The 57,671-nt window shown below is 61.2% G+C and carries 52 protein-coding genes (2 of these 52 cut by a window edge); 32 read left to right on the forward strand and 20 right to left on the reverse strand.

Annotation, left to right across the window (positions count from 1 at the left end; genetic code table 11):
- The 4 genes from DSCA_RS32580 to DSCA_RS13990 all read right to left on the reverse strand — a co-directional run.
- Positions 1–1,271, reverse strand: the 5' portion of a protein-coding gene (locus DSCA_RS32580) for an ATP-binding cassette domain-containing protein (protein WP_155317007.1). It extends 835 nt beyond the left edge of the window; only the first 1,271 of its 2,106 coding nucleotides appear in the window; the start codon lies at positions 1,269–1,271; its stop codon lies off the left edge, out of view.
- A 1-nt stretch (position 1,272) separates the two neighbouring features.
- Positions 1,273–2,037 carry an ABC transporter ATP-binding protein gene (locus DSCA_RS13980; RefSeq protein WP_155317008.1) on the reverse strand — a complete coding sequence of 255 codons (765 nt, stop codon included), beginning with the start codon at positions 2,035–2,037 and terminating at the stop codon, positions 1,273–1,275.
- Positions 2,030–3,019, reverse strand: coding sequence for a branched-chain amino acid ABC transporter permease (locus tag DSCA_RS13985; RefSeq protein WP_197904794.1), 990 nt, complete (start codon positions 3,017–3,019; stop codon positions 2,030–2,032). The genes DSCA_RS13980 and DSCA_RS13985 overlap by 8 nt, the downstream gene beginning before the upstream one ends.
- A 442-nt stretch (positions 3,020–3,461) precedes the next feature.
- Positions 3,462–4,328, reverse strand: coding sequence for a branched-chain amino acid ABC transporter permease (locus tag DSCA_RS13990; RefSeq protein WP_197904795.1), 867 nt, complete (start codon positions 4,326–4,328; stop codon positions 3,462–3,464).
- A 357-nt stretch (positions 4,329–4,685) separates the two neighbouring features.
- Between DSCA_RS13990 and DSCA_RS13995 the strand changes: the two genes are divergently transcribed.
- From DSCA_RS13995 to DSCA_RS14020, 6 genes are all read left to right on the forward strand, one after another.
- On the forward strand, positions 4,686–6,521 hold the full coding sequence (locus tag DSCA_RS13995; RefSeq protein WP_231716487.1) for a thiamine pyrophosphate-dependent enzyme: 1,836 nt from the start codon (positions 4,686–4,688) through the stop codon (positions 6,519–6,521).
- Between the two features lie 69 nt (positions 6,522–6,590).
- The gene (locus tag DSCA_RS14000; RefSeq protein ID WP_155317010.1) at positions 6,591–7,163 is read left to right on the forward strand and encodes a 2-oxoacid:acceptor oxidoreductase family protein; all 573 of its coding nucleotides are present in this window, start codon (positions 6,591–6,593) and stop codon (positions 7,161–7,163) included.
- Positions 7,164–7,356: 193 nt separating this feature from the next.
- Positions 7,357–7,890, forward strand: coding sequence for a GAK system XXXCH domain-containing protein (locus DSCA_RS14005; protein ID WP_155317011.1), 534 nt, complete (start codon positions 7,357–7,359; stop codon positions 7,888–7,890).
- Between the two features lie 13 nt (positions 7,891–7,903).
- A complete protein-coding gene (locus tag DSCA_RS14010; RefSeq protein WP_155317012.1) occupies positions 7,904–9,091 on the forward strand; it encodes a histidine kinase dimerization/phospho-acceptor domain-containing protein in 1,188 nt (395 codons plus the stop codon).
- A gap of 80 nt (positions 9,092–9,171) precedes the next feature.
- A complete protein-coding gene (locus DSCA_RS14015) occupies positions 9,172–9,633 on the forward strand; it encodes a ferritin family protein (RefSeq protein WP_167527771.1) in 462 nt (153 codons plus the stop codon).
- A 346-nt stretch (positions 9,634–9,979) separates the two neighbouring features.
- The gene (locus tag DSCA_RS14020) at positions 9,980–17,350 is read left to right on the forward strand and encodes a DUF4347 domain-containing protein (RefSeq protein WP_155317014.1); all 7,371 of its coding nucleotides are present in this window, start codon (positions 9,980–9,982) and stop codon (positions 17,348–17,350) included.
- 102 nt (positions 17,351–17,452) lie between these two features.
- Here DSCA_RS14020 and DSCA_RS14025 read toward each other — a convergent pair whose 3' ends face one another.
- The 5 genes from DSCA_RS14025 to DSCA_RS14045 form a co-directional block, all read right to left on the reverse strand.
- Entirely contained in the window at positions 17,453–18,415 is a 963-nt protein-coding gene (locus tag DSCA_RS14025; protein WP_167527772.1) for a sugar phosphate isomerase/epimerase family protein, read from the reverse strand.
- A 34-nt stretch (positions 18,416–18,449) separates the two neighbouring features.
- Positions 18,450–19,613: a 3-dehydroquinate synthase family protein gene (locus DSCA_RS14030; RefSeq protein ID WP_155317016.1), complete on the reverse strand. Its 1,164-nt coding sequence runs from the start codon at positions 19,611–19,613 to the stop codon at positions 18,450–18,452.
- 322 nt (positions 19,614–19,935) lie between these two features.
- Positions 19,936–21,570 carry a response regulator gene (locus tag DSCA_RS14035; protein ID WP_155317017.1) on the reverse strand — a complete coding sequence of 545 codons (1,635 nt, stop codon included), beginning with the start codon at positions 21,568–21,570 and terminating at the stop codon, positions 19,936–19,938.
- A gap of 42 nt (positions 21,571–21,612) precedes the next feature.
- Positions 21,613–22,779, reverse strand: coding sequence for an alcohol dehydrogenase-like regulatory protein ErcA (ercA, locus tag DSCA_RS14040; protein WP_155317018.1), 1,167 nt, complete (start codon positions 22,777–22,779; stop codon positions 21,613–21,615).
- Between the two features lie 269 nt (positions 22,780–23,048).
- Entirely contained in the window at positions 23,049–23,741 is a 693-nt protein-coding gene (locus tag DSCA_RS14045) for a sulfite exporter TauE/SafE family protein (RefSeq protein ID WP_155317019.1), read from the reverse strand.
- Positions 23,742–24,182: 441 nt separating this feature from the next.
- Between DSCA_RS14045 and DSCA_RS14050 the strand changes: the two genes are divergently transcribed.
- The 20 genes from DSCA_RS14050 to DSCA_RS14145 all read left to right on the forward strand — a co-directional run bounded on the left by DSCA_RS14050 (position 24,183) and on the right by DSCA_RS14145 (position 45,628).
- Positions 24,183–24,746 (forward strand): nitrous oxide reductase accessory protein NosL, encoded by a 564-nt coding sequence (locus tag DSCA_RS14050; RefSeq protein WP_155317020.1) that lies wholly within the window; start codon positions 24,183–24,185, stop codon positions 24,744–24,746.
- Entirely contained in the window at positions 24,743–25,051 is a 309-nt protein-coding gene (locus tag DSCA_RS14055; RefSeq protein WP_155317021.1) for a hypothetical protein, read from the forward strand. Before DSCA_RS14050 ends, DSCA_RS14055 begins: the two co-directional genes overlap by 4 nt.
- Positions 25,048–26,205, forward strand: a complete 1,158-nt coding sequence (locus tag DSCA_RS14060; protein WP_155317022.1) for an ABC transporter permease family protein — start codon at positions 25,048–25,050, stop codon at positions 26,203–26,205. The genes DSCA_RS14055 and DSCA_RS14060 overlap by 4 nt, the downstream gene beginning before the upstream one ends.
- Positions 26,196–26,903, forward strand: a complete 708-nt coding sequence (locus tag DSCA_RS14065; RefSeq protein ID WP_155317023.1) for an ATP-binding cassette domain-containing protein — start codon at positions 26,196–26,198, stop codon at positions 26,901–26,903. The genes DSCA_RS14060 and DSCA_RS14065 overlap by 10 nt, the downstream gene beginning before the upstream one ends.
- Positions 26,900–27,934, forward strand: coding sequence for a hypothetical protein (locus DSCA_RS14070; RefSeq protein ID WP_155317024.1), 1,035 nt, complete (start codon positions 26,900–26,902; stop codon positions 27,932–27,934). The genes DSCA_RS14065 and DSCA_RS14070 overlap by 4 nt, the downstream gene beginning before the upstream one ends.
- Before the next feature lie 382 nt (positions 27,935–28,316).
- Entirely contained in the window at positions 28,317–31,262 is a 2,946-nt protein-coding gene (locus DSCA_RS14075; RefSeq protein WP_167527773.1) for a 4Fe-4S dicluster domain-containing protein, read from the forward strand.
- 328 nt (positions 31,263–31,590) lie between these two features.
- The gene (nrfD, locus tag DSCA_RS14080) at positions 31,591–32,910 is read left to right on the forward strand and encodes an NrfD/PsrC family molybdoenzyme membrane anchor subunit (RefSeq protein ID WP_155317026.1); all 1,320 of its coding nucleotides are present in this window, start codon (positions 31,591–31,593) and stop codon (positions 32,908–32,910) included.
- Positions 32,900–33,424, forward strand: a complete 525-nt coding sequence (locus tag DSCA_RS14085) for a DUF3341 domain-containing protein (RefSeq protein ID WP_167527774.1) — start codon at positions 32,900–32,902, stop codon at positions 33,422–33,424. The genes nrfD and DSCA_RS14085 overlap by 11 nt, the downstream gene beginning before the upstream one ends.
- A 2-nt stretch (positions 33,425–33,426) precedes the next feature.
- Positions 33,427–34,656 carry a polysulfide reductase NrfD gene (locus tag DSCA_RS14090; RefSeq protein ID WP_167527775.1) on the forward strand — a complete coding sequence of 410 codons (1,230 nt, stop codon included), beginning with the start codon at positions 33,427–33,429 and terminating at the stop codon, positions 34,654–34,656.
- A gap of 241 nt (positions 34,657–34,897) precedes the next feature.
- Positions 34,898–35,527, forward strand: a complete 630-nt coding sequence (locus DSCA_RS14095; RefSeq protein WP_231716488.1) for a cytochrome c3 family protein — start codon at positions 34,898–34,900, stop codon at positions 35,525–35,527.
- Positions 35,528–35,645: 118 nt separating this feature from the next.
- On the forward strand, positions 35,646–37,016 hold the full coding sequence (locus DSCA_RS14100) for a cbb3-type cytochrome c oxidase subunit I (protein WP_231716489.1): 1,371 nt from the start codon (positions 35,646–35,648) through the stop codon (positions 37,014–37,016).
- Complete coding sequence (locus tag DSCA_RS14105; RefSeq protein WP_155317029.1) at positions 37,013–37,948, forward strand: cbb3-type cytochrome c oxidase subunit II; 936 nt, start codon at positions 37,013–37,015, stop codon at positions 37,946–37,948. The genes DSCA_RS14100 and DSCA_RS14105 overlap by 4 nt, the downstream gene beginning before the upstream one ends.
- Before the next feature lie 267 nt (positions 37,949–38,215).
- Positions 38,216–38,476 (forward strand): cbb3-type cytochrome oxidase assembly protein, encoded by a 261-nt coding sequence (locus DSCA_RS32130; protein WP_174783988.1) that lies wholly within the window; start codon positions 38,216–38,218, stop codon positions 38,474–38,476.
- A gap of 12 nt (positions 38,477–38,488) precedes the next feature.
- The gene (locus tag DSCA_RS14115) at positions 38,489–38,764 is read left to right on the forward strand and encodes a cbb3-type cytochrome c oxidase N-terminal domain-containing protein (protein WP_155317030.1); all 276 of its coding nucleotides are present in this window, start codon (positions 38,489–38,491) and stop codon (positions 38,762–38,764) included.
- A 1-nt stretch (position 38,765) separates the two neighbouring features.
- Positions 38,766–38,993 (forward strand): hypothetical protein, encoded by a 228-nt coding sequence (locus DSCA_RS14120; RefSeq protein WP_155317031.1) that lies wholly within the window; start codon positions 38,766–38,768, stop codon positions 38,991–38,993.
- Positions 38,994–39,512 carry a c-type cytochrome gene (locus tag DSCA_RS14125; protein ID WP_155317032.1) on the forward strand — a complete coding sequence of 173 codons (519 nt, stop codon included), beginning with the start codon at positions 38,994–38,996 and terminating at the stop codon, positions 39,510–39,512. It begins immediately after the preceding gene.
- Positions 39,513–39,679: 167 nt separating this feature from the next.
- Positions 39,680–42,148: a heavy metal translocating P-type ATPase gene (locus tag DSCA_RS14130; protein ID WP_155317033.1), complete on the forward strand. Its 2,469-nt coding sequence runs from the start codon at positions 39,680–39,682 to the stop codon at positions 42,146–42,148.
- A gap of 328 nt (positions 42,149–42,476) precedes the next feature.
- Positions 42,477–44,177, forward strand: a complete 1,701-nt coding sequence (locus tag DSCA_RS14135; RefSeq protein WP_155317034.1) for an FAD-dependent oxidoreductase — start codon at positions 42,477–42,479, stop codon at positions 44,175–44,177.
- 374 nt (positions 44,178–44,551) lie between these two features.
- Positions 44,552–45,331, forward strand: a complete 780-nt coding sequence (locus tag DSCA_RS14140) for a dienelactone hydrolase family protein (RefSeq protein ID WP_155317035.1) — start codon at positions 44,552–44,554, stop codon at positions 45,329–45,331.
- A gap of 129 nt (positions 45,332–45,460) precedes the next feature.
- Positions 45,461–45,628 (forward strand): hypothetical protein, encoded by a 168-nt coding sequence (locus DSCA_RS14145; protein ID WP_155317036.1) that lies wholly within the window; start codon positions 45,461–45,463, stop codon positions 45,626–45,628.
- Between the two features lie 80 nt (positions 45,629–45,708).
- Here the strand turns inward: DSCA_RS14145 and DSCA_RS14150 are convergent, their stop codons facing one another.
- From DSCA_RS14150 to DSCA_RS14170, 5 genes are all read right to left on the reverse strand, one after another.
- Positions 45,709–45,897 (reverse strand): hypothetical protein, encoded by a 189-nt coding sequence (locus DSCA_RS14150; RefSeq protein ID WP_155317037.1) that lies wholly within the window; start codon positions 45,895–45,897, stop codon positions 45,709–45,711.
- 110 nt (positions 45,898–46,007) lie between these two features.
- A complete protein-coding gene (locus DSCA_RS14155; RefSeq protein WP_197904796.1) occupies positions 46,008–47,069 on the reverse strand; it encodes an ADP-ribosylglycohydrolase family protein in 1,062 nt (353 codons plus the stop codon).
- 26 nt (positions 47,070–47,095) lie between these two features.
- On the reverse strand, positions 47,096–47,809 hold the full coding sequence (locus DSCA_RS14160) for an SDR family NAD(P)-dependent oxidoreductase (protein ID WP_155317038.1): 714 nt from the start codon (positions 47,807–47,809) through the stop codon (positions 47,096–47,098).
- On the reverse strand, positions 47,802–48,356 hold the full coding sequence (locus DSCA_RS14165; protein ID WP_155317039.1) for a hypothetical protein: 555 nt from the start codon (positions 48,354–48,356) through the stop codon (positions 47,802–47,804). Before DSCA_RS14165 ends, DSCA_RS14160 begins: the two co-directional genes overlap by 8 nt.
- A 33-nt stretch (positions 48,357–48,389) precedes the next feature.
- Complete coding sequence (locus tag DSCA_RS14170) at positions 48,390–48,629, reverse strand: MoaD/ThiS family protein (RefSeq protein WP_155317040.1); 240 nt, start codon at positions 48,627–48,629, stop codon at positions 48,390–48,392.
- 278 nt (positions 48,630–48,907) lie between these two features.
- On the opposite strand from DSCA_RS14170, the gene DSCA_RS14175 reads away from it, so the two are divergent.
- Complete coding sequence (locus tag DSCA_RS14175) at positions 48,908–49,777, forward strand: hypothetical protein (RefSeq protein ID WP_155317041.1); 870 nt, start codon at positions 48,908–48,910, stop codon at positions 49,775–49,777.
- A 199-nt stretch (positions 49,778–49,976) separates the two neighbouring features.
- On the opposite strand, the gene DSCA_RS32940 is transcribed toward DSCA_RS14175, so the two are convergent.
- The 4 genes from DSCA_RS32940 to DSCA_RS14190 form a co-directional block, all read right to left on the reverse strand.
- Positions 49,977–50,105, reverse strand: coding sequence for a hypothetical protein (locus tag DSCA_RS32940; RefSeq protein ID WP_269434661.1), 129 nt, complete (start codon positions 50,103–50,105; stop codon positions 49,977–49,979).
- Entirely contained in the window at positions 50,083–51,108 is a 1,026-nt protein-coding gene (cydB, locus tag DSCA_RS14180) for a cytochrome d ubiquinol oxidase subunit II (RefSeq protein ID WP_155317042.1), read from the reverse strand. Before cydB ends, DSCA_RS32940 begins: the two co-directional genes overlap by 23 nt.
- Positions 51,101–52,507, reverse strand: a complete 1,407-nt coding sequence (locus tag DSCA_RS14185) for a cytochrome ubiquinol oxidase subunit I (protein ID WP_155317043.1) — start codon at positions 52,505–52,507, stop codon at positions 51,101–51,103. Before DSCA_RS14185 ends, cydB begins: the two co-directional genes overlap by 8 nt.
- 286 nt (positions 52,508–52,793) lie before the next feature.
- Complete coding sequence (locus DSCA_RS14190) at positions 52,794–53,180, reverse strand: cupin domain-containing protein (protein ID WP_155317044.1); 387 nt, start codon at positions 53,178–53,180, stop codon at positions 52,794–52,796.
- 143 nt (positions 53,181–53,323) lie between these two features.
- Between DSCA_RS14190 and DSCA_RS14195 the strand changes: the two genes are divergently transcribed.
- The 4 genes from DSCA_RS14195 (at position 53,324) to DSCA_RS14210 (ending at position 55,653) form a co-directional block, all read left to right on the forward strand.
- The gene (locus DSCA_RS14195; RefSeq protein WP_269434662.1) at positions 53,324–53,698 is read left to right on the forward strand and encodes an adenylate/guanylate cyclase domain-containing protein; all 375 of its coding nucleotides are present in this window, start codon (positions 53,324–53,326) and stop codon (positions 53,696–53,698) included.
- A gap of 113 nt (positions 53,699–53,811) precedes the next feature.
- The gene (locus DSCA_RS14200; RefSeq protein WP_155317046.1) at positions 53,812–54,354 is read left to right on the forward strand and encodes an AAA family ATPase; all 543 of its coding nucleotides are present in this window, start codon (positions 53,812–53,814) and stop codon (positions 54,352–54,354) included.
- Positions 54,355–54,371: 17 nt separating this feature from the next.
- Positions 54,372–55,028 carry a hypothetical protein gene (locus DSCA_RS14205; RefSeq protein WP_155317047.1) on the forward strand — a complete coding sequence of 219 codons (657 nt, stop codon included), beginning with the start codon at positions 54,372–54,374 and terminating at the stop codon, positions 55,026–55,028.
- Positions 54,985–55,653: a hypothetical protein gene (locus tag DSCA_RS14210; protein WP_155317048.1), complete on the forward strand. Its 669-nt coding sequence runs from the start codon at positions 54,985–54,987 to the stop codon at positions 55,651–55,653. The genes DSCA_RS14205 and DSCA_RS14210 overlap by 44 nt, the downstream gene beginning before the upstream one ends.
- 164 nt (positions 55,654–55,817) lie before the next feature.
- On the opposite strand, the gene DSCA_RS14215 is transcribed toward DSCA_RS14210, so the two are convergent.
- Together DSCA_RS14215 and DSCA_RS14220 are read right to left on the reverse strand one after the other, a co-directional pair.
- A complete protein-coding gene (locus tag DSCA_RS14215; protein WP_155317049.1) occupies positions 55,818–56,195 on the reverse strand; it encodes a hypothetical protein in 378 nt (125 codons plus the stop codon).
- A gap of 177 nt (positions 56,196–56,372) precedes the next feature.
- Entirely contained in the window at positions 56,373–56,831 is a 459-nt protein-coding gene (locus DSCA_RS14220) for a YaiI/YqxD family protein (protein WP_155317050.1), read from the reverse strand.
- A 468-nt stretch (positions 56,832–57,299) separates the two neighbouring features.
- Between DSCA_RS14220 and DSCA_RS14225 the strand changes: the two genes are divergently transcribed.
- On the forward strand, positions 57,300–57,671 hold the 5' portion of the coding sequence (locus DSCA_RS14225) for a methyl-accepting chemotaxis protein (protein ID WP_197904797.1). 1,875 nt of this gene lie beyond the right edge of the window; only the first 372 of its 2,247 coding nucleotides appear in the window; the start codon lies at positions 57,300–57,302; the stop codon falls past the right edge of the window.

The following is a 57,671-nucleotide window of genomic DNA, read 5'->3' on the forward strand; positions in this document are numbered from 1 at the left end:
ACCGGGACGGCCATGGCGCCGACCTTTTCACAGCCCAGCTGAAAACCCATGCCGGCCGTCCAGATGCCGTAGCCTACGGCAATCTGAACGCGGTCCAGGGGGGTGACGCCGGCCATCTCGTAGCAGCGCGCAAAAAAGTGAACCCAGTCGTCCAGATCCTTCTGGGTGTAGCCGATGATTTTGCGTTTGCCGGTGGTGCCGGAACTGGCATGGACGCGCACGATCTGTTCAAAAGGAACCGACCGCAGGGGAAACGGATAGAATTCACGCAGATCATCGGCCGTGGTGAAGGGCAGCCGTCTGATATCGTCCAGGCTGCGGATGGATGCTGGATCGACCCCGGCCGCCTCCAGGCGCTGCCGATAAAAGCTGGAGCCCTCGAAGGCATGGCGGACGGTCCACTGCAGCCCCTTGAGCTGGTGGGCGGCCAGGGCGTGATGGTCGGGAAAATCGGGCATAAAGGTGTGCTGATGCATGTCGGGTTTCTCCAAACGGATATTGGTCAGGCCGGCTGCGCCCAGCCGGCTGGCTTCGGGTTTTTCTTCGCTGGCAGCGCCCAGAAAGGCGGCTCGCAAGGTGGGGTCGACCAGCAGATCCTGGCTGCGCCCCTGCTGGACGATGCGGCCGCCGGCCATCAAAAATGCTTTATGGGAGGCCGACAGCGCCCTGGCGGCGTTCTGTTCCACCAGCAGGATGGTCACGCCGGAGCGCGACAATTGGTGAATGATGGTAAAAATTTCGTCGCTGATCAACGGCGCCAGTCCAAGGCTGGGCTCGTCCAGCAGCAGCAAGCGCGGCTGCGCCATGAGGGCCCGGCCCATGGCCAGCATCTGCTGCTCGCCGCCGGACAGGGTCCCGGCCGCCTGGTCCGGTCGCTCGGCCAGGCGGCCAAATCGATCGAACACCGCCTGCATGCGCCGGGCGACTTCCCTGCGCCCGGTTTTCAGGGCAGCCGCCCCCAGTTCAAGGTTTTCCACTACGGTCAAGTGCGCAAAAACCTCCCGGCCCTCGGGGGTCAGGGCCAGCCCCCGGCGCACCATCTGCACCGGCGATTGGCCGGTGACGGCCTCGCCATCCAGCAAGACCTTTCCCGCCGAGGGCTTCATGAGCCCCATGATGCATTTCAGCAGGGTCGTCTTTCCGGTGCCATTGGCGCCCACGAGGGCGACGGTTTCTCCCGGATCGATGGCCAGGTCAACCCCGAACAGCGCCTGGGCGGCCCCGTAGTGGGCGGTCAACTGCTCCGTGGCCAGCAAATGAACGTTACCCATATCAGGCCGTAGCCTCCATACGGCCCAGGTAGGCCTCCAGGACCAGGGGGTTGCTGCGGACATCCGCCGGATCTCCGCAGGCAATGCAGCGGCCGCTGTCCAGGACCACCACCTGGTCGGCCACGTCCATCACCAGGGCCATGTCATGTTCCACCAGCAGCATGGTGTGACCGGCGCCGCGCTGTCGGCGGATGTGCCGGGCAATCCGGGCGGTTTCATCTGCGTTCAAACCGGCCACCGGCTCGTCCAGCAGCACCAGACGGGGGTCGCTCACGAAGGCGCGGGCCATCTCCACCCGTTTCTTTTCACCGTAGGACAACGCCGAGGCCGGCCATTGTGCTTTCCGGGACAGCCCGAAATCGTCCAGGGCGTCCAGAGCGCGCAGGCGAAGCTGCCGCTCCTCGTGGCGCAGTCCCGGCAACCGCAGCATGGAGATGATAAAAGAACGCTCGGCAGCCACTGTCAGGCCGGTCAGCACGTTGTCCAGCACCGTCAGCCGGCCGAACAGCTTCAGGTTCTGGAAGGTGCGCGCAACACCCAGGGCGGCAATATCATGGGCCGGCAGGGCTTCGACGGGGCGCCGGGCCAGACGGATGCTGCCGGCCTGGGCATTGTCCACACCGCTGATGCAGTTGATCAGGGTGGACTTACCGGCACCGTTGGGGCCGATGAGTGCCGTCACCTGCCCCCGGGGGATGCGAAACGAGACATCCTGCAGGGCCGGCAGGCCGCCGAACCATTTGCTGACGTTTCTCAGTTCAAGCATGACGACTCGTGGCGATGCGCGTGCGCACCGCGTCCACAATCCCCGTGACCAGCCCCTGGGGCATAAAAAGAAGGATCAGCACCAGGATCAGGCCATGGACGATGTCCTTGAAGGACTCCAGGGCCTCGATCCATTCGGGCAGCAGGGTGATCAGGGCCGTACCGAACAGGGTTCCCCAGATGGAGCCCATGCCGCCCACCACCACCATGATCACAAAATCCACGGAAACGAAAATGTTGAATGAATCCGGGCTCACGAAGGCATAACAGTGGGCGAACAGACTGCCGGCCACCGATGCCAGCACCGCCGACAGGACAAACACCTTCACCTTGGCACGACGGGTGTCCACCCCCAGCGCCGCCGCGGCGGTCTCATCCTCGGCCAGGGCCGCCAGACCGCGTCCCGCGCCGCTGCGAACCAGGTTCAGACACAGCAGGAGGGCCAGCACGGCAAATGTCCACACCAGGTAATGAAAATGGATTTCGTTGTTAAAAACCAGCCGACCGATGGTGAGGCTGGGGATGCCGGAAAACCCGCTTGGCCCCCCGGTGACCGAATCCCATTGTACCAGGAGGGTATAGATAACGATGTTGAACCCCAGGGTGGCCATGGCCAGGTAATGCCCGCTCAGCTTGAGGGCGGGCAGCCCTACGGCCAGGGCGATCAGGGCAGCGGCCAGCCCCACCGCGGCCATGACCGGCCAGGCCGGAAGCCCCAGCGTGGCGGTGCCGATGGCCGAACCGTAGGCCCCGATGGCAAAAAAAGCGGCGTGGCCCAGGCTGATCTGACCGGCATAGCCGATGAACAGGTTCAGGCCGAGCACCACGATGGCATAGATGGCGATCAGGTTGGACAGGCCCAGATTGTAGGGATTGCTTTCCACCAGCGGCCACACCAGCAATACTGCGGACAGCCCCGCCACGGTAAGTCCGGTCCGATGCAGGTAGATAAAGTAGAAAATGTTGTCTTTGGCAGTCAGCATGGTGATTCAGCAGATGAACAGTCAATACCGGACAAAACCGTTTAGAGAATTCAGAAGCCAGGCGTCAGAATCCGGAAGGACAGACCCGACTCCGGCTCAATCTTTGATTTAAGATAACGCTTGGCGATATCCTCTTCCCTCCCGTATGAAACCTCCCCGTTTTCAAGTTGTCGGGCAACGCCTGCAGCGCAGCCCGACCCGCAAAACGGATGTAAAATCGAACCGGAGAATATCCAATTTCCAATGTCGAATAACCAGGGATGGTATCGTTTCACCATATCCATCAGAAAAGGCAGGTTAGGGTTCCCCGCGATGCGGGATCTGCGACAGGGCAAGGCCGCAGCGAGGTCGAACCCGCAGGCGTAGCGGCGCTGCGCTGAGGATTTCGACCGAGTGGGAGCGCCGGCCTGGGCCATAAGATGCCTTTTCCGGTTGAACCGTATCACTTTCCCAACAACCCCTTGGGCCTCACGAACAACACCAGCAGCAGCACCACAAACGCGGCGACATCCTTGTAGGCGCTGCTCCAGTATCCGGCCGACAGGGATTCCAGCAGCCCCAGCACCACGCCCCCCAGCACGGCCCCGGGAAAGGAGCCGAACCCGCCCAAAATGGCGGCGGCGAATCCTTTTAACCCCAGCAGGACGCCCACGTCGTAGCTCAAGGTGGTGATGGGGGTCACCAGCACACCGGCCAATCCGCCCAGCCCGCCGGCCAGGGCGAAGCTGGCCGCCTTGACACGCCCCACGGGAATGCCCACCACCGACGCGGCCGTCTGGTTGGAGGCCACGGCACGCATGCACAGCCCCAGCCGGGTGCCTCGGAAAAACAACACCAGCAGGCCGATGGCCAGGGCGGTGATGATCAGGATGGCCACGGCCTGGGGCAGGATGGCGGCGCCGGCAATACGAAACGGCTCCTCGCCGGCCAGGGGCGGGACGGCCATGCGGTTTTTGCCCCACACCAGCTTCATGGCTCCGCGCAGGATAATGGAAATGCCGATGGTCAGGAAGATCAGCACCAGATGGTTCTGGGAGCGCGCCGGCCGCACCCCCAGGCGCTCCACGGCAAGCCCCACCACGGTAACGGCGGCCACGGCGCCGGGAAGGGCCACGACCATGGGCAGCCCGCTCCAGTAAAGCCCGCTGAACAGGAACATGCCGCCCAGGGAGACGAAATCGACCTGGGCAAAATTGACGATGCCGATGGTGTTGTGAACCACGCAGAACCCCAGGGCGATCAATGCGTAAATGGCACCGCTGGTCACACCGGCAAACACAAACTGCAACAGGTCCTGAAAACCGGCCACCGTTCCTCCACGTAGAAACATTTTTAAAATCAAAGGAGCCCACCCTACGCCAGGCACAGGCTCAGGTCAAGAGCAGAAAAGCGGTGCCAATCCGTTTTCCCGTCTCCGAAAACCGATGCCCGATTCCGGGGCTCAGCCATGTCACATGCAAAACCGGACATGCCGGATGCTGAATGCGCGCTGAACGGCCGTTGAGATACAGTGCGGGGAGCATCCGGATGCCCCGTCAACCGCCCTCTCGACAATCGATTCATTTACGTGTAATAGCAACGGGATTGTTTTTTGGGGACGACATCCGAACGATTGAATAATCGCCCGATTCTTCTTGACGCATCAAGCTCAAAGGTTAAACGCAAAATGTCAAATCAAGGCATGAAACAGGCAGGAAAAAAAGAACTCATGATGGGCAACGAAGCCATTGCCCGCGGATTGATGGAAAACGGCTGCCACGTGGCGACCGCCTATCCGGGAACCCCCGCATCGGAGATTCTGTCCGCGGTGGCCAAGGCCAATAAACCGCTGGACACGACCATGCACGTCCAGTGGGCCGTGAACGAAAAGGTGGCCTTCGAAATCGCCTACGCCGGCTGCATGACCGGACTGCGAACCGCTGTCAGCATGAAGCAGGTGGGGCTGAACGTGGCCTCCGATCCGCTGATGAGCGCGGCTTACATGGGTACGGCCGGCGGCTTTGTGATCATCAGCGCCGACGATCCCGGCCCGCATTCGTCCCAGACGGAACAGGACAGCCGCATGATGGCCATGATGGCCAAAATCCCCGTCCTGGACCCCGATTCACCCCGCCAGGCCAAGGAAATGGTCGGCCTGGCCTACACCCTGTCCGAAGCCTTCCATACCCCGGTGATGCTGCGCCCCACGACCCGTGTGTGCCACTCCCGCCAGGATGTCCGCCCCGGCGCGATCCCGCCGCTGGAGAGGAAACCGGATTTCAGGAAAGATCCCTCGCGCTGGGCGGCGACGCCCAAATTTCGGTACCAGCTTCACCTGGAACTGGAAGAAAAGCTGGCCCGCATCGCGGCCCACCAGGCGACGGAGCCGGTTCTGCGCAATCCGAAGGCCGCCGGACGGCGCGCCGTGGTTTCCTGCGGTGTGGCCGCTGCCTACACGGCGGAATCCCTGAAAAATCTTGACCTGTGGGACGACCTGCCATTTTACCAGGTGCGCCAGCCGTTTCCGCTGCACACGGCCTTCGTCCGCCTTCTGCTGGACGCCTTTGACGAAGTGCTGATTTTGGAGGAGACCACCGGCATCATCGAAATGCAACTGGCCGACCGCGATCGCATCAAGGGCAAGCTGAACGGGGTGGTCCCGTGCGTGGGAGAGCTCCTTCCGGAAAAAATTGAGGCCCTGCTGGCCGCTTTTGCCGGCATCGAGGCACACCTCCCGTCGCTGCCCCAGGCGCCCGGCCGGCGCCCGACGCTGTGTGCGGGCTGCCCCCACCGGGCCAGTTTTTTTGCCATCAAGAAAGCGGCCCCGCGGGGCATCTATACCAGCGACATCGGCTGCTACACCCTGGGACTGAATCTCAAGGCGGTGGACACGGTTCTGTGCATGGGGGCGGCCATCAGCCAGGCCGCCGGATTCTACCAGGCCTACAAGCATGAGGAAAAACGGCCCGACATCGTGGCCACCATCGGCGATTCGACCTTCTTTCACGCCGGGGTGCCCGCCCTCGTCGACGCGGTGGTCCAGAACGTCCGTTTCGTGCTGGTCATCCTGGACAACCGCACCACGGCCATGACCGGCAGCCAGCCCACGCCGGCCACGGGCACGGGCGCCTCGGGAGAACCCCTGGCGGAAGTCGATATGGAAAGCCTGGTCAGGGGCTGCGGCATCAAGTTTCTTGAGGTCGGGGACCCCTATGACACCGACGGTTTTATCTCGATGGTCAAAGGGGCGGTCGCCTTCAGCCGCAACGAGGGCCCGGCGGTGGTCATCGCCCGCCACCCCTGCATCATCGACCTGGCGCGCCAGGGGAAGGCCGCCGATCCCATCGAGGTCCTGGTGACCGAGGACTGTGACGGGTGCGGCTTCTGCCTTCAACATTTCGAATGCCCGGCACTGGTGGCCGTGGAGGATGGCCGGCGAACCGCCGTGGACCCCCTGGTCTGCAACGGGTGCGGCGTGTGCCTGGGCGTCTGCCCCAGGGGGGCAATCGTGAAAAAAGAGTAGATCTCTGGTTTCCGGTTGCCGGTAATGGACTGAACAATTGAGAAATGAACGAGGACGAGTGAGTAACCCATGGAAGATAAATCCCGATACCAGATTGTGATCAGCGGCGTGGGCGGACAGGGTGTGTTGTTCATTACCCGGCTGCTGGCCGAAGCGGCCATCGAAAAAGGCCTGCCTGTTTTTACCTCCGAAACCCACGGCATGGCCCAGCGCGGCGGCACGGTCATCTCTCACCTCAAGATCGGAGAATTTGCCAGCCCGCTGATCAACCCGGGCCGCGCCGACGGCCTGATCGCCCTCAAGGCCGAAAGCCTGATCCAGCACGGCGGTTATCTCAAGCCGGGGGGGTGGGCCGCGGTAAACAGCCCGGAACGGGTGAAGACGGATGCACCGTCGACTGCATTCGCCCTCGATGCTGACCGGGTGGCACGGAAAATGGCTGACCCCAGGTCGGTGAATCTGATCATGCTGGGTTTCACCCTTTCCGGCGCCCGACGGAGCGGCACCGGCCAGGGGATGCTGCAGGTTTCCCTGGATGATGTCCAAGCCGTTTTGAACAGCAGACTCAAGGGCAAAGAACGCCGGCTGCAATCGTCCCTCCGGGCGCTGGCAGCCGGCGCCGACAGCGCTGAAGCACCCTGATCCTGCGGGGTGCCGGACCCGGTTTCTGCCGGGTGGCTGTTTCCTGCCGCCATCAAAACCGGAGGGGGCCTGCATGGCAGGAGATTGCCGTCTTTACACCCAGCCGGATTTAATCTAATCTTAATGAGACCGCCTCCCGATTCCGGGTATCCACTTCGCATTGACATGTTCGCGTTTACAGGAGAAAACGCCCATGGAAAACAAAATAGAGAAGAAAATGAGCCCCGGGGAACTGGCCGAACGGCTGGAGGCCATGGCCCGCCAGCTGCGTGACGGGCAGTTTCAGACCGAAAGCGGCAACTGGCCGGTTCCGGAAGCCCTGAGGGCTAAAATCAAGATTGTCGAAAAAAAGGGACGGCTGCAGGCCGGCTTCAAATTCAAGTGGTCGACGGTGGCGCATTACCCACCACCGGAAAAAGCAGCGGTCGAAGACTGGGAAAACCGGTTCAAGGGGGTCAAAAAGCGGTTGGGCCGATCGTTCAAGGCCCTGTCGCGGGCGGCGGCCCGGGATCTGCTCCCGGACCCTGCGATGGTGGAGCAGTATCTGCGGGACTCGGCCGACTTCGAGATCCTGTCCAGCCAGCAGTGGCCCGAAGAAATGATCGTCTACCGGGACCATGTGCAGAATATGAAGCGCGCCGCTGACGGCGGACGGCTGGCCGATTTCCAGCACGAGGTGCGGGACCTCCGCTCGGCCATGGTGGCTTGCCACCAGGCCTTCAAATAACGGAATCTATGACATGACAGATCAATTCCCAACCGATGCAGCCACCTTGCATGCCATCATTGCCGATCATGAAGACTGGCTGACTGACCGGATCCTTTTTTATGCCAAGCGCCGGGGATACACCGCCTACACCTCCACCCTGCGGGAAGCCTGGCGACAATCCATTGCCGGGCTCTCGGCCCCCCTGCTGGCCGCCCTGGAAAAAGGCGGTCCCGATGTTCAGCTGAGCCCCGACCTGGACTACGCCGGCGACCCGCTCGCCCGCTTCGGCATGGCCGAGACGCAGCGCCACCGGGAACGGGGGGTGGGACCGGCCATGCTTCTGGGGTTGATGAAGCACTACTGCCAGAGCTATATGGACCTGGTCGACCGCCAATCGCCGGACCTGGCAAGCAACCGGCGCTTTTCTCAAATCCTGAAACGGTTTTTCGACCGCATTGAAATCGGTCTGTGCACGGCATGGCAGAAACCGGACACCGACGAGCAGATGAAAAATCTGCAAAAGGCCAATCGCAGCATCACCAACGAAAAAAACACGTATCTGACCATTTTCGAAAGCCTTCAGACTCCGGTGGCCGTCCTGGATGAAAACAACCGCGTCGACGCCATCAACCATGCCTGGGCGACCCTTTTCGACGGTCCTGTGGTGCCGGGCGCCGATTACTGCGGTGACACCCCCGGCAACCATCCGGTGGCGTGGTTCCGCGAAGAAATCGACCGGTTCGTCGCCAGCGGAGAGATGGACAGAACCAAAGAAAAGCGTGTGAAAACGGCCCTGGGCCAGCGGGACCTGTCCATCAAGATGAAACGAATGCGCGATGTCAGTGAAAAGTACAGCGGATGCGTAATCCTTCTCGAAGATGTAACCCGGCGAAAGCAGGCCGACTCGGTCCTTGAAGAAACCAGCCAAAGCAGTGAGCGCCTCAAGGGGGTTCTGGAACTGGCCGGTGCCGTATGCCACGACATGAATCAGCCGCTCATGGCCATTTCAGGCTATGCGGAACTGCTTCTGCTGGACTGCCCCGACGATGGGCCCCATGTCCAGAAGCTTAAAAAAATTACCGAGCAGGTCGCCAAAGTGGCAGAAATAACGAGAAAGCTGATGCATGTTACCCACTACGAGACCAAAACCTATCTGGACCAGCAGATCTTCGACATCGAGAAATCATCCAGCCGCTCCCGGACGGAATCCGGGACCTGAATCGAGGCAAACGCCGGCCGCCCCTGCCGGTGCCTCGTAAAGTCCTGTTTCCGGAAATCCGTAAAAAAGGAGAACCCGTTTTGTTCAGCGCCCAGGACATTCTGGATATTGCCATACGGCTGGAAAGCAACGGCGAAAAGACCTATCGGGATGCCAGACAGCATACAGCCGACAAGGAGTTGAAAACCCTTCTGTCCTGGATCGCCCGGGAAGAACAAAACCATGCCCACTGGTTTGCCGGTTTAAAGGATCGCCTGGTTCAGGGCAAGGATCATCACCTGATGGCGGAACTGAGCCGGGCGCTGGTTGAGGATGTGGTCAAGGGGCAGGCCTTCTCCCTCCAGGAGGTGAATTTCAAGGATATCGACACCCCCGAGAAAATGATCCGCACGTTTATCGAATTCGAGGACGATACCATTTCGTTTTATGAAATCCTGAAATCCTTTATCGACGACCCGTCCATCGCCGACCAGTTGGAGCAAATCATCTCCGAAGAGAAAAAGCACTTGGAAACCTTCCGGGAACTGCTGTCGGAGCGCTGAGCAAACCAGCGGGTTCATCTACTGCCATATCTTCTCAACGCAACCCGGCTTCTTCAATTTGGCGCCCTGAAAAACAGGTCCGCGGCCACACATCTCCCTGAGACAAACACAACCGCGGCATAGCGGCGCTCTCCAGCTTCGGGTTTTTCACAGCACGTCCCGAAAACGTCTCGCATTATCCATGGCCTTGTAAAAACAAGCAGGGTGTTATAGAAAAGTTCTCTAGTGGCGGCGAACCAGATTCATCACCCCGCGGCCTGAAAGGGATCGGCAATCGATCCGGGGTTCTCTAAAGACGCTCATCCTTGCGACTCAACAACAGACATCTCACCAGGAGCGGATCCCCATGTGCGACTATAGCGACAGCATCGAGAATATCAGGCGAAGCGTTACAACCACGGTATGCATCCTGTTAACGATTCTGGCGGTACTGGGAACAACGGAACGCGGTTTCTCTTTCAACCGGAGAGACAAAAACCCTGAAAACGCCGGCCTGACGGGCATTGCCCGTCATCAGGAAATGATTTTTATCGACCCGGGCATTGCCGACTATGAACCCCTTCTGCTGAGCCAGGGATCGCATATTGACACCGTTCTGCTTGACAACGGGTCTCCCGGCATCGTCCAAATCGCCGAGGCCCTGCACGGCCGGGATAACGTCAGGGCCATCCATGTTGTCACCCACGGTCGGCAGGGCCGGATCGCATTTCAGCATGGCGCCCTCGCCATGGGCAACCTGAGCCGGTATCGCGATGCCTTTCGTGAGATTGCAGGGGCGATTGATCCGGACGGTACGATTCTGCTCTACGGCTGCAACATTGCAAGAAATGAGGAGGGAAAGAAATTCATTGCCGCCATCGCAGCGCTCACCAAACGTTGCGTTGCGGCCTCGGATGACCCCACCGGCGCTTTCGATCAGGGGGGAGACTGGCGGTTGGAGACGGCCACCGGCGAGGTGGCGGCCTCGGGCGTAAGCGGGGCCTTTGCGGCCTCGGGCTTCTCCGGTCTGCTGCTCGAATCCGGAGTGGAGACCTTCTCAGGGGCCGAATTTTCAGACGGCGAGACCGTGAACACCAATGACGGCAACTTCACGCTCACCACCGAAGTCGCTGGCGGCCTTTCGTGGGACAGCTCGACGCTCGAGGTGTATATCGACTCCGGTACGACAGGGACAACCGCCGGCATCCAGTATATCAAAGTGGCCACAACCAGTGCCGCCTCCCCACCGACCTTCCAGCTGGATGCCATAACCATTTCGGAATACGAAGACGAATCGGGCGATGCCTTTCAGCAGATCGTCGTCGCCGGATATGGCTCGGACGATCAGAAACTGGCCGAATATCATTTCGATGCCGGCAGCTTAGATGGAGTGGCCTTCAAATTTAATGACGGCGGCCATAAAATTGATTTGAGCGGATCTGATTTTTCCGGTGCCAATATCAAATATTTCACCATCGGTATCCATACCGGCGTGCAGGAGCTGTATGATTTTGGACTCCTGTCATTTCAAATCACCATCACCCTGACAAGCGATGATCCGGTCCTGCAGAATCTGCACGGAGACAGCCTGTCTTACGCCACAGGGGACGGTCCTGTAATCGTGGACCAGGGCACGGCGGTCAGCGTCAGCGACGGCGACAGCGCCAATTTCGACGGCGGGGTGCTGGCCATATCCATCACTGATGGCATTGTGGATGCCTCGGAAGAGCGCCTGTCCCTTGATGACAGCAGGGGGATTGTCGAACTTTCCGGCCTGACAGCCGGTTCCGGCATATCGGTGGATGACACCCCAGTCGGCACCTTAGGCAACGCCATTGCCGCCGGTGAAGACCTGGTGATCCGTCTGAACGGCAACGCCAATGCAGCCAATACGGCCATGCTGATCGGGGCGGTGACCTATGAAAATACGGACACGATCAACCCCGTACCCGGAACACGGACCATCGGCGTCGTGCTTATCGACGGGGCCGGGGGAACGTCGGAAACATCCAGCGCCACCGTCACCGTGGGCGGATCGGACCACAGGAACTTCGAAGGGGCCGTCGTCGACAGCGGAACCGTGACCACTGCCGACGGCGACTTCGAGGTGTCGACCGGGAACGCGCAGGGCATGGACCGTTACGCCTATGCATCCTCCCTTGACGAGGTCTACATCAACGACAGCGCATTGTCCTCTGATGCCCAGAATTTCACCGTGGCGGCGATATCATCAGCCGCCGTGGCGGCCTTCCGGCTCGACTCCGTGACCTTCTCGGAATCCCCGGCCGACTCGGGGAACGATTTTTACGGCAACATCGTCATTACCGGATTTGACGATGGCACCCAGAGCGCGATTCACAGTTTTCCCGCCTCGGCATTCCCGACGGATTTCCAGACGCGCATCGGCGGTTGTTCAGTTGACCTGAACGGGACAGACTTCGACACCGCCGATATCGATGCCTTCACGGTCAGCTTCACGCCGGCCAATCAGTCGCCGTACGTTTTCGCCATCACCTCATTTTCGATCACCGTCACCCAGAGCCAATCCAGCGAAAATCCCATTCTGGACAACCTCCACGGAGACAGCCTGTCCTACGCCAAGGGGGACGGCGGGGTGGTCGTAGACCAGGGCACGGCGGTTGTTGTGACGGATTCGGACAGCGTTGATTTCGACGGTGGCGATTTGACGGTGACCATCAGTGCCGGTGGTGCGGATGCGTCTGAGAATATCTTGTCCCTGCAATCCGAAACGGTTTTCCTGTCCGGTTCGACGGCAGGGTCTGCCGTATCGGTGGGCGACATGGTGATCGGCACCCTGGAAAACGACATCGCCGCCGGTGAAGACCTGGTGGTGAACCTGAACGGCAATGCCACCGCCGCCAGAACGGCCATGCTGATCGGAGCGGTGACCTATGAAAATACGGACACGATCAATCCGGTGCCCGGTGTCCGGAGCATCGATTTCGTCCTGACCGACGGAGACGGGGGCAAATCGGAGATGTCCGGCACCACGGTGGCCGTGGTCGACGCCGGCCACCGGAACTTCGAAGGGGCGATGCACAGCGGCGGCATCGTAACCAGCGCCGACGGTGACTTCCAGGTCTCGACGGCAAACAGTGAAGGCGTGACGACTGCCTCATACGCCGCCTACCTCGACGAGGTTTATATCGACGACGATTCGGCAACCTCATCGACCCAGGTTTTTACCGTGGCAGCGTCCGGCGCTGCGCCCTTCTCGATGTTCGAACTCGACGCCGTAACCTTCTCGGAGTTGCCGGCCGGTTCGGGGGATGATTTTTCCGACAACATCGTCATTACCGGATTCAACGATAGCGTTCAGTGCGCGAGTTTCAGCTTTCCCGCTTCGGATTTTGAGACGGACTTTCGAACCGAAACCGCCGGCGGTCATACCGTCGACCTGAATGGCTCAGACTTCGACGGCGTCGGCATCGATGCCTTCACGATCGGCTTCACACCCTCCGACCAGCCGCCGTACGTGTTCGCCATGACCTCTTTCCTGATCGCCGTCGCCCCGGTAAACGCCGCGCCCACGATCTCTGATATGGACGGCGACAGCCTGGCCTACCGGGAAGATGACGTCGCCGTCGTCATCGATCAGGGAACACCGGCCGGCGTGATCGACCCTGACAGCAGTGATTTCGCGGGCGGAACGTTGACCGTGACCATCAGCACCGGAGAAGACGCCCAGGAAGACGTCCTCTCACTGGACACCGGCGGAACGGTTGCCCTGGCCGGTTCCGCTGTATGGGTGGGCAGCACCGAGGTCGGCACCCTGGACAACGCCGTCACCGCCGGTGCGGACCTGGTGATCCATCTGAACGGCGATGCCGATGCCGCCAACACGGCAGCACTGATCGGTGCCGTGACCTATGAGAATACGGATACCGGCAACCCGACCGCGGGCCCGCGGACAGTCCAGTTTACCCTGGCCGACGGTGACGGCGGAACGTCATCGGCATCCAGCGCCACGGTGACCGTGAGCCGGATAAACGACCCGCCGGCGGTTGCCGTCAACACCGGCTCTATCCTGGCCGAAGGCGGTCTGGATACGCTTGCCGCCTCCGAACTCAACGAAGGCGATCCGGACGACAGCGGAACCGGTCTGTCCTACACGGTCGCGGACCCGGTGGCCCACGGCACCCTGTGGGTGGATTCGGATGGCAGCGGAAGCGTCAATGGAACGGAGACGGCCCTGTCCGCCACTGGACAGTTTACCCAGTCGGATATCGACAACGGCCGCCTGAGATATGCCCATGACGGGGGAGAAACCCTTTCCGACTATTTTACGTTTTCCCTGGCCGACGGCCGGGAGGACGGGGCCGCCGTCCTTACCGGCCAGACCTTCAGCATCGCCATCACCGCGGTCAACGATGACCCGAGCCTGTCCGGGCTGATCACGGACGTGATGGTGACGGAGGATACGGCCGGCAATGTGAACCTGTCCAGCGCAACCCTCAGCGACGCGGATTCGGGATCGGGCAGCGTGACGCTGACCCTGGCTGCCGGGAACGGCGTTCTGTCGGCCGCAAGCAGCGACGGGGTGGCCGCAGGCGGATCCGGTACCGGGACCCTGACGCTGACCGGCACGGTTGCACATATCGATGCCTTTCTGAACACGCCCAGCCACATCCAATACACCGGTGCATGGAACGCAAGCGGGAACCATGCCGACACCCTCACCCTGACGGCCAACGACGCCGGCAATACCGGCGATGGCGGCGGTGGGAATGTATCGTTGGGCACGGTTAACGTGGACATCGCTGCGGTCAACGACGCGCCGGAGATCATCGGTCAGACGAGGCTCAATACCTATGAAACCGCGCCTGTGGCGATCACGCTGGGGGACCTGGTGGTCACCGATCCGGACAACACCTACCCGGATGGTTTCACGCTCACGGTCCTGGATGGTGACCACTACACCCGTTCCGGCCAGGTGGTCACGCCAGCTGCTGGGTTTGCCGGGGATCTTTCGGTCCCCGTAAGCGTCAGCGACGGCACGGATGATAGCAGCGTATTCGAACTGACCCTGCACGTGGGCACTGAAAAGAGGGTGGAAAACATCAACGATGCCGGTGCGGGATCCCTGCGCCAGGTGCTTGCGGATGCCGGTGACGGGGATCGTATCGACCTGTCCGGGGTGGCCGGGACCATCACGCTGACCAGCGGCCCCCTGGCGGTCGGCCGGGATGTCGAGATAAACGGCTCGCAGACCGACGGCATCGTTATTGACGGGGGCGGGGCCGATCGCGTGATAGAAATATACGCCGGCGCAACCGTGACCCTTTCGGATCTTACCGTCACCAACGGCGCCGTCGCGGATTCCGGGGGTGGCCTCAGCAACAGCGGCGATCTGACCCTGGTCCGTGTCACCGTGAGCGGTAATGCGTCCACGCTCGGCAACCGCGGCGGGGGCATCCATAATCACGGCACCCTGACCATGAAAAACAGCACCGTCAGCGGCAACAGCGCCGACGGCGGCGGCGGCGGCATCGTCAACGACGGGATACTCGCGATCACCCACTGCACCATCGCCGCCAACACCTCATCAACGGCAGCAGGCGGTCTTCTCAACACCGGCACGCTCAGCATGACCAACACCCTCATCGCCGGCAATTCGCCCACCGATGCCGCCAATACCGGCACCGTCGCCGCCAATACCGGCAATCTCATCGAAGATGCCGGCATCCCCGCCAGTTTATCCGGAAACCCGGACCTCGGAGCGCTCGCGGATAACGGCGGCAGCACCCGGACCCATGGCCTTTCATCCGGCAGCATCGCGGTTGACGCCGGGGACCAGAACGCCGCGGAGACCGAGGATCAACGCGGCAACGCCCGTCCCGTCGACGGCGATGGCGACGACCATGCGGTTGCCGATATCGGCGCGTTCGAATACAGCCCCGGCGCCGTCGAATTCAGCACCGCCGCCTTCAGCACGGCCGAAGATGATGGCGTCGCGACCATTGCCGTCGTCCGGTCCGGTGTTGGAGACGGCCCCGTGTCGGTGGCCTATGAAACCTCGGACGGCACGGCAACTGCAGGCAGCGATTATACCGCCGCATCCGGCACCCTGACCTGGCGCCATGGCGACACATCGGATAAAACCTTCACCATGGCGATACTCGATGATGTCGACGACGAACCGGACGAAACCGTCAACCTGGCCCTGACCGGCATTTCAGGTGCCGGAACCGCCAGCATCCTTTCGGCCGTCCTGACCATCGGGGATAATGATGTCTACTGCACCTTGACCATGGCTCTCGGCGGCGAGGGCTCGGGAAGCGTCACCAGTTCTCCGGCCGGCATCGACTGCGGCAGCGGATGCACGGCGGTTTTTTATGCCGGAACCCCCATCACCCTTTTCGCCTCGCCCGATGATGCCTGCACGGCCTTTTCCGGATGGTCCGGCGGCGAATGTTCCGGGACCGGACCGTGCATGTTTGAATTGAATGGGGACACCCTTATTACGGCGGTGTTCGACCTGCCGGATTCAGACGGCGACGGCGTCCTGGACTGCAACGACGCCTTCCCGGATGACCCCGACGAAACCCTGGACGGCGATGGCGACGGCATCGGCGACAATGCCGACACGGACCATGACAATGACGGCATGCCGACGGACTGGGAAGTGCAAAACGGCCTGGATCCGCTTGTGGACGATGCCGATCTGAACCCGGACAATGACGGGTTGACCAACCTGGAAGAGTATCAAACCGGCACGGATCCCCGGGTGGAAACGGATGGCCCTGGCATCCCGGTGCTCGTTTCCCCGAGCCATGCGGCAACCGGACAAGCCCTGACCCTGTCCCTTGAGGCCGGGTATACGGGCGGCGCGGACACGTCGCTGCATGCCGGGACCCGGTGGCAGATCGCCCTGGACGCGGATTTCACCGATGCGCTGATGGATATCAGTTCGGAAACGCATAAAACCGGAATCACCGTTCCCGTCGGCGTGCTGGGGCCCTATACGACCTGTTACTGGCGGGTTCGATATGCTGATACCGGCGCTTTGAACTGGCCCTGGTCGGGCTCAAGGGCTTTTACCACAGGGACGGGCTGTGCCGACGAAGATGGCAACGGGCTCCCCGACGATCAGGAGGTCGGTCGGGAAACGGAATCGGATCTGGACGGGGACGGCCAAAACGACCTTTTCCAGGCGGACATGCACTGCATTGAACTTTCCGACGGCTCCGGCTGGACCTGCCTCCAGAACGGCGCGGCCTGCCGGGTCGATGAATTTTTCCGCATCGGCGATGAGGAAATCGCCGGCGCGGACGGCCGGCCGGATCGCCTCCCCTGCGGCCTGTTCGGATTCCGGCTGATTGTCGATGCGCCCGGCGATCCGGTGGTGGTGAACAAGTACTACTCCACGCCCCTGCCTGAAAATGTCGCCTGGTACAAATACGACAGCATTAACGGATGGTTCGATTATTCGGGCTTTGTGACCGTCGGTGAGGACCGGCAGGCCGTGGCCATTGAACTCATGGACGGGGGGTACGGGGATGCGGATGGTGTCGCCAACGGCGTCATCGTCGATCCGTCCGGGCCGGCAAGCATCGATAATTCCGGCGGTGGCGGCAGTGGATGTTTTATCACCGCCGCCGGGGGTGATCGACACGGCGGGAACCGGGGGCCATTCCGCTGGTGCTTCGTGGCTGCCGCTTCCCTGGCAGCCGGGATATGGCGGTGGATAAGAAATTCTGAACCGGAGGATGTCTGAGCAGGGATGCCGGCGGCATCGGCGGCACCCCTGACCGGGGCCGGCCACCCCCTTCTGGGTGATGGTCAGGCCCCCCCGGCCGGCGGGACCACCGGCAGCAAATCAGAGGTTGGCCCTGGCGAGGCATCGGTCCAGCGCAGCCTTGGCTTTCCCGATGGCTTCCGAAGGACGCATTTCACGCAGCCGCGCATTCCACGGCTCCACGACGACCGGGCCTTCGAAGCCCAATGCATCCAGTTTGTTGAGCATGCCGGTCAGATCGATCGTTCCCGTTGCGCCCGGCAGTTCCCGTTGGAATTCGGGCAGGGTGAACCGGTCGTAATCGCCGTCCAGGCCGTCATTGACCTCCACATAAACAACCTCTTCGGGCGCCAGTTTTTCAATATCCAGCAGTCCGGCGCCACTGGTGTACCAATGAAAGGCATCCAGCTTGATGCCCACGCAGTGCTGTGAACCCGCTGCTGCAATGAGCGCCCGGATGCCGTCAAGGGTGTGGATGAAATCGAACCGTCGCTGCCGCCGCATCGTCGTGGGGCCGATGAATTCCAGTCCGAGGCGCACCCCATAGGCTTCCAGCAACGGCTTGATCCGTTTCAGCCGCCTGCACAGCAGTGCGAAGTGGTCATAATAGGGCAGGGTGTCGGAAGACGGCTGAACGTACCCGACGCAACGGTCGAAACCCGCTTCCCGGCATAGAGACAGATCCTGCTCGAAAGTGGTAAGGCTCTGCTCGAATTCCGCGTCAGCGTGGCAGGCATTGAAAGCAGCCGAGAATGCAAATGCCCCCGGCTTCAGGTGGTACTGCTCGATCAGCTGGAGGGCCTGACCGGGGCCATGTTCCCTCAGGAAGTGACGGTCCGCGTTGACGGCGTCAAATCCGAATTGCCGGGCCAGCCGACAGCTCTCCGGAAACGGCAGGACATGGCCGAGGGATCCGCAGTGCGGGCGGTCGGTGTGCGCGGGTGCATCGGTTACATTCAGCGTGCGGAGCCATCTGCACCGGGCTTTCGCCGGAGACGTCTTCAATGCTGTTTCAGGCGCTTTCGCCGGATCGTGGTTCCTCATTCCAGGTGCCAAACCATACGAAACCGCTTTGGATTCAGGCGACATAGTTTTGAAAAAACTCCTCAATCACCCGTCGAACGATTTTTTCATCCACGTGGACGAGAAAATCGCCGTTTTCCTTTCTGCATTGTCCGATGCGCTGCAAAAGGACATACCGGACATCGCTGCCGATTTTTTTATTGTCGACATACATCGTACCGAAGATATTCGCCGGGTTAAGATGCTCCGGGAGACGTGGCCTCAGCGCCAGGACATCATCGATCAGCCGGTAATGGAGTGCGACCGCATCACCATCGATATAGCCTAATTTCAGGGAAAGCTCGGCGGCGATTTTCATGCCGATGGAAACGGCTTCACCGTGTGTCAACGCACCCTTTGCAAGCCATTCGATGGCATGGGCAAAGGTGTGCCCGTATTCAAGAATGATCCCGTATCGCCTTTCGGTCGGATCCTTTTTGAGAATTTCAAGCTTGGAACGGATCAATTTGAAGCACAGGTCCGTCAGCTGCTGTGAAGAGTAATCCCCTTTCTTCCTGATGGCGTGTTCCAGAAAGGGGAGACATGCGTCCTGGTCGATCAGCCCGTTTTTGATGCCCTCGATGATGCCGGAACGCTTGAATCGCAGGGGTTCCGTCTCGGTATATCGCGTGTCTGTCCATGCAAAAACAGGAGCATGGTAAATTCCGAAATTATTTTTGCCGTATTTCCCGTTCACGGCCTGCTTGTTGCTGAGCATCCCATCGGTCTGGTGGGTAATCGTGGTGGGGACTTCGACAAAACGAATCCCCCTGAAGATCAGCCCGGCGGCGAGACCGGTGATGTTCCCCACGGAACCGCCTCCGAAAGCGATCAGGAGCGATCGCTTGCTGACCCCTTTGGCGACAAGTCGGTCACACACGTCTTGGAGGACGTCGAAGGTCTTGCAGGTTTCCCCCCTGGGAAGCAGGTGGATATCCGTGGCAGGAAATGTTTGTTGGATCTTGTCGAAAAACGGTTCGCCGTATAGGTCGAAGATAAACGCATCGGTCAATAAAAAAAAACGGTCTACAGGACGATGGCGGGTTGCGCGGTCGAGGGTGTCGATAAAGTGATCCTCGATATCCCGGCCGAAGAATAAGGGAAATGTCGGTTCCAGCCCAACGTCTATCCGGATGAATTTTCCGCGATCGAATTCGATTATCGGGTTGTAGTCAAACATTCACGGTAACTATAACGTTTCGATCGCATGGCCAGTGAGCCGCCGGACCTTTGGGTTGTCCCATTTCAGGTGTCATCGGATGGTCTTGAACATGCGCGTCTCCTTCACGCGGCTCGCCGATATACCGTTGTCATCCTGCCCCGAATGGCCCGGGCGAACCAACCAGGCCCGCCGGCAGGCTTTTGCAAAGCGCATTGTTCAACATTTTCAGAGCTATGGATAATAGCTTAAATTTACTTTATGTCAAGGCCAACCCCAATTATAATCACCGCCGCCGGTGGCCGCCGATTGACAGTCGCTTTTTCGGAAGTGAAGCCGGCCGTCAATCGAGGATATCCCTTACTTTCCGGGACAGGGCATTGACCGTGAACGGTTTCTGGATAAAGCCGCGGCACCCGCGTTTCAAAATGCCTGAGGCCAGGCCGTCGATACTGTAGCCGCTCGACAATAACACCCTGACATCGGGGTTCACGGCTTTCAACCGGTCGAAGGTGTCGCCCCCGTTCATGTGCGGCATGATCAGGTCCAGGATGATCAGGTCAATCGATCTCGCCCTGTTTTCATAGATGTCCAGGGCCGCCTGCCCGGAGTCCGCCGTGATGACGGTGTATCCCAGTTTGCTGAGGAGCTTTTCACCGACCTCGAGGATAATCGATTCGTCATCCACCAGCAGGACGGTTTCGCGGCCCTTTTCAAGGCGTTCGGATTTGACCTGATGCTTGGGGACCGCCTTTTCGGATGCGGGCAGGTAAAAGAAAAAAACACTGCCCCGCCCCGGCTCGCTGTCGACATCGATCCCCCCCTGGTGATTTTTAATGATCCCGTAGGCGGATGCCAGGCCGAGCCCGGTTCCCTTTCCGACACCCTTGGTCGTGAAAAAGGGGTCAAAAATCATCGGCCGCACCGCCGGCTCAATCCCGGTTCCCGTATCGGCGACGGACACGCGGACATACCGGCCGGGTGCGATGGCGTATGGGGTGGCATCGTTTTCGTCGAGGAACTCATTGCGGGCTTCCACCACGAGGTCGCCGCCATCCGGCATGGCGTGCCAGGCATTGATGAACAGATTGAGCAGGACCTGCTCAATCTGTCCGCGGTCCGCGTCAACCGGCCACAGATCCATGGGGAGTTTTTGCTGAATCTGAATTTCCTTGCGGGTCCGGCCGAACATCTCGGCGCCGGATTTGATCAGGTCATTCAAATCCGTCGGCTTGACCTCATACTTGCCGCCCTGTGCAAGCCCCAGGAGCTGGCGGGTCAGATCCACGCCCCGCTGGACATATTCTTCAATCTGCTTCATCTGCCGATAATGCGGGTCGCCGGGCTGGTGATCCAGCATCGACAGGGATGCATTTCCCTGGATGCCCATGAGAAGGTTGTTGAAATCGTGGGCGATGCCGCCGGCAAGGGTCCCCAGCGATTCCATTTTCTGGGCCTGCTGAAGCTTGATTTCAAGCTGTTTCTGGGCCTCTTCATTCCGTTTGCGCTCGGTGAGGTCGCGGGTGAGATCATAAAAGCCCACCACATCCCCGCCGGGTTCGGAAACCGGGACGAAGCTGGCCTCCAGCCAGACGGTGCCGCCGGCCTTCCCGGTGAAAGCCCCTTCGAACCGGACGTGCCTGCCCGACAGGGCGGACCGGACGTACCGTTCAACGTTGGCGTAGTTGTCCGCCCCGATCACATCGCGCATATGCCGGCCGACGATGGCGTCCCGCTGTATCCCAAAGGCGCGTTCATACTCGAGATTCACGAATTGAAAGCACTGATTGGCGTCCACGTAGGAGATTCGGGCAGGCAGGCTGTCTGCCAGCAGGCGCATGCGCTTTTCGTTTTCACGCAGGGCGGACAATTGTGCCTGCAGCTGCGGATAGTAGCTTTTGCGTGTGGATTCCAGGCTCAGGCCGAGAAATTTTTCCCGCGCCTGTTTCAATCCATCCGGTTTTTCGAGTCTGGCCATGATTTCAGTTATCGACCTGAAAATCCAAAAAAGAAGGTTCTGTCAGAAAATCTTTTCAAACAGGGTTTCGATCTCCGCGGGGGCGGCATCCCGCGGGTTGGTCGCCAGGCATGGATCCATGGACGCATGGGCCGCCAGCCCGGGGATGTCTCCGGCAGCGACGCCCAGGTCCCTCAGCCGCCTGGTGATTCCCAGCCCGCGCCGCAGTGAAGCGATCCGATCCTCCAGCGCCGATGCGATTTCGGACGGATCCCCTGCGCCCGCCTGGACCCCCATGGCGGCGGCCAGTTGGGAGTATTTTTCCGATGCGGCCGGGAAATTAAACGCCACCACCTTTTCCAGCAGCAGCGCATTGCATTCCCCATGAGCCAGATTCCTGGCGCCGCCAAGGCTGTGGGCCATGGCGTGAACCAGACCGAGGCTGGCGTTGGAAAAGGCCAGCCCCGCCATCAGGCTGGCCATCATCATATTATCCCGGAAGGTGCAGCTGGACGGCTGCCGGCAAGCACCCGGCAGATTGCCGACGATCAGCCGCACCGCCTGGAGCGCGGCCATGTCGGTAAGCGGAGATGCGGCACTGGACACAAAGGACTCAAAGGCATGGCAAAGGGCGTCCATACCGGTGGCGGCCGTCAGTTCCGCCGGCATGGTCAGCGTCGTTTCAGGGTCCACCAGGGAGATGTCGGGAACCACCATCTTGCTGATAATGGCGATTTTCACCTGCCGACGCGTGTCCAGAATGATGGCAAATTGGGAAATATCCGCAGATGATCCGGCCGTCGTGGGGATAAAAATCAGCGGCGGTCCCGGGTTGGGAATCGCGTCAACGCCTTCGAAGTCAAGCACATGGCCCTGATTGCCGACGACCACGCCGATCCCCTTGGCGCAGTCCATGGGACTGCCGCCCCCCACGGCCATGATAAGGTCGCATGCCTCGCCGGCGTATACCCCGGCCCCGGCCATGACCTCGTGGTCTTTGGGGTTGGGTGTGACGTCACTGAATACCGTGAAGGGAATGCCGGCTTCGGACAGGCTGGCTGCCACCTTGTGGGCCCAGCCGGCTGCGATCACCCCCGGATCCGTGACGAGCAGCACCTTGGAAGCACCGAAATTGCCGGCGTGACGGCCGGCCAGCCCCAGCGCGGAGGCACCGTAGACGATCTCCGGAACCAGGAATTTTCTGAGGTTGAGCAAGGTTTTTGCGTCCACGTCAAGGCTCTCCTTTTGTATTGCCAGACCGGCCCGGCATTCCCGTTGAAAACAGGGTCGCCTGGAACCCGTCGGCCGGACCCCGCCGCTCGGTGCAGGCGGGTTGTCGGGAAGCTGCGTTCCTTATTCATATTAAGACTGAATTGACAGGGTTCAATTACTGTGTTTTTGGGCCAAAGAGATATGGATGGGGCCGACAGCTGCCGCGCACGGGCGTCTGTATCACCGCCGCAGGCAGTCGCCGGTGCCGCGCATGGACCGGCCATCGTTCAAACCGACACCACCTCGAGCGCCCTGACCAGCAGCATCGCCGCCATGCCGATCATGACCAGGCCGGCCAGGAGATCGGCCTGCTGCCGGAAGCGGTTCAAAAAGACCGCCGCACCGGCGCCCACGGCCAGCAGCCCCGGCAGGGTGCCCATACCGAAAATCAGGGCCATGGAGGCACCGGCCCATACCTGGGCCCCGGAGAGCGCCTTGGCAAAAGCGGCATAGGAAAGCCCGCAGGGCAGGCCGCCCAGCACCAGTCCCATGAGAAACAGGTCCAGGTCGCTGCGCTCGCCGGCTGTCCGGGACATGAGGCGCCGCCAGCCGGGCATCCGGTTGGGCATGGCAATGGCCAGCCACCGGGGTTCGGCGACAATTCCCATGCGGGACAGGCCGAAAAAAAGCAGGAACAGCCCCGCCAAAAGGCCGATCCCCACCTGCACCCGGGAGATCCACACCATCGGGTCGCCCCCGACGGCCGCGGCCAGACCGATCAACCCGCTGCCGGCGGCCCCCATGACGGCACCGATGATGCTGTAGGTGATCAACCGGCCGGCATGGTATGCCAGATGGGCCGAAAACCGGCCGGTCTGGCCGGGGAGGGCCACGATCAGGGGCCCGCACATACCGATGCAATGGCCGGTGCCCAGCAGCCCCAGCATGAACAGGGCAATCGTATCCGTTGGCGTTGTCATCTTCTCACCCGCGCCTCAAGTCCCGTCCCATGAGGCGGTTTGATAATGTGGCGGTCCGTTCAGCATTCAGTCGGGCGATCATTTCAACCGGAGCAAGTCACTGAGTATGTCGAGAATTGAAACCGTCGTCCGCCACCGATATTGGCCGAAACGGGGCTTTTAGAAACCGGCGCCCCTTTCTGCGTGTTTTTCCGGAACGGGCATGTCGAGGTCCGGATCGAGGCCGCGGGGTTTCTGAAAACACCGGTGCAGCGGCGCTGCGTCGAGGATTTCAAAAACATGGGAAGCAGATGCGGGTCTCAAAATGCCGTTTCCGGGTGGCACGATCTTGCAGTTTCTCACAAAAGCGGCTACATTGACACTCTCTTTTTCCGGTTTTCAACAGCCGTTTCGCTTGCATTAACAACCTCATCATTTTTCTGACTAAAAGGAGGCACCGATTTGAAATTCTCATCGGACACCGGTCAATGGCTGCGGGCAACCCTTGTAATGGTCGTCCTCGTTCTCGTTCCCGGAGCCGCGCCGGCGGCCGAGGGCGGGCCGGCCCCGGCATTGAAATCACTTTCGGCAGACGGGCAGATGACCCTCAGCGAGACCGACCGCTGCCCGGTCTGCGCCATGTTTCCCGCCCGGCGCCCGCGGACCGCCGCGGCCATGACGCTGAAAAGCGGTGAGACGTTTTATTTTTGCGGCAACGGCTGCCTGCTGAGAACATGGCTGAGGCCCGCGGCCTACCTGGGAAAAACCCGGGCTCAGATCGACCGTCTCGTGGTCCGGGACTACTTTTCCGGCCAACCCATTGACGGGCGAACGGCCACCTGGGTGGCCGGTTCCGATGTGGTGGGCCCCATGGGCCCGGCCATCATCGCCCTGGGTGACCCCGGGCAGCTGGCCGTCTTCAAGGACCGCCATGGCGGAAAAACCGTATTCACTTTCGATCAGGTCGACGACGATCTGTGGAAACAGATCAGCCGCCGCGAATTGCCGGCGGCCCGGGCGGATTGAATCCTCGGGCCCGCCTGATGGAATGCCGGCCTGATCGGAAAACCCGTCGGCTGCCGGCACCGTGTCAGACGGCACGGCGCCTGTTGACCATCGCCGTTCTGGCCAGCGTCCTGGTGGCCCTGGTCGTCGCCGGCGACCGGGCCATGCGGGGCTGCCACCAGGATGACGACGCCAGGGCGTGGATGGCGGCATTGTCCCTTTCCGCACCGGCCCTTTACGCCGCCGGCGGCCCCATGCGCCATCCGGAAACCGAGCACCCGGCGGTTGACCTGCGATTCTCTCCCGGCCTGGGAAGGGCCCCATGAAAACGAAGCCCGGATTCACCCCCATGGCCATCTGGGCCGCACGCGAAATCCAGCGCCATGCGGGCCGGGCCGTGCTTCTGTTTGCCTGCCTGGCCAGCCTGGTTTTTCTGACCGCCACCCCCCTGCTGTTCAGCCAGGCACTGGACACGACCTGGGCCAACCTCATGGACCAGGCGCCGGATCTCGTGGTCAGGCGTATCGACAGCGGCGGATGGGCCCCCATCCCCGCCCGGGCCGCAGTGGCCCTGGCCGCAAAAGTCCCCGGCGCCCTCAACCCCACCGCACGGCTGTGGGGCGTGGTGCCGGGTCCGGCGGGCCCGGTCACCGTCGTTGCCACCGATGGCATCATCCCTGAAACGGTGCGCCGGGGGCTCAAGGCCCCGGTGGCCGGACAGGCCGTGGTGGGCCTGGGTGTGACCCGCGACATGCCGGGCAGCCGGTTGAAGCTGGGCGGCCGCATCCCCGTCACCCTGGAGGTCGTCGGCACCTTCCCGGCCGGCACCGGTCTGGCCACCCATGACCTGGTCTGGATGACCCCGGGTGATGCCCGCCAGTTGCTGGGACTGGCGCCGGATCAGGCCAGCGACCTGGCCGTCCATCTGTTCCGGAGGGAGGAGGAACAGGCCATCCAGACCGATCTGGCCGCCGCCTTTCCCTGGCCCGTACGCATTACCGATCGCAGCACCGGCACCCTTCGCCATCACACCCTGGCCGTCCGCAGCGGCGGCATGGCGGTGGTGGCCGGTATCCCGGCCCTGCTGGCCCTGCTGCTGATCGTCACCGGCACGGTCGTCGACACCGCCGGCCAGCGGTCCCATTGGGGCCTGCTCAAATCCACGGGGTGGACCACCGCAGACATTGTGCGCCTTCAAATCATCAAGGCCGCCATCGTGGGCGTCCCGGCGGTAATGCTGGGTCTGGCGGCGGCCTACGGGGCGGTCTTCTATCCGCCCGTCGCCGGGGTCACCGCGTACTGGATCACCGGCGGCCAGCACCTGCCGCGGCTGACCCTGGCCGGCACCGGTGCCATGATGATCATGATCGAAATCGCCGCCATGGTGGGGCTGCCCTTCATGGCTGCCGTTTTTCTCACCAGCCTTCGGGGCGCGGCGGGGGCACCGTGGCGCATGCTTCAGGCGGACCCATGGAACTGAACACCGGACTGGCCTGCCGCCGGCTCGATTTCCGGTGGCCGGGAAAACAGGCCGAGGCCCCCCCCGTGCTGGAATCGGTCGAGGCGCAATTTTCTCCGGGCACGGTCAACCTGGTGACCGGTGCAACCGGCAGCGGCAAGAGTACGCTCCTGCATCTGCTGGCCGGCCTGCTTCGCCCCACGGCCGGCGAGATATGGGCCGACGGACAACCGGTTTCCCGCTGGCCGTCGCGGCACCGTGACGCGTGGCGGCAGCAGACCGGCATCGTTTTTCAGCACCTGGCATTGATACCGGACCTCACCGTGGCGGAGAACCTGGTGCTGCCGCTGATCCCGCGGCAGATCGTCTGGTCCCGCATACAGGCCCGCATCCACCGGCAGCTTGCCGTCGCCGGCCTGTCCGACCTGGCCGACACCCCGGCAAGCGCCCTGTCCGGCGGGCAGCGGCAACGGGTCGCGATGGCCCGGGGCCTGGTGGTCCGGCCCCGGTTTCTCCTGGCCGATGAGCCCACCGCCTTTCAGGATGACGACCATGCATTACAGATCGGTGAAATGATGGCCGCCGCCGCCCATGACGGCGCGGTGGTCGTCGTCTGTTCTCACGACCCGCGGCTGCGGTCATCCCATCGGGTTGACCGCCGGTTTCTATTGGACTCGGCATCCCTGGTCGAGACCCCGGACAGCCTGGCAGCGCCATGATCTGGCACCCCCTGGTATGGGCATTCTGGGCGGCGGCGGTCACCGGCGTTCTGCTTTATTCAACCGGCGCCGCTCAGGCCGTGGACGTGATGCTGAACTGGGCCCCGGGGCGAGCGGACGCCGACCAGCTGCAACGTGAGCGCCGTGCGGAAACGGCTGCGTTGCTTGGGCACTGGGCGTTGGGCAGCCTGACAGCGGCGGCCATGCTGGGGCTGGTGGGAATCGCCGTGGCCTGGCATCGGATCGTTCCCGGTGCCATGTGCGGTACCGGCGTCCTGCAGGCCATGGGAACCGACGGCAGCCGGGCCATGATTTTCTGGAGCCTCACCCTGATGATCCTCTACGGCTGGGGCACCCTGGATCGCCTGGACAGCCGTCATCCGCAAGGATACCTGACCCAGGCCGCGGCGCGGACGATGATCTGTGCCGCCCCCTTCCTTGTCCTGGCCGTCTTCTTCTCATGGCAGGCCCTGATGCGGATTGAAAACGTCACCCCGGTCAGCTGCTGCGCGGTGGTCTACGACCGGGTACTGGACGATGCCTCCGGGTCCGCGGCCATGAAACGGCTGGCACCGGCCTTCCTCTGGGGAAGCCTGGCGGGCAGCGCGGCATTGCTGATCCTCGCGGTGGCCGGCATCCGCCGCCCGGGCCGCGGCGCGGGCGGCCTGGGTTGCGCCATCGCCGTCCTCTGGTCCGTGGGGGCAACGGTTTCCGTCAAGCAGGTGTGGTCCGCCTACTACTACCAGGTTCTCTCCCATCCCTGCCCATGGTGCCTGTTCCTGCCGGACTATTACGGCGCCGGGTTCTTCATTTTCGCCTGCGTGGCCGTAGTCGTCATGGAGAGCACGGCACTCTGGCTGGCCGACCGCACCCGCAGCCGATTCCCGAACCTGGCCGATCCATCCGAAACCCGCATCCGGCGGGCCGCCTGGCGGACCCTCATCGCCCTGGTCGGATTCACGGTCCTGGCCACCGGACCGGCCATCGCCTGGCGCCTGCACACCGGGGTCTGGCTCGACGGCGCACCCTGATCCGTGCAGCAGCCGGGAACCCGTAAGGTTCGGTGGAGGGCGACGCCCACTGCGATTGACGCCGGCATCCCTGCGGGGCCACAGCCGTCGACATCGACGCCATTTCTCATTCCTTCGTGCCTGCAGGGCCTTTGCCCCTGCTGCCCGCAGGCAACCGGGGCTCGCGTTAGGCAATTGACAACCCCATCAGGCTTTTGTTATCGTGACACCAATTTACATCAAACCGTTTCATTCCCGACAAATACCAGCAGCACGGCCGCACCGCTGACGCCGGATTGAGAATGTCATTGACATTGAGCCGTCCATCGACAGCAGGATAGGTACCGCACCCGACCAATTCATGCCATCGGCATGGAAAACCTGGCACGAACGGGCATCACGCATGAATCGCAGAACCTTTCTCAAGATCGCATCCATGGGCAGCGTCGCCTTGGCCACCGGCTGCTCCACCGAATCCGAAAACAACCTGTTCACCATGGTCCAGGCCACGGAGGACATGGTCACCGGCAAGGAAGCCTGGTATGCCTCCACCTGCCGGGAATGTCCGGCCGGCTGCGGCGTCCTGGCCAAAAACCGTGAAGGACGGATCATCAAGCTCGAGGGCAATGGCCTGCACCCGGTCAACCGGGGCGCCCTCTGCATCCGGGGCCAGGCCGCCCTCCAGGGGATTTACAACCCCGACCGCCTGCGCACCCCGCAGCTGAAAACCGGGGACGGCTGGCAGGAGATTCCTTTTTACGAAGCCGAGGCATTGATCCGAAAACGGGCCGCAGCGGCCGCCGGCCGAGGTGCCGGCCGCATCACCATGGTGACCGAAACCGTCGGCCGGACCCAGCTGGATCTCTTTGCCACGGTGTTGCGGCATTTCGACAGCCAGCCGCCCGTGGTTTTCGAACCCCTGGCCTATGAAGCCCTCAAATTTGCCTATCAGGAGATTTTCGGGGCCGCCGTTTTACCGGTACTGCGCATGGAACAGGCCGATGTGCTGGTCGGCTTCGGTGCCGATTTTCTGGAGACCTGGCTCTCGCCGGTGGAATACGCCCGCAAGTTCAAGGCCATGCACCTGCTCAGCAACGGCGGCAAAGGTGTGTTCGTCCAGGTAAGCCCGTTCCAGTCGCTCACCGGCGCCAATGCCGACCGCTGGATCGGCTGCCGGCCCGGCACGGAAGCGGCGGTGATCATGGGGTTGGTCCGGATGGTCGTCGGCGGTGAAAACGGGCGGAACGTCCATCGGGACGTGCGCAAGGCCCTGGCCGGGATGGCCGAAGCCTTCACCCCGGAAGCGGTGGCCCGGATGTCGGGCGTCAGCGTGGAAGACCAGGCCGTCGTCGGGCGGCAATTGCTGGCGGCCAGACGCCCCCTGGTCCTGGGGCCGGGATGCGGCACCGACGGCGGCGGTGCAGTGGCCGCGGAACTGGCTGGCCTTTTTCTCAACCTGGCCCTGGACCCCGAATTGTCCCTGTTCGATTTCAACAACCGTCACCGGGTGGAGATCGCCGACCGGCGGTCCACCGTGCTGGCGGCGTTCGATGCCATGGATGAAAAATCCGTGGACCTGGTCCTGCTCAACAACGTCAACCCGGTCTTCGCCATTCCCGGGGGCGACCGTATTGCCGGGACGCTGAGCGATAAAAAGCGATTCGTGGTGGCCTTTTCCAATTTCGTCGACGAGACCGCCGCCACGGCCGATCTGATCGTACCGGTGCAGATGGCCCTGGAAACCTGGGACGCCTTTGAAAGCAGCAGCACCACCATGGGCACCCTGCAGCCGACCATGGGCAAAATAACCCAGGCGCCTGCGCTGGGGGATCTGCTGCTCAATCTGCTGCCGCCCGACAAGCGGCCCGCGACGGACTACCAGTCCATGGTGACCGCTGCCGTTCTGGCCGGTCAGGAGGATGAGACCCCCACCACCTGGCTGAAGACGATCCAGACAGGCGGCCGCTTTTCCAAAGGTAAGTCCTCGGGCAAGGCTCCCGGGGCCGGCATGAAAGCCGCGGCCACCCTGGAACGCTACCTGGCGGCGCTGCCGCAAGCAGACGCGGCGGATGTACTCGTGGCCCCGCCCTCCATCCGTTTTTTCGACGGCCGGGGCGCCAACCGGCCATGGTTGATCGAAACGCCCGATACCCTCACCCAGATCCCCTGGCAGACCACGGCCCTGATCCATCCGGACCGCATGGCCGCCGACGGACTGAAGGAAGGTGACGGCGTCGTCCTGGAAACCGGAGCCGGAACGATCGAATTGCCGGTCTACCCTTACGCGGGGGTTTTCCCCGGAGCCGTTGTGGTGCCCGTCGGACAGGGACACACGGCCTTCGGCCGCTGGGCCAGCGACCAGGGCGTAAACCCCATCGCCGCACTGGATCCATCGCTGGATGCCGACGCAGGGGCGCCGTCGTTGGCGACCCCCCTGACAAGCCTGACAAAAACCGGCCGAACCGTGGCCCTGGCCAGTACCTCGGGCCACCGGGAGTCCCTGCACCGTAAAATCGCCCTGACCGTTCCCATCGAACAGGTCGGCCACCCGGACGGGCACGGTAAACCGGGCCTGACCATGGACAATTTTCCGCTGACCCCGCCGACCCCCGAGGGATACGATCCCAAACGGGATCTCTACCCGCCCCATGACCATGACGGCTACCGGTGGGCCATGGTCGTGGACATGGACCGCTGCATCGGCTGCAGCGCCTGCGTGGCGGCCTGCTATGCGGAGAACAACATCGGCATTGTGGGCGAAAAGCGGATCCTGGAAGGCCGCGAGATGGCCTGGCTGCAGATCCAGCGTTACCACGACCCGGCGGACATGGCCCGCATGACCTTTCTGCCCATGATGTGCCAGCACTGCGACAATGCCCCCTGCGAGGCGGTCTGCCCGGTCTACGCCCCCCACCACTCCAAGGAGGGGCTCAACAACCAGATTTACAACCGCTGCATCGGCACGCGTTTTTGCGCCCAGAACTGCCCCTACAAGGTGCGGCGCTTCAACTGGTTCGACTGGCAGTGGCCCGAGCCGCTGGACATGCAGCTCAACCCCAACGTCACCGTGCGCAGCAAGGGCGTGATGGAAAAATGCTCCTTTTGCATCCAGCGCATCAAGGACGCCCACAACACGGCCAAGAATGAAGGCCGGGCCATCCGCGACGGCGAAGTGGTGCCGGCCTGCGCCCAGACCTGCCCCACCGGCGCGCTGACCTTCGGCAGCCTCATGGATCCGGCCAGCCGGGTGAGCCGGCTGATCAGGGATCCGCGGGCCTACCAGGTGATGGGCTACCTGAACACCAAGCCGGCGGTGATTTACCTGAAGAAGGTGGTGCAGAAGGTTTAGGCATGTATGTGTTTAGACCGAAGGCGGAAGGGTTGTCGGATGAGGACTCGGAATAAAATTCAGAAGTCAGGAGATAGGAGGAAAACGGTTTCACTGCGCTCCGGTGTTGTTTTAAAAAGACCGAGCCGAAGGCAAATCCGCACTTCTGGATGCTAAATTCTGGATAATTGTCGCAAAAGAAACGGTGATCGACACAAAAAGTTGGGAAAAGGCTTCCTGAGAATGCTTTTGGCAAGGCCAGAGGAAGGAAGCTGTATTCGGATATACCGCGACGACCGATAACGCCGTCCAAAAGCGTTCTCAGGAAGCCGACATACATAGGGAAGCAATGGAACAGACACTGACCTACCAGACCATCGACGATACCGTCCTCGACACCCTGACGACGCCCCGGCGCAGCTACTGGGTGGTCGTGGCCCTGCTTTTTGCCGGCGTACTCATGGGGGCGGGATGCTGGACCTACCAGATTCTGGTGGGCATCGGCGTCGCCGGCCAGAACAACCCGGTTCACTGGGGCACCTATCTGATCAACTTCGTCTTCTGGGTGGGGATCGCCCATTCGGGCACGCTGATTTCCGCCATCCTGCACCTGTTCCGGGCCGGCTGGCGCAACCCCATCGCCCGGGCCGCCGAGACCATGACCGTCTTTGCCGTGTGCACCGCCGGCCTCTACCCCTTCATCCACCTGGGACGGGTCTGGATGGTCTACTACATGCTGCCGGTGCCCAACCAGCGAACCCTGTGGCCCAACTTCCAGTCGCCGCTGATGTTCGACGTGGTGGCCATTTCCACCTACCTGACGGTCAGCAGCCTGTTCTGGTACACCGGCATGCTGCCGGACCTGGCCACCATCCGGGACCGGGCCCACGGTGTGCGCCGCAAGATTTTCACCGTGCTCTCCCTGGGATGGACCGGCGAATTCGAGGTATGGCGCCACTACACCCGCGGCTATCTCTTTTTCGCCGCCCTGGCCACCCCGCTGGTCATCTCGGTGCACAGCGTGGTCTCCTGGGATTTTGCCCTGAGCGTCGTGCCCGGCTGGCACACCACCATCTTCGCCCCCTACTTCGTGGCCGGCGCCATCCATTCGGGCCTGGCCATGGTGGTCACCCTGATGATCCCCCTGCGCATGATCTTCCGCTACGAAGCGATCATCACCGACCGCGTCCTGGAAAGCGTGGCCAAAACCATCGTCTTCACCGGCCTGATCGTGGGATTCGCCTACGCCACCGAAATCTTCATCGCCTGGTACAGCCACAACCCCGTGGAGGTGGAGTCCTTCCGCTGGCGGGCCTTCGGCGACTACGCCCTGGAATACTGGATCATGGTGACCTGCAACACCATCATCCCGCTGCTGCTGCTGTTCAGGAAGGTGCGCACCAACATCCGCGTGCTCTTCGTCATCAGCCTGCTGGTCAACGTGGGCATGTGGTATGAACGCTTCGTGATCATCATCGGGTCGGTGGCCCACGATTTTCTGCCCCACGCCTGGGGGCTCTACTCACCCAGCTGGGTTGAATTCGGCATCATGATCGGCAGTTTCTGCCTCTTTTTCTTCCTGTTCGTGCTGTTCGTCAAACACATGCCGTCGGTCGCCATGACCGAGATGAAAGAAACCCTGCATGAAGGAGAGCATCATGCCGGCTGACACCATTTCCATCATGGGGATCTTTGCCAGCGAAAACAGCGCCGCCACGGCCATCGACGGGTTGCGGGAAACGGCCTGGACCGTCGAGCGGGTTCACAGCCCCATTCCCAGCCACGCCATCGAACACGCCCTGGAGTTGCCCAAGAGCCGGGTAGGCTGGTTCACCCTGGCCGGTGGTATCACCGGGTTCTTTACCGGCTTTTTGCTGGCCGCCTTCACCGCCACCCGCTGGTCCTTGATGGTCAGCGGCAAACCGGTGGTGGCCCTGGTGCCGTTTTTTATCGTGGGATTTGAATTCACCATCCTTTTCGCCGTCTTCGGCAACGTTCTGGGCCTGATCTCCCAGGCCCGGCTGCCGCGCTTCGATACCCGGCCGGGCTACGACGAACGCTTCTCCGGGGACCGTTTCGGGGTGCTGGCCCGCTGCCATGCCGACGAGCAGGATGAGCTGACCCGTTTTTTCGAGGAAAACGGTGCTGAGACCAAAACGGTAAACGAATGGATGGAAAGGTGACCATGTCCACACTCCCGTCAAGCGATCAGGAAAGACCACTGCCGCTGATGAAGATTTTTTACGGCCTGGCGGCCGCCGGCGCCCTGATTTTCATCACGGTCGCCGTTGTGGGCAACCCGGCCCGGGCCTGGCAGGCCTACCTGCTGAACTTCCTGTTCTTCTCGGCCATCGCCCAGGGGGCGGTCCTCTTTTCGGCCCTCATGCACACGGTCAAAGCCCGCTGGAGCGGCCCCCTGGCCGATGTGGCCGAATCCTTCGCCGCCTTCTTCCCGGTATCCCTGGTGCTGTTCGTCATCCTGTTCATTGGCCACCAGCACGTTTTTCCCTGGCTGCACGAAGACCTGCACGGCAAGGAAGTGTGGCTCAACCTGCCTTTCATGTTCGGCAGGGACTTGGCAGGCCTGTGCCTGCTCTACGGGTTCGGCATGGCCTTTCTCTATCACCGACTCTACTTCACCCTGAGTATCCGGGGCGCATCGGGCCCCTTCGGCCGCTGGCTGCTGGCCCGCTGGGAGAAAAATCCGCCAGACGAAGATCGTCTGGCCGGCCGCATGACGGTCTTCGGCATCCTCTACCTGCTGGCCTTTGCCCTGGTCCTTTCACTGATCGGCTACGATCTGGTGATGGCCACGGATCCGCACTGGTACTCCACCCTGTTCGGTGCCTATACCTTTGTCAAGGCGGTCTACATCGGTTTCGGTGCCCTGATCGTCCTCAGCGCACTCCTGCATCTGAGCCGCAGGAACGGCTACCATGTCGAGGAAAGCCAGTTTCACGACATCGGCAAACTCTTTTTCGCCTTCTGCCTGGTGTGGGCCGATTTCTTCTATGCCCAGTTCGTGGTGATCTGGTACGGCAACATCCCCGAAGAGACCGCCTACATCATCGAACGCACCATGGCCGCGCCCTGGAGCACGCTGGCCTGGACCGTTTTCATCGGCTGCTTCCTGGCCCCGTTCCTGATCCTGATCAACCGCCGGATCAAAACCATGCCCCGGGCCATGGTCGTCATCTGCCTGGCCGTGATGACCGGCATCTGGCTGGAGCACTACCTGCTGCTGGGTCCCTCCTTTCATCACCACGCCCATCACATCCCCCTGGGCTGGGTGGAAGCCGCCGTGGCCGTGGGCTTTTTCGGTCTGCTGGCCGTTGCCGTGACGGGATACTTCCAGCAGTTTCCCGAGTTGCTGAAGGGCACAGAAGTGGAGACAATTGAGGTTGAAGCCGGTTAGGAGGCAGACGAAAAAAGGTCGATGCATCTGATTGAAAAATTGGGGATTGAGGGCTTAAGGAATTGAAAGAGCGACTGCCGTCGCAATCCCTTTTTACCGATACCGAATAAATTGCGGGCCAGACAGTGGGATATCAGGTTAATGATTGACGGTTCTCGAATTGAGGGATTGTGGAATTGAAGGGTCGATGCGGTTCGCCTTCAGTCTTCAGCCTTAACCCCTAAACACCTGAGTTTTGATAATGGAAATTCTGATTACCTCTTTTTCTCTGCTCACCCTCGCGGTGATCGTTATTCTGATCGGTACCCGGGGACGGCCCATGCGCTTTATCACCGCCTTCGGCGAGACCCTGGCGCACGTCTGGGAAAACCGGGGCCCCATGTTCTGGGTGTCTGCCTGCGTGGCGCTGGTGCTGGCGTTCCTGTTCTTCTTCTACGCGTCGCCGGCCACCCGCATCGGTGCGGAGCAGCCCATCGCCTTCAGCCACCGCCTCCACGCCGGGCACAAGGCCATCCAGTGCCAGTTCTGCCACCCCTACGTGGGCCGATCCATCCATCCGGGATTGCCGGCCGTGGAAAAATGCCTGTACTGCCACAACTACATCATCGCCAACCACCCCGAGATCCAGAAAGAACACGACTATTTTAACAGCGACACCCCCACACCGTGGGTGAAAGTATACGAACTGGCCGAACACGTGCTGTTCAACCACCAACGGCATATTAAAAAAGAAATCGCCTGCGAATCCTGCCACGGCGAGGTCCGCCAGATGGACCGCCTGAAAGGTGAACGCTTCAAGATGGGATTCTGCATCCAATGCCACCGGGAAAAAAAGGTCAACCTGGGCTGCTGGCTGGCCTGCCACAGCTAACAAAATTGAGAATTTTGAATTATGAATGTTGAATTGAGGAATTCTATCGTTTTAAAAACAGGCAGAATACAATCATTCAAAATTCATAATTCAAAATTAAATTTGCAAGGAGTCGCCATTGGTCGCTGAAACCCAAACCCTTGAATCCACCAATACCACCGCCAAGGGGTTTGCCCTGACATCCGGATTCTGGATGATGGTCGCTACCTTTTTCGGACTGCTCGGGGCCGCGGAACTGGTGGCCCCGGATCTGACCGAGAACATGGGCGGCATCGTATTTGGACGCGTGCGTCCCACCCACGTCAACCTGGTGCTGTTCGGTTTTGTCACCCCGGGCCTGCTCTCGGCGGCCTTCTACTTCATCCCCCGGCTGCTGCGTACCCGGCTGTTCAGCGAACGGTTGGGTGTATTTACCGTGGTTGCCTGGAACATCGCCCTGGTCGGTGCGGTGGCCACCCTGGCCGCGGGCTTTACCCAGGGCCGTGAATATGCGGAACTGATCTGGCCCATCGACATCATGGTGGTGGCCGCCTTCGGCCTGGTCTTTTACAATTTCATCATGACCGTCAAAAACCGCCAGGAGCCGATTCTTTATGTATCGGTATGGTACGTACTGGCCGGCACCATCCTCACCGCCTGCACCTTTGCCCTGGGCAATGTCATCTGGAAGCCCGACAGCGGCGCCCTGGTGGGCATCCACGATGCCATCCTGCTGTGGTTTTACGGGCACAACGTCTTCGGCCTGCTGCTGACCCCCCTTGCCGCCGCGGTGGCCTATTATGTGATCCCCCGGGCCTGCCGGGTGCCCCTTTACAGCCACACCCTCTCCCTGCTGGGATTCTGGGCGCTTATCGTGGTCTACACCCACATCGGCACCCACCATCTGCTTCAGGTACCGGTACCCACCTGGCTCAAGGTGGTGGCCATCGTGGACAGCGTGGCCATGGTGATTCCGGTCATGGCCTTTTTGATCAACATCTGGTACACGGCCAAGGGCCGGCTGGGTGAAATCCACGCCGACATCGGTGCCAAATTCGTCTTCACCGGCACCATCATGTACTTCTTCGTCAGCATCCAGGGGTCGCTCATGGCCCTGCCCGACGTCCAGCGCGTAACCCATTTCAACAACTGGGTGGTCGCCCACGCCCACATCGGCGTGCTGGGTTTTGCCGGCATGATCGCCCTGGGCGGGCTTTACTACACCATACCGAAACTTTCCGGAAAACCCCTCCACAGCCGTTTTCTGGCCGACTTCCAGTACTGGATGGTCCTGATCGGCATGGTGGGGTTTACCGTGGTACTGACCATCGCCGGCCTGATCCAGGGCAACGCCTGGCTCAACGGCGAAACCGTTTACCGGGTACTGCCGGAAATCCACGTATACTATGTGGTTCGTGCCGGCCTGGGCCTGTTGATTTTTTCCAGCGCGGTCCTTGGGTTTTATAATATCGTCCGTTCATTGTTCGGAAAAACCGGAGCGTCATCATGAAAATGACCCCCCTTGCCGTGGTCGTCGGCTCGCTGCTGATCCTGGCCGCCATCGTGTTCGTGGTGATCCTGTTGCCCTATGTACAAACCAGCCAGACTGTGCCATCGGACATTTTCCGCCAGCGGGCGGCCGACGAAGCTGCCGGGCGGGCCCTCTATATCGCCAACGGCTGCGTCTACTGCCACAGCCAGTCCATCCGTACCATCGACTGGGGGCTGGGCGCCGAACGTATCGCCCAGGCCGGCGACTATGTGGCCGACTACCCCATCCTGCTGGGTTCCCAGCGCACCGGACCGGACCTGTCCCAGGATGGCGGCGAGCACCCGGACGACTGGCACCGGGCCCACTTCATGAACCCCCGTTACACGCGCCCGCTGTCCATCATGCCGGCCTTCAAGTTCCTGGGCGACAACAACATGGACAATCTCATCCGCTACGTGCAGAGCCTGGGCCTGAAGGACGCCGACCGGCGTATGAAACGCCAGAATTTCTGGAAGGAGGAAGCCGTCAGGGCTTACGAAGCCGGCCCGGATGCCAACGTCAAGTGGCTCAACGACAATATCCCCCAGGGATGGCGCGATGTGCCCAACCCCTACCCCACCACCGAGGCGGGGCTGGCACGGGGGCACAAGATCTACCAGGATTTCTGCCTGGGCTGCCACGGCCCGGTGGGCGACGGCATGGGCCCGGCCCAGCCCTGGATCTATCCGCCGCCATTGAACTTCACCATCCTGAAAAACAGGGAAATCAGCGGCGGAATCCTCTACTACCAGATCATGAACGGCATCACCGGATCGGCCATGCCCTACTTCAAACGTGAACTGGAGTCGGAAAAAATCTGGGATGTGGGCAATTACGTGGCGGTCTATTTCATCAACGACAGCGACGCGAACACCGAGCCGAAGGGAATCGATGCGGCCTACGAGCCGTAGGCGCATTCGCGCCAGGAATTCAGGCTGAAGCGGTTTAGGCTGTAGGAAAAAGATTTTGATCCTAAACGGCTAATAGGCTCAAAATTTCAGACAACGGAATGCTTAAGGTCGAGCCTATCGTTGTCGAAACCAAGAAAGTGTTAGGCAGTTTGATTCGATCAATTCGAAAGCGGAAAGGAGATTAGACTGAGGTGATTTAGGCGCAACGACAAAGGGATGGCATCATCGCTCCTACAGCCTATACACCTGCAGCCTAAATACCTAATCATGTATTATCCTTACTTCATCGCCTACATCAGCATCGGCCTGACCATCAGCCTGGTGGTGTTCTACTGGGCCTTTAGAACCGGCCAGTTTTCCGACCAGCAGCGGGCCCGGTTTCTGCCCCTGCGGGACGAGACCGATGAGCCGCCGGTCAAGGCCAGCCGTTTCAATCGGATCGAGATTTACGGGCTTTTTTTCCTGGCAACGGCGGGACTGGGCGCAACGGTCGCGCTGTTGGCCTTTGCCCTGTATTTCAGCAAATAAGGGGGGCAACCCATGAGATTTTATGAACTGTTGAATTTCCAGCACACCATGGCCTGGCTGTTCCCCAGCCTGATTTTCATGGTGGTTTTCGGTGTGGGCCTGGCCTTTGCCCATCTGCATGGCAAGGACAGCGAGGCACGTAAAAAGACCATCACCGGCCGCTATGCCGACGGCATCGAAGAGCGCGACGCGCCCTATCCCCTGTTCATGATGCTGGTTATCGCCGGAACCTTTATCTGGGGATTTTTCTATATTGTCATGCACGGCGTTCTGGGGGTAAAAATCTGATATGAACGACGAAATCCATCGCGAATCTCTGCTCAGAACCTGGATCTGGCTCGGTGTCATGCTGGGCATTATCCTTTTTAAGGGCTTTCTGGCCTTTACCGTGGTTTCGGATATGGGCCAGCCCACCTGGGCCTACCGCCCGGTGAAGGATGTGCCGGCCCAGTCCCCCTATGCCGTGTACCAGCTGCTGCCCAATCCACAACACGTCAGAGGGGCCGGAGGAGAATAAATGATTCGCATCCTGTCAGTCGGCCTGATTGTTTCAGCGGTTGCCCTGGTGGCCTGGGGCGTCATCACCGCTTACGATGAACTGTTGCCCGTGGGACGCATGTGGAAAACCCCGGCGGTCAAGCCCCATGAAAACCCCATTCCGGTCATGGCGGCGGGCAGTGTGCCCGTCAACGGTGGCGAGGCGCTCTTTCGCGCCGCCGCTCCGGAAGCGATCCAGCCCCCCTTTTCACTCACCGACGCGGCGGCCGTCACGTCCGGCGAAACCACATACCGGTTTTACTGCATTCACTGCCACGGTAAAAACTTCGACGGTTACGGCACCGTGGGCCAGAGTTTTGCCCCGCCGCCCGGCGACCTTCGCAGCAAGCGGGTCCAGTCCATGCCAGCGGGCGTGCTGTTCAAGGAGATCAGCTACGGCATCCCGGACGGCCGCCAGCCGGCCCTGGCCACCACCGTGGCCGTTGAGGACCGCTGGCATGCCATCGCCTACGTCAAGAGCCTCGGCCAGCGTCAGTGACGCTGGCAAATATCAAATGACAAAATCCAAATGACAATTGAAGGATGGGGTCGATTTTATTTAGATCGATAGCATTCCACCATTTGACATTCGGATTTTGGCCTTTGACATTTTCATTGCCGAATTTCTTCTTTGGCACCATTGTCCTCACGCCCGGTTAAAATTCCATGACGCCTGCCAATTGCGATCTTTGTGGCCTTCCCCTGCGCTATGGCGCGGTTTCTCATCGGATCGACGATGTGCCGCTCCAGTTCTGCTGCCACGGCTGCCGGATGGTCTACGCCATGCTGCTGGAATCGACCGAGGTGGACGACCCCGCCCGGTTCAAGGAGACCGACCTCTACCGGCAGTGTGTGGCCGCCGGAGTGATCCCCGCCAGCGAAGCGGATCTGCGCCGCCTTCACGAACGGGAAAAACAGGCCAGCCATCCCGCCGGCAAACCGGTTGAGGGTGTGGACGCTGCGCCGGACCGGTCCGGGACCCTGCCCCTGGACCTGGTCGTCGACGGCATGTGGTGCACCGCCTGTGCCTGGGTGATCGAAACGGCATTGTCCCGTCTGGAGGGGGTCCGGGCGGCCACCTGCCATTTTTCAACGGACCGCATGCACTGCCATTACCGTCCGGACCGGGTGGCGCCCGACCAGATCCGCAAGGCCGTCGCCCGCCTGGGCTACGATACCCGGGACCCCGAGACCGGCGATGCCGCCCGGCATGCCCAGCGCAGGGAACTGATCCGGCTGGCGATCACGGCATTGCTGTCCGCCAACGTCATGATGCTCTCCTGGGCCCTGTATGCGGGCTTCTTCACCACCCTCTCCGGTGACGCCGTATCCAAAATATCCCTGCCCATCGTGGCCATGGCGGCCGTCGTATTCGTTTACGGCGGCGGCCCCATGCTGCGCAAAGCCTGGTTCGGACTGGTTCATCGGGCACCGGGCATGGAAACCCTGGTGGGCATGGCCGCCGGATGTGCCTTCGGCTACAGCATCTTTAACTGGCTGACCGGCAGCATTCACCTCTACTTCGACACCGCCTCCATGCTGATCACCCTGGTCCTGCTGGGCAAGGTCCTGGAGCAGCAGGCCAAGGGCCGCGTCCGCCGGGACCTGGACCGGTTCTTCGCCCTGCAGCCGTCCAAGGTGCGCCTGATCACCGACGGGTGGCCCGCCGGGCGGTATGTGGCCATCGGTCAACTGGCACCGGGCGACCGCTTTGCCGTGGAGGCGGATGAGATCGTGCCGGCGGACGGACACGTGGAATCCGGAACCGCGTCACTCGACGAATCCTCCCTGACCGGCGAACCCAGGCCGGTACCCGTCAAGGCCGGCGATCCCGTCAAAAGCGGTGCCCGCGTGATTGACGGCCGGTTCGTCGCCCGGGCCGAAATCGTCGGCGCGGACACCATTTTAGGCCGGATGATCGCCATCATGGCCCGCAGCCTGGAACAGAAAAGCGCCTACGAGGGACGCACGGATCGCATGCTCCGATGGTTTGTCCCCGTCATCCTGACACTGGCCGGAGGTACCGGTCTGTTCTGCTTTCTAAACGGTGCCACGATCAACCAGGCCATGGTGCGGGCCGTGACCGTGATGGTCATCTCCTGCCCCTGCGCCCTGGGCGTGGCCATTCCCATGGCACGTCTGGCCGGCATCTCCCTGGCAGGGCGCCGGGGCATCCTGGTCAGGGAGATCGAGGCCTTCGAACGGGCCGACGTCGTCGACACGCTGGTTTTCGACAAAACCGGCACCCTGACCCACGGCCGCTGGCAGCTGTGCGGCATCGACTGCCAGCCGGGACACGATCCGGAGACCGTCGCTGCCTGGGCTGCCGGTCTGGAGCGGGGATCGGACCATGAAATCGCCCGGTCCATCTTGTCCTATGCCCGCATTCAGGGAATTGCAGCCGCTGATGTCAGCGATATCACCGCCCATCCGGACGGGATCCAAGGCCGGCTGGACGGAATCGACCTGCGCATCGGCAAACGGGGATTCGCCCGGGGCCCGGCGACGCTTTCGGATGGGAACGGGGACGGTTCCGACGGAACCCTGACCTCGCGTGTTTTTCTCAGCGCGGACAACCGCCCGGCGGCAGTCCTGATCTTCGGGGATGCCATCCGGCCGTCGGTGCCGGCGATGGTGGACCGGTTGAAGCAGGCGGCCATGCACCTCCACCTGATCTCCGGGGATGATGACGCCGCCACCGGGGCCGTAGCCGGGACACTGGGCCTGAGCCGGACCCGGGGCGGTTTATTGCCGGCCGACAAGGCGGACTATATCGACCGGTTGAATGACCGGGGACGGCAGGTGGCCATGGTGGGTGACGGTGTCAACGATGCGGCCGCCATGGTTCGTGCCACCCTGGCCGTGGCCGTTCATTCCGGCGCAGGCCTGGCCAAAGAGGCCGCCCACATCACGCTCATGCGCGGGGATCCCGCCCAACTATTGGACTTTTTCCCCCTGGCCCGCCGGGTCAACCGCAAGGTGGGGCAGAACCTGTGGTGTGCCTGGATCTACAACCTGGTCAGCATCCCCGTGGCCATGAGCGGCCTGCTGACCCCCCTGGTTGCCGCCACGGCCATGCTGCTCTCCAGCCTGACCGTCATCGGCAACACCCTGCTGCTGGTCCGGCGGGATTGACCCTGTCGTCGATCCGCAACCCGCCGCCCCCGGCCTCCCCTCTTTTTCCCGATGGCCCCGAGAGAGACCCTTTTCCCCGAGGGCAGCCTTAAACGCATGAATCCGCAGCCGTCCCGACGGACCCCATCGTGTCTCCATTCCACAACACGGGGCCTTGACAAACCTGGAAAAAGAGACCATTTATAATCTCTTATGCGCGTTATCCCGATACGTTGAAGCGCGGCAGGCAGGGCGCCGGCCTGGGTTCGGCCTCGGCGGCAGCCATCGGATGACAACCATGAACATCGGAAAAAAAATGATTATCCACAGGTTAAACGAGAGGTAGAAAATGGCTCAGAAGATCATCATCGTCGGCGGCGTCGCCCTCGGATCCAAGGCGGCCTGCCGATTCAAGCGACTGGAGCCCCGCTCCCAGGTCACCATCATCGATCAGGACCGCTTCGTATCCTACGGTGGATGCGGCATTCCGTTTTACGTCTCCGGGGATGTGAGCGATGTCAACGATCTGCGTAAAACCAGTTTTCACATGCTGCGGGACGAAGCCTTTTTCCGCAATTGCAAGGACATCGAGGTGCTCACCCAGACCCGTGCGGAACGAATCGACCGGGAGAACAAAAAGCTCCACATCCGCCGGCTGGACGGTACCACGGACGTCCTGGATTACGACCAGCTGGTCCTGGGAACCGGCAGCCGCCCACGGTGTCTGATGATCCCCGGCGCCGATCTTCCCATGGTGCATACGTCCGCCAACCTGAACGATGCCCAGGCGATCAAGGAACTGGTCACCAGGGGGCAGGTGGAGCGGGCCGTCATCATCGGCGGCGGGTTTATCGGGCTGGAGATGGCCGAAGCCCTGGCCGACATGTGGGAGGTGGATACCACGGTGGTCGAATATTTCGACCAGATCATGCCCGGCTTCGTGGGTCCCCAGTTCGCCCGTATGGCCCAGCGGCAGATGGAAAAACACGGGGTCCGCTTTTTCCTCGACGAAGAGGTGAAGGCCATTGAAGGCACGGACAGCGTTGAAGCCGTGGTGACGAGCAAACGGCGACTGGAGGCGGACCTGGTGATCATCGCCATCGGGGCCACCCCCAATGTGGAACTGGCCCGCGAGGCCGGGCTGCGGCTCGGGCCGACCGGTGCCATTGCCGTGGACGAGCACATGCGCACCTCCGATCCGGTCATTTATTCCGGCGGGGACTGTGCGGAAATCCGCAATCTGGTGACCGGCCAGCCGGGTTACTTTCCTTTAGGGTCCATGGCCAACCGGCAGGGCCGGGTGATCGGCACGAACCTCGCCGGGGGAAGCGCCGAATTCAGGGGTGCTGTCGGCTCCTTTGTGGTCAAGACCTTCGAGGCCGCCCTGGCCGGAACCGGATTGAGCCTGGAAAGGGCCCGCCGCGCAGGCTTCGATGCGGTCAGTGTCCAGGTGGCCCAGTTGGACCGCGCCCACTTTTACCCGGACAAGGCCATGATCCACCTGGAACTGGTCGTTGAAAAGAAATCACGGCGCATATTGGGTATCCAGGGATTCGGGGAAGAGGGTGACGCCGTCGTGGGACGCATCAACATGGTGGCCGCCATGCTGGAAGACCGGCCCACCATCGACCGGCTCAGCAATGTGGAGCTGGCCTACTCGCCCCCGTTTTCGTCGGCCATGGACGTGCTCAACGCCCTGGCCAATACCGCCGAGAACATGCTGGACGGCCACTATCAGCCCATCGACGCCGATGGCTTTGCCGAAAAATGGGTCAACGGAAACGGCAACCTGTTGATCCTCGACTGCCGCGCCCGTCAGGATGGCGAATCCTTTGCTAAAAAATATCCCGACCGCTGGGTCAACATTCCCCAGGATGAACTGCGGCAACGCATGGCTGAAATCCCGACGGACAAGGACCTGATCCTGATCTGCAACACCGGCGTGCGCTCCTATGAAGCCCAACTCAACCTGAGGGAGATGGGCGTCACCGATCCGGTCAGCGTTCAGGGCGGCATGGTGACCTTGAACAAGTGCGGCCTGGACCTTTAATCCTTCGAATCATTCACCAGCGCCCCCCGCCGCAAACGGCGGGGAATGCGCTCGCGACTGCGATTATAGACGGGCAATCGATTCCGGACGACAGCCTGGCTGTCTCCGGAATCATTCGTTTGACCGCATCGGCGCTTCAACGGGCAGCCTTTTTCGGGGTTCATCGGCAGGGGGCCGCCGACCACCTTGAGAATCCTGAAATCCTTCCTATCTTAAAAACCATCGATCTAAACACCGACAGCACGGGATTGGCGTGATCATCACGCGCTACAGCATGTAAATCCATGTGCATCATCTCTGTACCAACCCATCCCAGGTCGGCGACAACCCGAGTCAGCCCGCCCGATTGCCGACCTTTAGAAGAAGGAGGATTCATGAACATTCGACGCCTGACCCTATTACTGGCTATTCTTTTGCTGGCCGGCACCGCCCACGGCAAAGTGGTGACCCAGGCCATTTCATACACCCACGGCGGGGTCTCCCTGGAAGGCTACCTGGCCTACGATGATGCCGTTTCCGGTAAAGCCCCCGGCGTCCTGGTGGTCCATGAATGGTGGGGATTGAACGACTATGCCCGAAGCCGCGCCGAGAAATTGGCCCACATGGGGGTTGTGGCCTTCGCCCTGGACATGTACGGCAAGGGCAAGTCCACCGAGCACCCGGACCAGGCCGCCGCCTGGATGAAGGCGGTCAACGGAAATATGGACGGATGGCTGAAACGGGCCATGGCCGGACTGGAGGTCCTCAAAAAGCAGCCCATGGTCGACGCCGGACGGCTGGCGGCCATCGGCTACTGCTTCGGCGGCGCCACCGTCCAGGTGCTGGCCTATGGCGGTGCGGACATCAAGGGCGTCGTCAGTTTTCACGGCTCCCTGATGCCGCCGACCGCCGAGCAGGCCGCACGCACCCGGGCCAAAATCCTGATCTGCCACGGTGCCGCCGATCCGATGAACCAACCCGAGGCCATGAGCACCTATGCCGCAGCCATGAACGCCTCATCCATCGACTGGCAGATGATCGCCTACGGCGGCACCCGCCACAGCTTCACCAACCCCGATGCGGACAAGCGGGACATGGCCGCCCTGGCCTACAGCCCGTCCGCGGACCGTCGCTCCTGGCAACACATGACATTCTTTTTCGAGGAATTATTTTAAGCGCCCGTGTCGGACTGAATGCCCGACACGCAGTCCTGCCGGCCCGCCCGCAGCGAACAGGAACGGGTCGTAGGATAAAACCAGCAGCCTCAACCGAACATTGAGAAACCATATGGAAAGGAATCCGACATGAATGAAACAACTGAAAAAACCCTCTGTGCCCTCCAGGAAGAGGGATTTATCGACTCCGATACCGACGCATTCAAAAAACTGATCCAACCGGCCACGCACTTCTGCAAGAACTGCGGACGAAGCGCGGCCAGCGACAAGAACCTGTGCAACCCTGAGCCGCTGTAAAGCTAAACCCAAAAAGCGCCGTTGGCATAATGGGCCGACGGCGCTTTTTTTCACAACTCGGGCAAGGGGGTTAAGCAGCATCACGTTTCAGGGGCCACGATTTTCAACTGACCGGCATAACGGCCAACCACGGCATCCTCGACGCAGTTTTCCAGTTCCGTATCGCTGATACTGCCCGGGTCTTTGAGTTCTTCCAGGGGACACACAAAATCGTTTCCCGCCATATCCTTGACTTTGACGTATAACGTCTCATTCGTTTCCGTGTTCATTGGTTTGCCCTTTCCATTTATCATTGAAAAAATATCACGCCCACAGCTGGGCGTTTTACCTGGTTCGGCCATACGCACCGATATCGCCTGAAGGGTCCGCACGTTCATTTTTAGATCAGGTCCGGTGGTGGATGACGCAGGCCCCTGATCCAGGACTCCGGGAATGAGCCATGCCCGTTGGCCGCTCCCAGCAGCGCGCCCAGGACCGCACCCCGGCCGGCGTTGTCCCCGCCCAGACGGGTGTTGGCAACCAGTCCCCGCTCCACCTTGTCGTGGTATTTCAGGGCCAGGTAGGCGGTCGCCGGCAATGCGTCTTCCACATAGCAGGCCGTGCTCAATCGCCGCCCGACAACGGTTTCATCGGGGTCCGCAAGCCATCGCATCAGGGGATGGCCCAACAGCGGATTGTCCTGCCGCCGGACTTTTCGCGCGATCACGTCAAAAAGCGATTCACCGGAAAGAACCGGAAGCAGCACATCCGCGAGGAATTCACCGGCCGCGGCCATCCGGGAACCCAGATGGGTGAGGCCGAGATGCGCCATGGCCAGCCGCCTGGCCAGGTCGGGATCCTGAGCGTAGTAGACGATAAGCGGAATCATGCCGATCACCCCGCTGATGTGCTTTTCGTTGACCCCGCAGGCCGTCGGGGGCTTGCCCGACGCATAGTTGGCAAAAAAACGGCGGTGATATTCTTCCACGTACGTGTCCCGGTGGCTGCCGGGGGTGGTCATGAAAGCGATGTATTCCGACAGATAGGCGTCGGCATCATATCCACCCCTGGCCTGCATGGTCTTGATCAGCAGGTTGCATAGCTTCAGGTTCAGCGTATTTTCACCGGCCCGCAGAAACTGGTGATAATGCACCCCCGGACGCCCCCAGAACCGGGCCTGGTCGTGGAGGATGTCGGCCCTTTCATTTACCGGGGTGTAGGAGGAGCGCCACAGGATGCTGTCCGGATGGGGGTTTTTGGGCGCCAGGTATCCGGCCACCCGGCCGTAGTCCCGCGCAAGGGCCCCACGGTCGTAGTACCAGTGAACCGGCATCGCCAGCGCATCGCCGATAAACATGCCCAGGAGCGCACCCTTGCGTCGTGACGGGTTGTCCGGTGAAGGGCCGGCGCCGGGTTCCGCTGCGGCTGACATGAGGACCGGGCTGTCCGCTGGAGATTTCATGGCGACACTTCCTTTACGTGGCGGGTTCATTTGAACGTTCGCACCGATCCCATGCCCCCGTCCACGGCAATCACCTGGCCGGTAATCCAGGCGGCGGATTCCTCGAGAAGGAACGTCGCGGCAGCCGCTGCATCGCGGGCCTTTCCGAATCGTTTCAGCGGATGTCGTTCCGCGGCGGCCGATCGTCTGCCCTCATCGGACAGCAGGGTTCCAGCCAGCGGCGTGTCCGTCAGCGACGGCGCGACGGCGTTTACCCGGATCCTGGGTGCAAACTCGGCTGCCAGTGAGCGGGTCAACCCTTCCAGAGCCCCTTTGGCACTGGCAATCGAAGCATGAAAAGGCATCCCCGTTCCCACGGCCACGGTGCTGAACAGGACAACCGAACCCGACCCGCTGGCCTTTTTCAAGGCCGGCAGACAGGACTGGATGGCGTTCACGGCGCCGAAAAAGTTGATGCGCCAGTCGGCCAGAAAGTCTTCTTCTTTAAGGCGGTGGAACGGGCGCAGGCGAATCGAACCGGGACAATAGGCCAGCCCCTGAACGGCTGCCGGGATCGCGTCCCTGGCGATGGCATCCCGGGTGATGTCCAGCGGCAGGTGCGTCACCCCGGGCAATCCCGACAGGGAGTCTGCCGACCGGGAAACGACGGCCACCGAATGATTTTTCCGGGACAGTCGACGGGTGATGTCCAGGCCGATGCCGGAACTGCCGCCCACGACAACGAAGGTCGATTCATTCATGAGTCGTCTTCTCCTTGTGGGTTGATGGATGCTCGGGTGCCCCGGCCAGATGACGCCGCAGGATATCTCCCAACTCGGCGAGGCAGGCTTCGATGGTGTCGTATTGATAGCCCGCCACGAATTGCCCCTGACCGTAAACATCCACCGCGGGGGTGAATGGCGGATAGGCGAACAACGCGTTGACGATGATGCCATGGTCGGCCACATGGCTGGCGACCAGCACGCCGGCATCGGGGGGAGGGGTTCCGTCCTCGCCGCCGGAGGGCCCGCCCAGCATCTGATGCCGAACACTGGGCGGGAGGTAAAAGGCGGCCGCCGATCGAGGCACCGTTACGGCACGGGATAACCGCTGAAAAAATGCTATTTCATCCGGCACCAACTGTTGAAAGGTCACGGTGGCCCCGGGTCTCAGATAGGCCGCCATCCGGTCCAGCAGGTCCGCCAGCATTGATTGCCAGCCGGCAACCAGATCCGACGGCCCGTTTCCGACCCGCTGTTCGACAACCCGGGCCATTTTGCGGTTCTGTTCAGCGTCGATCGGTTTCATCGGCACATCCCCTTTCACGGAGCGATCCATTGTCTACATGCCGCCTACGGCCGGCACGAAGGCAACCCTGTCCCCGTCGGCCAGCCGTTTGCCGATCCCCGTTCGTCGACCGTTGACGAATACCAGAGCGATGTCCCGCTCGGGGATCCGAACGTGGTCGGCAAGGGTTTTAGCGGTGGTAGTCCCGCCGGTGAGGGATACGGTGCGGCCACGGTCATGCCTGCAGGTATCGCCATTGTGCAACGATGAGAAGCATTTGACACTGATTTTCATGATTCACCTCCGGTTGGATGGTTGTTTGGTCCTCGTTGACCAGTTAACTTATTCATCGCCCAGGGGTCTTCAAGGCGGACGTCCGTGGGGAAGGTCTGCCGGGCATCGCCGGAGATGAATCACAACATTATGATTTAATATCGTTTTCTTGTATGCTAAAAAGGAAGCCGGTGGGTTTTCCCTACCACTGAATGACTAAAAGACTATTTGGCGGGAACGGAGAGGCAGCGGGGTGAAATTCGATTGGGCAGGCCTTCAGGGCCAAGGAAACGGGTGACATGCCTGAAGACATCAGAAACCGGCCATCCATCAGCCACGCAGATGCCACGGCACTGAACTTTGTCCGGTCATCCCCGCCCTGCGTCTTCCGGCGTCATTTCAGGCAGGGCCTGCGTTCCCACATCATGGAGATCCTGGATCCGGCGGATGTGGAGATCGAACGTTCGGGGACCCTGATCGACGGGATCAGGATGTTTCCCAAAGCGACGCCGCGCAGAATGTTTCGCATCTTCCGGTCCCGACTGAAAACGCTCGACAACGCCATGGCCGAAATCGGTCGGGTCAAAACCGTCGAACGCTACCTGGCGCCCGATTTCATTGCCACCTCCACAGAGTGCATCGTGGATTACCGGGGGCCTTACGGGTGGGACCTGGTGCTGTGCGGATTCCAGGAATATGTAGAAGGGGAAATCCTGGACCCGTGGACCCTTCTTGACGCACGGGAACTGCTGCCGGCGCTCTACGACACGCTGGGCCACAGGGAGCGGACGCTGCCCCTGACGCGGGACGAATGGATCCGAACGGTCAGGCAAAATAGCCGCCGGTTTATCGAAAGCATTAAACGGATGGTCGATGAAGCCGGGCATATCCCCGACCTGGCCGGTGCGGGCAATCTCATCCTCACCGTTGCGGGCAACCCCTGTCTGGTTGACATCAACAACATCTCTCGTGCCGACTTCCATCCGGCGGTCCACCTGGACGAAAAAGGCTATCCGGTCTGCGACAAATCCATAGAGGCACTCGCCCTGATCGAGGAAAAAATTCTCGGCGGACCGGTTGACCCCCATGAAAAGATCTACAGGCGGTTCCTCAGTCCGGAGCGCCGTGATGCAGTTAAAGCGATAGAGGCACGGTTCTGGAAAAAATAGACGTATTGCCGTCAGCCATTTCGATTTCGGTCGTTTCCGTGGTCAACGCCTTGCAGACCCGTCCGGCCGAATGCCCAGGTTGTCGGCGGCCGATTCCCTGTCCGCCCTCCGGGCCATTTGAATCGCCCGCTCCGATTCCTTGAATCCTGTCGAAGTCCATCGCCTGTGCAACGGGCCGAAGCGGCGGTCGTCCGGCCGGTTACATCTTCATGCCCAGCATCAACCGAACGGCCCCGGCCAGCACCAGCATGGCGGTCATCCCGCCGACGAACAGCCCGGCAAACCACAGCCACTGGCGCTGCTTCTCAGTAAGCCGCATCGTGCTCATGGGAGGCCTTGCCCCGGAACACCCAGAAGCAATACCCCGTGTAGGCCAGGACGCAGGGCAGCAGAAACACCGTGCCCAGCAGCAGCAGGGATTGGGATTCGGGTGCGGCGGCCACATCCCAGAGGGTCAGTTTGAAGGGCACCAGCCATGGCCAGGTGCTGACCCCGATGCCGATGTAGTTCATCAGGAAAATGCCCAGGGTGAGTAAAAAGGGCCGGTATTCCCGCTCGGTGCGCAGGTCCCGCCAGAGCATGATGAAAAAGACCGCCGAGAGGATCGGCATGGGCTGCAGGAAGTAGAAGTTGGGCAGGCTGAACCACAGGGCCTTGATGTCACTGTTCATCATCGGCATGGCCAGGCTGACCAGTCCCATGAACATGGCCACGAATAACAAGACGTAGCGGGCAGACTGCCGGGCCCAGTCCTGGGTGGCGCCCTCGGTTTTCATGATCGTCCAGGTGGCGCCCAACAGGGCGTATCCGGTCACCAGGGCAACACCGACCATGAGGCTGAAGGCATTCAGCCAGTCGAAGGCACTGCCGGAGAAATTACGTCCCTCCACGGAAATGCCGTGAACGAAGGTGCCCAGCACCGCGCCCTGCATGAAGGTGGCCGTCAGGGATCCGAAGTGAAACGAGTAGTCCCAGATCCGCCGGGATTTGCCGGTGGCCTTGAACCGGAACTCAAAGGCCACCCCGCGGAAAATCAGTCCCAGCAGCATGAAGATGATGGGAATGTAAAACGCCGGCATGAGAATGGCGTAGGCCAGGGGAAAGGCGGCGAACAGGCCGCCGCCGCCCAGCACCAGCCAGGTCTCGTTGCCGTCCCAGAATGGGGCGATGGAGTTCATCATACGGTCCCGGCACTGGTCCGACGGGGCAAACGGAAACAGGATGCCCACGCCGAGATCGAAGCCGTCCAGCAGGATGTAAAGGAAAATGGCCGTACCGATCAGCGCATACCAGACCAGCGGCAGATCCAGAAAACTCTCGAAACTAAACATCTTTCCCTCCTGTCCCGGCAGCGAGATCCGTGACCAGGGGCGGCTGTTTCACCCCGTGGCTGCCGTAGGCATCTTCACCGGTGGAATCCGGCCCCTTGCCGATCAGTTTGAGGATGTAATAGGCCCCGGCGGTAAACACCAGGCCATAGGTGACGACAAACGCGGCCAGGGACATGGCGATGGGCCCCGCAGCCACCGGCGAAATGGTCTCCGAGGTGCGCAATACGTTGAACACGATATACGGCTGCCGGCCCACTTCGGTGACGAACCAGCCGGCCACCACGGCCACGAAGCCGGCCGGCGTCATGGCCACGCACCACAGGTGAAACCAGCGCGTGGTGAACAATGCTTTGCGAATGTAAAGCACCAGGGCCACCAGGCCGGTGGCGATCATCAGCATGCCCAGCCCCACCATGATGCGGAAGGTCCAGAAAACCATGGCCACCGGGGGGCGATCCGCCCGGGCCCAGGATTTGAGGCCCTTCACCTCGCCGTTGAAATCGTGGGTGAGAATAAAGCTGGAGAGCTTGGGGATGGATATTTCCAGGGTATTGCGTTCCTCGATCTGATCCGGCCAGGCAAACAGTCGCAGGCCGGCGCCCTTCTCCGTATCCCAGATGCCCTCCATGGCGGCCACCTTGACCGGCTGGTGCTTGAAGGTGTTCAATCCGTGCATGTCACCGAACAGCAGTTGCATGGGCGCCACGAAGATGGCCATGATCATGGCCATGCCCAGCATGATCCGGGCATGCTTCACGTGCAGGCCCCGCCACAGGTAATAGCCGCCGATACCGCCGACCACGAAGGCCGTGGTCAGGTAGGCCCCGGTCACCATGTGGATCATGCGGTAGGGAAATGACGGGTTGAAGATCACCGCGATCCAGTCGGTGGGGTAAAGCAGGCCGTCAGCCCCCTCACGAAACCCCGCCGGGGTCTGCATCCAGCTGTTGGCGGACAGGATCCAGAAGGCCGAGATCAGGGTACCCACCGCCACGATCACCGTGGCGGCAAAGTGCATCCGGCGGCTCACCCGGTTCCAGCCGAAAAGCATGATTCCGAGAAAGGAGGCCTCCAGGAAAAAGGCGGTGAGCACTTCGTAGCCCAGCAGCGGCCCCAGCACGTTGCCCACCTTGTCGGCGAACACGGACCAGTTGGTGCCGAACTGGTAGGAAAGCACCACACCGGAAACCACCCCCATGCCGAAGGTGACGGCAAAGATCTTGACCCACATGCGGTAAATCTGCTCGTAAAGCGGGTCGCCTGTTTTCAACCAGCGCCATTCCACCACGGCCAGCCAGCTGGCCAGGCCGATGGTAAACGCCGGAAAGGTGATGTGGTAGGCCACGGTAAAGGCAAACTGGACACGTGCCAGAAATACGGGATCAAGGTGGGAAAGCATTAGATTACCTCGATAAAGAAAAGTGGGTTGTTGATGGCAAAGAAACAGCGGGTAAAAACCATAATAAAGGGATTCCCCGTAAAGTCAAGCCGAAGCGATGCAGGCCATCCCCGGTCAGGCGTTCAGCCGGCTGTCCTGAACATCCGCAAACGATGCCGGTGATGACCCCGCCGGCCACCGGCGACACGACCCCTTCTCCAGAGTCTTCCGGCCGGCAGCCGGCTGGCAAGGGTATCGCCACCTCTTTATCGATTGACCCGGTTCGCCCATGGCGTCCGGATCCGTCTTACCCCTCCAGTTTGCGGTTGATGTGATCCATCACCGGCGTATGTTCCCGCTGCGGGCTGAACAACACAAATTCCGCGTTCTGGTCCGCTTTTACCGTGTGGCCGGGGGGCCAGTAAAACAGGTCGCCGGCATTGACGTTCTCCGTGTCCCCGTTCCTGAACGTGACCGTGAGCGCACCCTGAATCAGATACCCCCAATGGGGGGCGTCGCAAAGATCATTTTCGAGGCCCCGGAGCAACGGGGCAATGTCCACCCCTGCGTCCATGGTAAAATGTTCGCCGCCGATCACACCGAAACCGGACGCATCTCCAAAATCGGTCTTTTGTCGCGCCACGGCTCCGGGAGCACTTATTTTGATCGGAATTTCATTTTTGTGCATATGCATTTGAAGTCCCTCCTTCCGTATCTCCATGCATTTTTCCATGCGGTGCCGCACCGGAATCCATCCTCACAGATTCAAGGCTTGATTTCGCCGCTGCGGACGGGGTTGGGGCACCGATTGTAATTAATACCACGTTGTGGTAATTTGTGCTATTTTTTTCCGATCTCTCCGGCTACACCGCTATGGCTGACCAACTCGATCCCGAAGAGACCCGAGAGGTCTCCAGTCGTATCTTTTCGGAGATCGCCAAGACGATTGCCCATTACCGGGGGGTTATCGAAAAATTCATCGGAGACGCGGTGCTGGCCATTTTCGGTTTGCCGGCGGTCCATGAAGACGACCCGGTGAAGGCGGTCAGGGCGGCCAGAAAAATTCATCATATGGTGCGATCCATCAGCCCGGAGCATGAAAACCGAATCGGACGGCCATTGCGCACGCACAGCGGCATTCACACCGGCCTTATCGTCACCGGGGAAATGATCGTGAAAAAGGGATCCACGGGGTTGTCGGGGATACGCTGAATCTGGCTTCAAGGCTTGCAGCCAGGGCCAGACCGGATGAGATTCTGGTCAGCAGCCGGACCCACCGCCTGATCGCGCCCTATTTTGAAACCCGGCCGGTCGGCCGGTTCCTCTTGAGAGGAATCGCCCGGCCGGTCAAACCGCACCGGGTGGTGGATATCCTGGAAGTGAACACCCGGTTCGAGGCGGCCCGGCGACACGGCTTCACCGCGTTCACGGGCAGGCATGAGGAACTCGCCAGGCTGCACGCATGCCTCGAAAAAACCGTTGCCGGAAAGGGGCAGTTCGTCACCGTAACCGGTGAGGCCGGTGCGGGGAAAAGCCGTCTGGCATACGAATTCCGCCACCGCCTTGACAGGAAAAGCATTACCGTGCTGCAGGGCCGCTGCCAGTCTTACGGAAGCAATATCCCCTATTTCCCATTTCTCAACGCACTCAAGCGCGGCCTGTTGCTTAAAGAAGAAGACAGCACCGCGGAGCTGGAAAAAAAATCCGCTCGAATGTCCTGGCGATCGACGCCTCCCTCGAGGGCTACCTGCCCCTGTATCTGCACCTGCTTTCCATTCCAAGCCAGCGATATCCGCTGCCCGGAGGCCTGCGCGGCCAACACCTTAAAAATTCGATCAGACAGGCCCTGGTTGAAATCAACCTGCTGAATTCCAGGCGAAAGCCGATGGTCCTGATTCTGGAGGACTGGCACTGGGTTGATGAGGCATCGGATTCAATCCTGAAACACATGGCCGGCAACGTGCGCCGGCTGCCCCTTTCGCTTGAAGTGCTCATCGCCCAGGAGCTGGTTCAACAGGTCCGGCGGGCTCCGGAAGCGGCGTATATGTTCAAGCACGTGCTGACCCAGGTTGCGGTTTATGAAAGCCTGCTTTTAAAAAAACGAAAGGCCTGTCATACTTCTGAGGGTCGGGCCCTGGAGGAACTATACGCCGGTCGTCTCGAAGAGCAGTGCGAGAATCTGGCCCATCATCATTCCCAAAGCACCCATACGGAAAAAGCACTGCTCTATCTGGAAATGGCCGCAGCCAAGGCAGCCCGTGTCCATTCCCTGCCGGAATCAAGAAGAGATTACGAAACCGAACTGTCGATTGTCGATGCAAGCCCGTTGGATCCGAAAAACCGGAAAAAGTTTATCGATCTGACGCTGGGGTGGGCCGAAGTGTCCCAGTATGCCCCTTCCAATAAAATCATGCGTGCGCTGGGCCGGTCACTCGATCTGGCCAGGAGGTTCGACTCCCGCCACCGTGTTGCCCGGGTGTCCTACTGGGTAGGAAAGTATGGGCACCCTCGCAAAGGCCATAAGAATCGCCAGAAAACGTGAGGTTCCGACCTTCGAGGCCATGGCCTTCGGCTATCTGGGAACCGTCCTGTTCTGGTATGGCAACTGGACGGCGTCCATCAACAACTGCAGGCAATGTATCGGCCTGTCCAGGAAGCTGGACAATGCCCTGCCCATCATCTGGGGCACGTTCTTTAAAGGGGCGGCCCTGTTCAATTCAGGCAGGCAGCCGGAGGGACTCACGGTCATGGGGCAATCCATCGACATGATGGCCAACGTGGATTCCGTCCTGGCAATGCGGTTCTTCTACGCCCTTTTCGCCGAAAACCTGGCCCTGCACAGGAAATATCGCCGGGCGGAAACCATCAATAAAAAGGCCATGGCGCTGGGCCAGTCCGGACAGCGATGGGGTGACATCGCCAGCTGCCGGGCCATGGCGATACTGGCTGCAGCGCAAAGCCGTCCGGACTGGCACCAGGTGGCCGGCCACATGCAGAAAAGCATCGACCTGTCGCCCCGTGCGGAAGCAATTCCCGAACTGGTGGTCAGTTTAAGCCGTTTTTCGGATCTCATGCTCAAGAAGGGCGACCTGGACAGCGCACACGCCTATCACCGGCAGGCAAAGAAAATGGCCGCCGCCATCGGCGGCAAGGGCCTTCACCGTTAGCCGCCTTTCCCCGGCGGTGCACGCACCGTTGCCATGTGTGTGATGCATACGGAGGGGTTATCCGGGAAGCGCCCGGATGACATCGAGGATGAAGGCATCGGTATCCCACGCAGACCGGTCGGCGGTGGCGCCGAAGCGGACCAGCACCAGCCCCCTCGTAGGAATCACGATGACCTTCTGCTCCTGGAAGCCCTGCGCCGCATAGGCGTCCCCCGGCGCGTGGGGCCACAACCGGCCGCCGGAAGCGCCGCCCCCGTGGCATCGGCCACCAGGGTGCAGCCGCAGCCGGCGCGGTAGATGGCCTTGGACCGGAAAACCTTGAACGCCGTGGCCGTGACGGATTGATCGTCCGCGTCGACATCCCAGGCCACGACTCCGGCCAGCGGGTTGACCGGTTTTACATCTTCGTTAAAAACAGCCTTCGGATCCCGCCCGGAGATGAAGGTGGAAGAGCACAGGTACCTGGCGACATAGCCGGTGCCCATAGGCATCGCCTGGGCCAGAAACCACACGGCGGCAGCCGACAGGCCGACGGCCAGCACCCCGCGACGGCCGGAATGCGTTTCACGCCTCGCGTCATTTCAGGTCCTCTCCAGCGCGCCATTGGGATTTACGTGAACAGGGTGTCAACCGCCGGCGCGGATCACCCGGGCAGCGCAACCCGCCGCCCGCCGGACAGCGGTTCCAGGTCGGCGGGCTTCAACCGAAAGACGATCCGCTCATTTTTCGCGTTCCCGGATGATCGTCTGAATCATCTGGTCAAGACCGTGAAGAAATCGGGAGCGATCCTTTTTCTGAAACGGCGGCGGGCCGCCGGTGATCGTGCCCGCCTCGCGCAGATCGGCCATGAGGTCGCGCACGGCCATGGCCTGGCCGATATTTTCCTCGTCGAAGGGCCGGCCGCTCGGGCCGATCACCCCTGCGCCCTTTCCGATGCAACGGTGGGCCAGCGGAATGTCCGCCGTCACCACGATGTCATCTGCGGACACCTGCTCGGCAATCCAGTCGTCCGCCGCATCGAAGCCGCCGTCGACGACCACCAGCGTCGATATCCCCGGATCGGGAATGCGCATGCGTGTGTTGGAAACAAAGGTTACGGTCAGCCCGTACCGCCTGGCCACCTTGCAGGCCTCCGGCTTGACCGGGCAGGCATCGGCATCGACATATATTTTCAACACCCCGACCATCCTTTTGAAACCAACTTGTCGGCGACCTCATTCTGCAGGAGACAGATGCCGATGACGATGTCGGATCTGCTCCGAAACCTGCCGACCCATCGGTCAATTCGACCATTCAATCCCTTTTTGTCCGGACGCCAATCGCGAAGGGCATCTTCTGCGGCGCATTGTTCAAACCCCTGCCAGGCGGTAAGTTTCTCATCAATTTCGGATCTTTTCAACTGACAATAATCTAACGCACCGTTTGGAAAAAACCGGCATCGCCCGCACCCACGGCCCCCGACTGCCGGGCGGAGGGATCTAATACCCGATGGCTGGCGTCGGGGCGGCTCGCTTTCTTGATTTTTTCAGTAAAGATGCATGCGCTCGATGCCGATAGCATAAAAAGTTTCAGCGCCGATCAGGCAGCGTTTGCTGAAAACCAAGATGTCACCCGGACAAGTCTTTAGATGTGGAAAGGATTTTTTAATGAAAAAATGGAAAGATATCACCATCGGGAAGAAATTAGCCATAGGATTCGGATGCTTATTGTCATTGCTGGCTGCCACGGGCTACGTCGGCTTTGACGGCATCCGGACGGTCAGCCATTCCCTGGTGGTGGTCGGGGACGAAGAGGCGCCGCTGGTCGACATGGCCAACGAGATGAAGCTTTCACTGATGGTCGCCAGAAATGCCATGGAAGAATTCAAAGGGGCCACGGCGGCCCTTGCCACCGACAATGCGGACAGTCTGGAAGGGATCCAGGAAGACTACCGGCAGGCGTTATCCGATTTCGACCGTTTTGCCGGTGCCATTCTCGAAGGTGCCCGCCTCGAAGAAGGAACGACCGTCGTCAGAACC

The organism is Desulfosarcina alkanivorans, from assembly GCF_009688945.1.
Classification (GTDB): Bacteria; Desulfobacterota; Desulfobacteria; order Desulfobacterales; family Desulfosarcinaceae; genus Desulfosarcina; species Desulfosarcina alkanivorans.

Excerpts from the sequence above, each read along its gene's own strand:
- DSCA_RS13980 (WP_155317008.1), bottom strand. The coding sequence starts at position 2,037 with ATGCTTGAACTGAGAAACGTCAGCAAATGGTTCGGCGGCCTGCCGGCC.
- DSCA_RS13985 (WP_197904794.1), bottom strand. The coding sequence starts at position 3,019 with ATGCTGACTGCCAAAGACAACATTTTCTACTTTATCTACCTGCATCGG.
- DSCA_RS13995 (WP_231716487.1), top strand. The coding sequence starts at position 4,686 with ATGTCAAATCAAGGCATGAAACAGGCAGGAAAAAAAGAACTCATGATG.
- DSCA_RS14000 (WP_155317010.1), top strand. The coding sequence starts at position 6,591 with ATGGAAGATAAATCCCGATACCAGATTGTGATCAGCGGCGTGGGCGGA.
- DSCA_RS14005 (WP_155317011.1), top strand. The coding sequence starts at position 7,357 with ATGGAAAACAAAATAGAGAAGAAAATGAGCCCCGGGGAACTGGCCGAA.
- DSCA_RS14010 (WP_155317012.1), top strand. The coding sequence starts at position 7,904 with ATGACAGATCAATTCCCAACCGATGCAGCCACCTTGCATGCCATCATT.
- DSCA_RS14020 (WP_155317014.1), top strand. The coding sequence starts at position 9,980 with ATGTGCGACTATAGCGACAGCATCGAGAATATCAGGCGAAGCGTTACA.
- DSCA_RS14025 (WP_167527772.1), bottom strand. The coding sequence starts at position 18,415 with ATGAGGAACCACGATCCGGCGAAAGCGCCTGAAACAGCATTGAAGACG.
- DSCA_RS14030 (WP_155317016.1), bottom strand. The coding sequence starts at position 19,613 with ATGTTTGACTACAACCCGATAATCGAATTCGATCGCGGAAAATTCATC.
- DSCA_RS14035 (WP_155317017.1), bottom strand. The coding sequence starts at position 21,570 with ATGGCCAGACTCGAAAAACCGGATGGATTGAAACAGGCGCGGGAAAAA.
- DSCA_RS14045 (WP_155317019.1), bottom strand. The coding sequence starts at position 23,741 with ATGACAACGCCAACGGATACGATTGCCCTGTTCATGCTGGGGCTGCTG.
- DSCA_RS14060 (WP_155317022.1), top strand. The coding sequence starts at position 25,048 with ATGAAAACGAAGCCCGGATTCACCCCCATGGCCATCTGGGCCGCACGC.
- DSCA_RS14065 (WP_155317023.1), top strand. The coding sequence starts at position 26,196 with ATGGAACTGAACACCGGACTGGCCTGCCGCCGGCTCGATTTCCGGTGG.
- DSCA_RS14070 (WP_155317024.1), top strand. The coding sequence starts at position 26,900 with ATGATCTGGCACCCCCTGGTATGGGCATTCTGGGCGGCGGCGGTCACC.
- DSCA_RS14075 (WP_167527773.1), top strand. The coding sequence starts at position 28,317 with ATGAATCGCAGAACCTTTCTCAAGATCGCATCCATGGGCAGCGTCGCC.
- nrfD (WP_155317026.1), top strand. The coding sequence starts at position 31,591 with ATGGAACAGACACTGACCTACCAGACCATCGACGATACCGTCCTCGAC.
- DSCA_RS14085 (WP_167527774.1), top strand. The coding sequence starts at position 32,900 with ATGCCGGCTGACACCATTTCCATCATGGGGATCTTTGCCAGCGAAAAC.
- DSCA_RS14090 (WP_167527775.1), top strand. The coding sequence starts at position 33,427 with ATGTCCACACTCCCGTCAAGCGATCAGGAAAGACCACTGCCGCTGATG.
- DSCA_RS14095 (WP_231716488.1), top strand. The coding sequence starts at position 34,898 with ATGGAAATTCTGATTACCTCTTTTTCTCTGCTCACCCTCGCGGTGATC.
- DSCA_RS14105 (WP_155317029.1), top strand. The coding sequence starts at position 37,013 with ATGAAAATGACCCCCCTTGCCGTGGTCGTCGGCTCGCTGCTGATCCTG.
- DSCA_RS32130 (WP_174783988.1), top strand. The coding sequence starts at position 38,216 with ATGTATTATCCTTACTTCATCGCCTACATCAGCATCGGCCTGACCATC.
- DSCA_RS14115 (WP_155317030.1), top strand. The coding sequence starts at position 38,489 with ATGAGATTTTATGAACTGTTGAATTTCCAGCACACCATGGCCTGGCTG.
- DSCA_RS14120 (WP_155317031.1), top strand. The coding sequence starts at position 38,766 with ATGAACGACGAAATCCATCGCGAATCTCTGCTCAGAACCTGGATCTGG.
- DSCA_RS14125 (WP_155317032.1), top strand. The coding sequence starts at position 38,994 with ATGATTCGCATCCTGTCAGTCGGCCTGATTGTTTCAGCGGTTGCCCTG.
- DSCA_RS14130 (WP_155317033.1), top strand. The coding sequence starts at position 39,680 with ATGACGCCTGCCAATTGCGATCTTTGTGGCCTTCCCCTGCGCTATGGC.
- DSCA_RS14135 (WP_155317034.1), top strand. The coding sequence starts at position 42,477 with ATGGCTCAGAAGATCATCATCGTCGGCGGCGTCGCCCTCGGATCCAAG.
- DSCA_RS14140 (WP_155317035.1), top strand. The coding sequence starts at position 44,552 with ATGAACATTCGACGCCTGACCCTATTACTGGCTATTCTTTTGCTGGCC.
- DSCA_RS14145 (WP_155317036.1), top strand. The coding sequence starts at position 45,461 with ATGAATGAAACAACTGAAAAAACCCTCTGTGCCCTCCAGGAAGAGGGA.
- DSCA_RS14150 (WP_155317037.1), bottom strand. The coding sequence starts at position 45,897 with ATGAACACGGAAACGAATGAGACGTTATACGTCAAAGTCAAGGATATG.
- DSCA_RS14155 (WP_197904796.1), bottom strand. The coding sequence starts at position 47,069 with ATGAAATCTCCAGCGGACAGCCCGGTCCTCATGTCAGCCGCAGCGGAA.
- DSCA_RS14160 (WP_155317038.1), bottom strand. The coding sequence starts at position 47,809 with ATGAATGAATCGACCTTCGTTGTCGTGGGCGGCAGTTCCGGCATCGGC.
- DSCA_RS14165 (WP_155317039.1), bottom strand. The coding sequence starts at position 48,356 with ATGAAACCGATCGACGCTGAACAGAACCGCAAAATGGCCCGGGTTGTC.
- DSCA_RS14170 (WP_155317040.1), bottom strand. The coding sequence starts at position 48,629 with ATGAAAATCAGTGTCAAATGCTTCTCATCGTTGCACAATGGCGATACC.
- DSCA_RS14175 (WP_155317041.1), top strand. The coding sequence starts at position 48,908 with ATGCCTGAAGACATCAGAAACCGGCCATCCATCAGCCACGCAGATGCC.
- DSCA_RS32940 (WP_269434661.1), bottom strand. The coding sequence starts at position 50,105 with ATGAGCACGATGCGGCTTACTGAGAAGCAGCGCCAGTGGCTGTGGTTT.
- cydB (WP_155317042.1), bottom strand. The coding sequence starts at position 51,108 with ATGTTTAGTTTCGAGAGTTTTCTGGATCTGCCGCTGGTCTGGTATGCG.
- DSCA_RS14185 (WP_155317043.1), bottom strand. The coding sequence starts at position 52,507 with ATGCTTTCCCACCTTGATCCCGTATTTCTGGCACGTGTCCAGTTTGCC.
- DSCA_RS14190 (WP_155317044.1), bottom strand. The coding sequence starts at position 53,180 with ATGCATATGCACAAAAATGAAATTCCGATCAAAATAAGTGCTCCCGGA.
- DSCA_RS14205 (WP_155317047.1), top strand. The coding sequence starts at position 54,372 with ATGGTCCTGATTCTGGAGGACTGGCACTGGGTTGATGAGGCATCGGAT.
- DSCA_RS14210 (WP_155317048.1), top strand. The coding sequence starts at position 54,985 with ATGGGCACCCTCGCAAAGGCCATAAGAATCGCCAGAAAACGTGAGGTT.